Below are 44,571 nucleotides of genomic sequence, written 5' to 3' on the forward strand. Positions count from 1 at the left end.
TGCCGTTGCTGGCAAGTGGCCGGCTGACAGAAATCCCGGCGCCGCAAAGCGGCGCCGGGAGACGATGGCTAGGGACTGCCGACCCGGCGTTATTCGGCCGCTGCCGGGGCCATGAACGCCGTGACTTCAGGCACGGTGCCGGTGAACTTCTCTATCTCGACCATGCAGGTGTGGGCGGAGGTCGCCTGGGCCAGCCTGGACGTGCCGATATCGATGGTGAGAACGTTCGGGTCGCCGTATTTGCACAGCGTGTTCGGATCGGTGATATCCTCCGGATCGTACCAGGCGCCTTCCTGGACCTGAATGACGCTGGCGCGGATGTCGTCGGTCACCTTGGCGCCGGCGAGGATCTGGCCGCGGCCGTTGAAGACGCGAACGATGTCGCCGTCGACGATACCGCGGTCGGCCGCATCCTTGGTGTTGAGCCAGCACGGCTCGCGACCCTTGACCGCATAGAGTTCGCGGGCACTGGAACCGCACAACTGCGAGTGCATCCGGTAGTCCGGGTGACTGGAGTTGAGATGCAGCGGATAGGTCTTGTCCTTCTGGCCGAGCCATTCGACCGGCTCCATCCAGGAGGCATGCGGCGGGCAATCGTCATAGCCGAATTTCTCGATCTCGTTGGAGAAGATCTCGATCTTGCCCGTTGCCGTCGGCATCATGTTCATCAGCGGGTCTTCCCTGAAGTCCGCATATTTCACACGAAGCTGGTTGGCTTCCGGCGTCTCGAATTCGACGATGCCCTGTTCCCAGAATTCCTCGAATTCCGGCATGGCGACGTCCTTCTTGGCGGCCAGGTCCCGGGCCTGGTTGTAGAGGTCGGCGATCATGTCCTCGGGCGTCTTGCCTTCGGTGAACTCCTTTTCCACGCCGAGCCGCTTGGCGAGTTCGACGAAGATCGCCCAGTCGTCGCGGGCCTCGAACACCGGTTCGACGATCTTGGCCATCTTGACGAAGGCCTGGTTGGCGACGACGCCGACGCGTTCGATGTCGTTGCGCTCGCACGATGTCGTGGCCGGCAGGACGATGTCGGCAAAGCGCGCCGATGCGGTCCACTGGATGTCCTGGATGACGACGGTTTCGAACTTCTTCCAGGCCTTGCGCATGCGGTTGCGGTCCTGGTGGTGGTGGAACGGATTGCCGCCGACCCAGTAGGTCATCTTCACATCCGGATAGCGATGCTTGCCGCCATTGTGCTCGAACTCGCCGCCGGGATTTTCCAGCATGTCGACGATCCGGGCGCATGGGATGGTGACGTGGCCCTTGTCTTCAGGCCAGGCCTTGATTTCGTTCCGCTTTCCGGGGCTGATGGCGCTGCCGAGCGCCGGGCCGTTCGATTGTGCGACGCCGGCGTTGTCGAGATGGTAACGCTGGCAGAAGCCGCCGCCCGGCAGGCCGATCTGACCGATCATCGATGCCATGGTGATGAACATCCAGGGCCACTGTTCGCCGTGCTGCTGGCGCTGCGGCGTCCAGCCGGTGACCAGCATGGTGCGGCCGGCAACGAACTGGCGGGCCAGTTCGCGGATCTTTTCAGCCGGGACTTCGCACTGTTCTGCGGCCCATTCCGCGGTCTTTTCGATCTTGTCCCAGCCCGCGCCCTTCAGGTAGTCGGCGAATTTCTCGAAACCGAAGGTGTAGTTCTCGATGAAATCCTTGTCATAGAGGTCTTCGGTCAAAAGCGTGTGGCAGATGCCCAGCGCCAGCGGAATGTCGGCATGCGGCCGGGCCGGCAGCCATTCGCCGTCAACCTGCTTGCACAGGTCGATATTGACGGGGTTGATGAAGATCTTCTTCAGCTCCGTCTTGGCCTTCATGCTGTCGAACCAGTTCTTTTCGCCATGGTCGGGAATGGCGGCGGAAATCCGGTTGTCCTTCAGCGGGTCGGAGGCCCAGAAGACGATCAGGTCGCTGTTTTCCATGATCGAGCGATGGCTGGTCTGCGGGCCTTCGGCGTCGATCTGGCCGAGAATATAGGGCATGATGCCCTCGAGCGCGCCCTTGGAATAGTCACCGGTGCTGAACACGGCGCCGCCGTTCAGGTTCATCAGCTTCTTCAGCATGTTCTGCGGATTCTGGACGCGGCCGGAGCTGCGCCATCCATAGGTGCCGGTGTAGATCGCCCAGGGACCTTCCTCGTCGTGCAGGCGCTTGACTTCATTGGCGACCAGATCGAGGGCCTGCTCCCAGGAGACGCGGACAAAATCACCCGAGCCGCGGCTGTCGCGTTCGGCCTTCGGTCCGTTTTCGAGATAGGCGCGGCGAACCATCGGATATTTGATGCGCGCCGAATTGTAGACGGTGTCCTGGACGCCGATCAGGGCCGGATTGGGATTTGTATCCTTTTCCCACGGGCGCAGGCTGACGAAGCGGCCGTCTTCGACGGCGCCCCAGAAGGCGCCCCAGTGCGAGCCGCTGAAGATTTCCTTCTTGCCGTCCGCGGCGAAGGCACGCGCCACGGCGCCCGGCAGGATCGCGCCGGCAGCGCCGATGACCGCAAGCGAGGATGTCGCCGTCAGGAACCTCCTGCGCGACAGCGAACCGGACATCAGATTTTGGACAGACATAATATTCTCCTTTATCTTTCGAAGCTTAAGCTTGTCTGGCAATTTGGGTTTGCGCGTTCTTGCCAGGGGAACGACGGGCGGCGATGGTTTCGCCTTTGCCCCTTGGTCCTTTCTTCACTGCCCCGCGCTAGCGCGGGCTTGGATCGAGTTCGGCCGGGCGAAAAGCCAGGTCAGGCGGCAACCGGGCGCCGGGGCAAGGCAGCGGCTCGCTGAGCAGCCGGTTGAGCAGGCGGGCCGCGCCGGCATAGAAGCCGGTCTTGTCGAAGTCGCCGCAGGCCTTTGCGAAGGCGGGAACCCAGCTCCTGAGCCGTTCGTGCAGCGACCGGACCGTGGCGATATCGCCCTGGTCCTCCGACACGCCGGCCAGCCGCAATGTTTCCTCCAGCAGCGACAGTTCGATCACCAGGTGATCGGGCGCTTCGGGAAAACCCTCGACCGGCTGCATGCTTTGCTCGCGCAGCAGCCTGGCCATCTGGCCGGCCGGTTCCTGGAACAGGCGGCCGGTGCCGACATAGGCCGATTCATAGGGAGGCGCCGACATCGGGCCGCCGGCCCCGAGGAAAAGCAGGCAGAAAGCCTTGTTGAGCTCGGTGACGCCGGCCTTCGGGGTGCCGAAGGCGCGGGCGATCCCGACGAGTTCGGCCACGTCATCCTGAAGCAACGGGATCCGCGACAGCAGTGCGAGCGGGCCGGTATCAGCGGGAAGCGTCATAGCCTCGAGCTCGGCGAGCTCCAGCGGGGTGCCGAACAGGCCGCTCAAGGTGGCGACGGCATCGGCATAATGCGGTCCGGAAATCCTTAGATGGGCATTCATGGTCTTGAACCTTCGTTTGAGGGGGAACCCGTGCCCGGCCGATGCCGGGCAGAGCCGGTGATCAGGCGTCCGGCGAGTCCTTCGGCATGTCCTTGGCGTGCAGTTGCAGATAGCTCTGCAGGAAGCGGACCTCCTCGACGCTGAGCGACGTGTTGGCCTTCATGTCCTTGAGGATGCCGGCCCACTGGTTGGCGAGGAAATGGTCGGGACCGGGCGCGCTGTGGCAGGTGCCGCAGGCTGCGTTGTACATTTCGTCGCCATAGCCGACGATGCCGTCGCGGTCGGCGGTGAAGGTATCGATCCTGGCCCAGGCGGTGAGCGTCCCTTCCATCCAGTTGAGACCGGTCTCGGCATCGTTCTGGATTTCCTTGACGTCAGCGCCCTTGGCCATGTCGGCGGACAGGGTGGCCAGGAAAAGCCGGCGTCCCATTTCCTTGACGAGGACGCGCTCCATGCCTTCCTGCATCCAGCCCTCGATGCCGATCTTGATCCAGTCGCCATCGCGCTCCAGAACGGTGACCTGTGTCATCGGCAGGATGCTGCCGTCGCCCTTGCCGGCGTCATCGGCGGGTTTTGCCGCGTACAGCTTGGCCGACGTGAGCGCATAGAGGATATCGGCGCTCTGGTTGTCCTTGGCGGCGCCGGAAAGCGTTGCGAAGATCGACTTGTAGCCGCTCGACATGTCCGGCAGCTCGTGGGCGATGCCCTTGTGGCAATCGATGCAGGTGCCGCCGTCAATGGCTGCCTGCTTCATCTTTACGGCCTTCGGCTTCTGGTGCTCGAAGTCCATGGCGTCAAAGGAGTGGCAGGTGCGGCACTGCGCGGAATCGTTGGCCTTCATCGTGTCCCAGACCGTCTGGGCCATGCGCAGGCGCTCATGCGTGAACTTCTCGCGCGTGTCGATCGTGCCGGCGAGCTCGCTCCAGAGATCCTTCGCAGCCATCAGCTTGGCCTCGTAGAGCTCGAGGCCGCTCTTGGGGACGTGGCAATCCGGACAGCCGGCGCGGACGCCGGAGGGGTTCTTGTAATGGACGGTTTTCTTGTATTCTTCAAAATTGTTGTCGGCCATGCTATGGCAACTGACGCAGAATTCGGTCGTCGTCGTCATTTCCAGGGCACTGTGGAAACCGACGAAGCCGACAACGCCGATGATCACGCCGGCGCCGCCGACAATCCCCATCGTCGCGGGACGCGTGAGGAAGCGGAACGCCGCTTTGAAAGGATTGGTCATTCTGTCACCCGGAATATCGTTAGCCCACTGGAATTTGGTAGGTTCAGGATGGCCGGATGGTGTAAAGGAACGCCGCTGCGATGTTTAATGAACGAAACTCAATTGTAAACGAAATGAGACCGAGGGCATGAAGAGCGGGCTTTCCGTCAGTCCACAGGATATCAGGATCGCCGTCGTCGACGACGAACCGGTCATCCAGCAGACCCTGCGCGCCTATTTCGAAGCGGCCGGTTTCAGGGTTTCGAGCGCCGACAGCGCCATCGCCCTCCGGCGCCTGATGGACCGCGAGCAGATCGATCTGCTGCTGCTCGACATCCGCCTGCCCGACTGCGACGGACTGACGCTGATGCGCGAGATCCGTGCGAAGTCGAACGTGCCGGTGATCCTGGTCACCTCGTGCGCGGAAGAGGCCGACCGGGTGGTCGGACTGGAACTCGGCGCCGACGACTATGTGACAAAACCGTTCTCCTCGCGCGAACTGCTGGCAAGGGTCAACACCGTGCTGCGCCGGACGATGAGCTCGCAGAAGGCGGTCAAACAGGGCCAGCGCCGCTTTCACGGCTGGACGCTCGAGCTGGATGCCCACAGGCTGACCTCGCCGCAGGGGGAGACGAGCCGCCTGACCCACGGCGAATTCGACATCTTGACCGCCCTTACCCGCAATCCCGGACGGATCATGAGCCGCGACGACCTGATCGCGGCGGTGACCGACCGGGAATGGAACCCGAACGATCGCACCATCGACGTGCTGATCAGCCGGCTGCGCCGCAAGATCGAACCCGATCCGGCCAAGCCGACGATCATCGTCACCGAATACGGCCTAGGCTACATCTTCACCGAGCGCGTGACCTGAAGCCCTCGCGACCGTGCGGGATATTGCCCCTCAGCCAGGGGCACGGGCCGAAGGCCTTATAAAGCCTCCATCGCCGCTTCACGCTCTTGAACGCCCAGCTCCCTGGCCGCGCGGGCGGCGAGCGCTTTGAGTTCGCCCTCCAGCCCATCCAGCAGCGCGTCCACGGCAGTAGCGGCCGCAGCGTAATCGTCTTCATCGGCGGCGCATTCGGCCTGCCCGGCAAGCCGTGCGATGGTCGCGGCCCCGACATGGCTCGCCCCTCCCCGCATCCGGTGGGCGATGCGCGACACCACCTCGAGCTTGCCGCCCGCCATCGCAACCCTCAGTCCGGCGGCCATGCCGGGCGTTTCCGAGATATAGAGCTCGACGATCTTGCGGGCCCATTCGAGCCCGAGATCGCGCGCATGCTGGGCCAGGATGCTGCTGTCCCCCGGCAGGGTCTGTGCTGCCGGCGGACGCGGCGCCATGCCGATTGCCACGGCCATCGCCGCTTCGAGATCGGCCCAGCGGTAGGGCTTGCCGACGAAACCATCGAACAGGGTCCGCTCCTCGCCCAGACGCTGGTCGGCCGACAGGTCGGCGGTCAGGGCGACGATCGGAACCGTGGCCCGCGTCTCGTGGCCGAGCTCGCGGATCCGCCGCGTCGCCTCGATTCCGTCGAGGTCCGGCATCGACAGATCCATCAGCAGGATATCGAAATCGTTCTCCGCTGCCGCGTCGATCGCCGAGTATCCGTCGCTCACCACCGTCACGTCGTGGCCGGCGCGCACCAGCAGCGCCTTGGCGATCATCGCGTTCACCTGGTTGTCCTCGGCGACCAGCACCTTCAGCTCCGGCAGCGCCACGCCATCGTCCGGGTCCGGCGCCTCGGGCATGGAGTCGTCCGACGGCGCGAACGGCATGCGCACCGTGAAGACGGTGCCGCCGCCGGGCGGGCAAACGAAGTCAATCTCTCCCCCGACCTGCGCTAGAAAGCCCTTGCAGATCGCAAGCCCCAGCCCGGAGCCGCCGAAGCGGCGCGACACGCTGCCATCGGCCTGGATGAAGGGTTCGAAAAGCGTGGCGCGGCTGGCTTCGGGAATGCCCATGCCGGTATCCGCGACGACGAAACGAAGCCAGAGCAGGTCTTGCGTCGTGGCTGCCGGATCGAGGTCGACGCTCAGGCTGACGGACCCGGTTGCCGTGAACTTGACCGCATTGCCGAGAATGTTGAGCAGGACCTGGTCGAGCTTGCCGGGGTCCCCGACCAGGCGGTCGGGGACGTCCTTCGCGATGGTCGAGCGGTAGTCGAGGCCCCTTTGCAGGGCGGTGGAGCGGATTGTCGCCTCGACCACGGCGATCTGCTCGGCCAGCGAAAAGGCGATCTTCTCGATGGTGGAGCGGCCGCTCTCGATGCGGGAATAGTCGAGGATATCGTTGACGATGTCGCGCAGCAGATGGCCCGACTTGGCGAGCCCGTCGATCCAGATCCGCTGCTCGTCCGACAGGGTGCTGCCCTCGAGCAACTGGACCGAGCCTAAAATGCCGTTGAGAGGCGTGCGGATCTCGTGACTCATCATCGCCATGAACTGGGATTTCGCCCGGTTGGCGCGGCTGGCATGGGCGACCAGATCGTCGCGCAGCTTGTCGATCCGTCCTTGCAGGCGCTCGTTGGACACGGCCTTGCGCCGCAGGCCCTCCAGCGTGGCGGCGATGGCGCCGGGCTCGTCGGGCCAGCGCGAGGCCGGGACCGGCACCTGGTAATTTCCGCTTTCCAGTCGCGCCAGCGACACGGCGAGCGAGGCGAGCGGCACCGACAGCCGCGTCCGGATGAAGCGCAGGGTCAGAAAGCTGAAGGCGAGCGCCGCAAGCAGAACGAGCGTCGAAACGGCGAGGCCGGACAGGGCGGCCTGCTGTTCGACTTCGGCGCGCTGAAAGGCGATATCGAGCGCCATATGCCCGGTCGAGAGGATCGGCTCATAGGCGTCGCTGCAGTTTTCGGACCAGGCCTTCGGCGCGTCAACGGGTTCACCGCTGCCTGACAGGCCGTTCAGGATGTCCGACATCACTTGCTGGGTCTCGGCCGTCTTCAGGCGGCCCCGGCGGATGGCGTCGAGCAGGTCAGAGCGGTAGGGCAGATGCGAGGCGGTCCGCTCCATCTGCACCCACAGCTCCCGATAGGCGCCGATATCCTGCTGCCAGCCGTCGCGTTCGTCGCGGGTAAGCGGAATGTCGTGTTGCACCTGGCGGCGGAAGCCGGAGCATTGCAGCGCGTAGCGGTCGCGAATGGAATAGGAGAGCTCGCGGATGGCGACCAGTTCGCCGAGCTCGGGGTTGAGCGCCCTGAGCCGCGTGCCGACGGTGGTGGCCGTTTGTGCGAAGGCGGCGGCAAGGCCGTAGATCGCCTGGCGCCAAGGCTCGATGGCCGCGACATCGCGCTGGTCGCGCGGAAGCTGCGTTTGCGCCAAGACAAGGGAACGCGTCCGGGAGACGCGATCAAAGGCCTGGTCCATTGCAGCAAGCTGGCCGGAATTGCCGTCGGCATCGTGGTCTTCCAACGTCCTGCGGGTGGAATCGAAGATATCGTCGACCCTTGCCATCATCGCCTGGATCGGGGTCGCGGCATCGTCTTCCTGCAGCAGGCTGACGCCCGCGGTGCCGATGCCGCGCCTGACCTCCGTCGCACCAATGAACAGCATCCGGTCCATGGCGACGAGGGCGACGACATTGCGGGCATCGACGAAACCGCGCCAGGAAACCCCGGCGCCGGCCAGGGCCGCCACGATGATGATCGCCACCGTGGTGGCGTAGAGCAGCTTCACTCCCTGGGTGACGGACTTTCTGAACATGACGCTTTCCTCGGCCACGGCAGAACGGCGGCCTGACGGGATTCCGGGCGCCTGGCCCGCTGATCAGGCCAGGGCTATCGCATTTGACAAGGTTTCCTCCCGGCCCGCCCGACCAGCGGGAGGACCCCACCCGGTTTAGCCTCTCGGGGATCGAAAAGAGGCGGGGACGATCGTCATGCTACCCTCCAAGCACCGACATGTGACGGCCGATACCCTGGACATCCTGCGCGCCGATGGTGAACGTATGGCCGCGCGGCTTGCGGGCGATCGCCCCGAAGATCAGCGACGAGACCTGTTCGTCACTGGAATCGCGGCGCAGCGCCTCGCGCAGATCGACGGATCCTTCCTTGCCCATGCAGGTGTATAGCTCGCCTGTGCAGGCGACCCGGATGCGGTTGCAACTGGCGCAGAAATCGCAGGAAAGCGGCGTGATGAAGCCGAGCTTGCCGCCGGTTTCCTCGATCCGGACATAACGCGCCGGCCCGCCGCTCCGATCGGCAAGCGGCGTCAGCGTGTAGCGTTTTTCCAGATCCTGCTTCAGTGTGTCGAGCCGCAGATGGCTTTCCTTGCGGTCGTGGCAGACATTGCCGAGCGGCATCTCCTCGATCAGGGTCAGATCCATGCCGCGCCCGTGGGCGAAGCGGATCAGGCCGTCGAGCTCCTCCTCGAAAGCGCCCTTCATGGCCACGGCGTTGAGCTTGACCTTGAGGCCTGCGGCAAGCGCGCTGTCGATGCCGTCAAGCACCTTGGCCAGATCTCCCCAGCGGGTAATGGCGCGGAAGCGGACGGGATCGAGACTGTCGAGCGAGACGTTGACGCGGCGCACGCCGGCCTCGTAGAGCGGCTTGGCGTGGTGGGAGAGCTGCGAGCCGTTGGTGGTGACCACCACCTCGTCGAGTTCGCCGTTGCGCAAATGGTCCGACAGCATGTCGAACAGGCTCATGATGTTCTTGCGCACCAACGGCTCGCCGCCGGTGATGCGGATCTTGCGCACGCCATGGCGCATGAACACCGCAGACAGCCGGTAGAGTTCCTCGAGCGTCAGCACCTCGCGGCGCGGCAGGAAGGTCATGCGCTCGGACATGCAATAGGTGCAGCGCAGGTCGCAGCGGTCGGTGACGGAGAGCCGGAGATAGGTGATCTGACGGCCAAAGCCGTCGGTCAGGGATGCGCCGGCGGCGGGAAGGAGGGAGTGAATGTCTGCCATGATGATCTCAGTTACTTTGCCGGGCAGGCGCCGCCTGTCCCTTGATGACCGCTTGCACGAGCGGTTGAGCGCCAAAAGGCGCGGCAGGGCGTGCAATCAGGCCCGTTGCGACCGGCTGTGCGCTGCCCTCCGCATCGGCTATGCACCTGGCCTTCGGTTTCTCATGCATTCGACGTCTCCCGGCACTCAAAGGCATTGCCCGAGGATCTCTCTGCGGGAGGAGACGACCGGTGTCCTTGATCTATCGCAAGGTCCGCTGCCGACGCGCCGGCATTCCCCAAACAAACGGCGGTGCTGGAGGACCTGACGGGAGAGGCCGCGGTTTCCGGCGCCCGGAAAGGCAAAGAGCCCCGCGGAGGGGCTCTTTGTTATCGTTTGGATTTTTGGGGCCTGATTGAGCGGAGGCGTGTGATTTCGGTCTGGATCACACCCGCGATTCCGGGCCAGGGGCGCCGGCGTGGGAGCCCGGCGTGCCGGCTTGTCGCCGGTCAGATCGCCCAGTAGAGGCTTTTGGCCTGCTGGTAGGCGCGCATGCCCTGCAACCCTTTTTCGCGACCCAGGCCCGACAGCTTGTAGCCGCCAAACGGCGCTGCGATGGAGAGCTGCTTGTAGGTGTTGATCCAGACAGTGCCTGCTTCGAGCGCCCGCGCCACCCGCCAGGCGCGGCGGTAATCATTGGTCCAGATACCGGCTGCGAGACCAAAGACGCTGTCATTGGCTGCCGCGATGAGATCTTCTTCCTCGTCAAAGAGCATGAAGCACAGGACAGGACCAAAAATTTCCTCCTGCGCAATCGGCGACGAATTCTCAATTCCACCAATGATGGTGGGAAGATAATAGGCGCCTTCGGCGAAAGCATCCCCCTCGGGGCGCTTGCCGCCAAGCAGGATCTCGCCTCCTGCGTCGACGCCCCGTTTGACGAAACCTTCCACGCGGTCACGGTGCGCAAACGACGCCAGCGGACCCAGCACGCTGTCGGGATCGGTGGGCGGGCCGACGCGCATCGCCATGGCTGCGGAGATCAGCAACTCGCGGAACCTGTCCGCCACGGCACGTTGCACAAACAGCCGCGATCCGGCGACACAGGATTGCCCGGTGCCCCCGAAAATGCCCGACGCAACGGATTTCGCCGCGGCCTCCAGATCGGAATCGGCAAAGACGATGTGCGGGGACTTGCCGCCCAGTTCGAGGATCATCGGCACGAGCCGGGCTGACGCCCCGCGTGCAATGCTCTGTCCGGTGGAGGTGCCGCCGGTGAAGGATATGAGACCGATGCCGGGATCCTCGACCAGCGCAACGGCGGTGTCGACCCGGCCCGCTATAACCGAAACAAGGCCTTCCGGCACCCCTGCCGTCACCGCGCATTGCCCCAGGGCAAGCGACACGAAGGAGGTTGTTTCAGCAGCCTTCAGGACCACGGCATTTCCCGCCGCGAGCGCGGGCGCAATCTTCTGCGCCCCCATGGTCAAGGGCGAATTCCACGGCGTCAGCGCCGCCACCACGCCCACAGGTTCGTGAACCGTCATCGTGAAGTAGTCGCCCCGCGCAGGCGGCATGGCGTCTTCGCTGCATTCGCACACCGCGGCGTAGTAGCGGAAGATGCCGGCGGCCATCATCGCCTGCGCCCGGCTTTCCTTGCGCGTCTTGCCGTTTTCCAGCATCTGCAATTCAGCCAGATGATCCGCCTGGCGTTCGATCTCGTCGGCGGTCCGGCTCAGGAACCGCGCCCGTTCGTGCGGCGGCCGATGCCGCCAGGCCGTTTCCCGCAGTGCGCTCTCGGCCTTGGCAATGGTTTCCCTCACCTGCGCCGCGCTCGATGTGGCAACCCGGCCGATAAGGCTTCCATTGGCGGGATTGACCACATCCAGGACAGGCCCGTCTCCTGCGACCGGCCTGCCGCAAATCAGCAAGGGCTGCACCTCATCCTTCACTGGCAGCCGGGCGGGTACGTCTAGCAATGACATCGACTATTCCTTTAAATGCCCAGGTAAGCGGCACGGATCTCGGGGCTGGCAAGCAATTCCCGCCCCGAGCCGCTCATGGTGACGCGCCCCGTTTCCAGGACAATTCCGGTTTCTGCGAGGGAAAGCGCCATGTTGGCGTTCTGTTCGACAAGCAGCACGGTCATCCCCAGATCACGGTTGATTTCGGTGATGATCTTGCCGAGCTCGGCCACGATGATCGGCGCAATTCCCAGCGACGGCTCGTCCAGGAGAAGCAGCTTGGGTTGCGCCATCAGCGCACGGCCGATGGCCGCCATCTGCTGTTCCCCGCCCGAGAGAGACCCCGCCATCTGGCGACGGCGTTCCTTGAGCCTGGGAAAGTAGCCGAAGACACGGCTGAGCATGTCGCGTGACGCGGCCCCGTCGGAGACCGTGTAGGCCCCCATGAGCAGGTTTTCCTCGACGCTGAGCCGCGGGAAAAGGCGACGCCCTTCAGGGGACATGGCCACGCCGAGCTTCAAGGCATCGCCGGGCCGTGGCGTGACGATCTCGCCACCCACCCGGATCTCTCCGCCGGACGGCGCCACAAGGCCGCAGATCGTTTTCAGCACAGTGCTCTTGCCCGCGCCGTTGGAACCGACAAGCGCCGCGATTTGTCCCCTGGGCACGTCGAAGCTCACATCGTACAGCGCCTCCACGGGTCCGTAATTAACGCTCAGCCCGTTGATCGAAAGATCACTCGACATGGTGTTCTGCCCCCAGATACGCCTCGATGACCCGCGGGTCCTTCTGAACCATGCCCGGGCTGCCCTCCGCTATCTTTTCACCGTGGTGGAGAACGACGATATGATCGCAGATCCGCATGATCAGGCGCATGTGATGTTCCACGATCAGAACGGACAGGTGGAAACGCTGCTGGAGAGTGGTCAGCATCGAACCGAAGCGGTCCACCTCCTCCGGATTGAGCCCTGCCGCCGGTTCGTCGAGCAACAGGAGGGCCGGGCGGGTGGCCAATCCGATTGCCACCCCGAGCCGCTTCTGATGGCCATAGGCAAGGGTCCCCGCCTCGCGGTCCGCATAGGCCGTGAGCTCCAGCGCATCCATCACATCGACCACGGTTTCTTCCGCGGCCCTCACCGCATCACGCGCGGAACCACCGCCGATGATGGAGGCAAGCGTTCCGACCTGGTGGCGCAACAACGCGCCGCGGACAATGTTCTCCCGCACGCTTGCGGTGGGAAACGTCGTCGCCGACTGGAATGTTCGCGCAAGGCCCCGCTCCACCACCCTGTGGGGCGGCAGACCGGCGATGTTCTCGCCTCGAAACATGACCCTCCCGGCGCTGGCGGCCAGGGTTCCGGTAATCAGGTTGAAGCAGGTGGTCTTGCCCGCTCCGTTCGGTCCGATCAAGCCGGTGATCTGGCCTTCCTCGGCCTCGAAATGGACGTCGGAGAGCGCTGCGAGACCGCCAAAACGCTTGCCCAGGCCTTCGACTTTCAAGATCGCGCTCATTCGCCTGACCTCCGCCATTGAGAAAGCTTGCCGGGCAGCGCGGTCAGTCCCGCCGGCAGGAACCGCAGGACGATGATCAGCACCACGCCATAGATGATGTGCTGGTATTCCTGGGCGCTTCTGAGAAATTCAGGCAGCGGAACCAGGAATAGGGCGCCGACGAGCGGTCCTGCCAGCGCCAGCCGTCCACCGACCACGAGGATGATGACGTAGGAAACGGACAACTGGAATGCGAAGGTGACCGGTGAAATGAACCCTATGTAGTGGGCCATTATGGCGCCGGTGAACCCGGCGATGCCGCTGCCGATCACAAAGGCCATGTTCTGGGTTCGCGCGGTGGGAATCCCCGAGGATTCCGCAAGCGCCATGTTCTCCTCGACGGCCGAAAACCAGCGCCCCAGCGGGCCGCGCCTGATGGTCCACAACAGCGCCATCACGGCAGCGAGCATCAAGAGGGTGAACACATAGACCTGTGACTGGTCGCGCAACTCCCACCCGAAGAGTGAAATCTTGGGAATTCCCGCAATGCCGCTTGATCCTCCGGAAACGGAGGGAAACTCGAGCATCACGAGCCGGAACAACTCGTTGAGCGCAAAGGTGATGAGAACGAAATAGACGCCCCGCAGCCGCAACAAAGGCGTGCCGATGATGTAGGCGACCGCTCCGGAGAACACTGCGGCGGCCGGAAGGCCAACGAGAAACGGCATGTCCAGTCGCGTCACCAGAAGCACGCAGGTGTAAGCGCCAATTCCGACAAAGGCGCCATGCGCCAAAGAAAGCTGGCCGACCCAGGCAATTGTCGCCAGGCCTGCGGCAGCCATCGCCCCCAGGCAGACCATGATGGCAATGTGGAAATGAAACACGCTGCCGGTGAACCAGGGAACAAGGGCAAGCAGCGCCACGCACAGGGCAAAGCCCAGGCTGCCCAGGCCGGCCCGCTTGGGCGGCGACGTAACGGATGTATCACTCATGCTTCGCCCCGTCCGAGTATGCCCGAGGGGCGAATGAGCAAGACTGCAACCACCAGGGCGAATGTGACGATGTCGGCCGCCGAGGCGCTGACAAAGGAACTGGTGAAGCTCTCGATGAGCCCCAGGAGCAAGGCCGCCAGGGCAGCGCCCGGGATGGATCCGAGCCCGCCGAGAATCACGACGATGAAGGCCTTGAGCAGCGGGGCAGCGCCGATGAAGGGCGAAACGCCGAAGAGCGGCGCCATCAGCGCGCCCGCGACGGCTGCGAGCGCAATCCCCAGGCCCAGACCCAGCGGGTACATGATTTCAAGCCGCACGCCATAAAGCGCAGCCACCTGCTGATCCTGAACCAGCGCGCGCAAACCGCGTCCGAAACGGGTGTGCATCAGCAGAACGTAAAAGCCTATCAGCACGACCACGCCGATCCCGAGCGTGAGGGCACGGGATTTCGGAATGATCAGGTCTCCGAACCGCAACACGCCGGAGACCATTGCCGGAAAGGCCTGCGGGTCAGGACCGAAAAAGATCAGCGCGCCATTCTGCAGGATCATTGCCAGGCCCAACGACGCGATCATTCCGGACAATTCGTCCGATCGGAAAGGCCGGAACACCACCCTTTCCACAAGCGCGCCCAGCAAGACGGCAAAGACCACCGTCAGCGCCAGCGTCGCCGCATAGGGAAGGCCGAGCCAGGTTACACCGATCAGCGCCATGAAGGCCCCGATCATATAGAATTCGCCGTGGGCGAAATTCACGATCCGCATTATCCCGAAGACCAGCGTGAAGCCGATGGCCATCATCAGATAGAGCGTGCCCAGAATGACGCCGTTGATCAGCGATTGCGCGATTAGGAAACTCACGAGGCAAGCCTTTCGTTACAGTAGCCGCGCGATGTTTCCATCGCGCGGCAGTGCTGTGGTTACTTGCATCCAGCGGTGGTGCAGCTTGCAACAATCACTTCATTGCCGTCTTCGACGCGGGCAATGTAGAAGGGGGAGTCGAGCTGGTGCGCGATCCCGTAGGCGTCCTTGCCGGTCCAGTTGAGGGTGCCCAGAACGCCTTCGTAGCCGCTGATGTTCTCGAGCGCCGTCTTGACCGCGGCGGTGTCTTCGACCGTGCCCGCATCCTTCATGGCCTGGAACAGCATCTTAGTGCCATCGTAGAAGAAGGGGGAGAAGCCGTTCATTGCTTCGCCATAGGTGTCGCTGTAGCGCTTCTGGTAGGCAGCGGCCGTTTCGACCGCGGGGTTGAAGGCCGAGTGCACGAACATGCCTTCCGTCGCCTGCTTGCCAGCCACATTGACGATTTCCTGCGTGGCCGGGCCACCGGTGCGGATGATCACGCCTTCGAAGCCGATGTCGCGGGCCTGCTGGACGATCTGGCCGGCGGTGACGGGCGAGTTGCCGTCAAGTTCGATCGCATCCACGCCTTGCGCCACGATCCGGGTCAGCAACGGAATGAAGTCGACGCGATCGCGCTCGAAGAATTCCGTCGCGGTCAATTCCGCACCGGCCTTCTTGTAGGCAGCGCCGATGTCCTTGGCGATCGCTTCGCCGGTTTCATCGTTGGGGAACAGCGCGCCGACCGTCTTGATCTTCTGGCTTGCCACCAGCCAGTCGATCTGCGGCTGCGCAACCTCGGCCGTCGTGGGATTGGGGCGAAAGGTGTAGGGCTTGTCGGCCGACAGCGCCTTCGCGGTAAAGCCCAGCGTCAGGGTGATCACGCCGGCTTCCTCGGTGATCGGCTGGATGGCCAGGATAGGCGCGGAACCGACCGTTCCGATGATGTATTTCACCTTGTCCTCGAAGACGAGGCGATTGGCTGCGGTCACGGCCTCATTGGCCTTGTAGGCGTCATCATAGGCGATGACCTCGACCTTGTACTTGGTGCCGGCGACCTCAAGCCCGCCGTCCTTGTTGGCGTCTTCAGCAGCCAGTTCAGCCGCGCGAAGCATGCCGTTGCCCCAGCTCGCGCCGGCGCCCGACTGTGTCACCAGGGCGCCGATCTTCAGCGTCTGTTCCTGTGCGGCGGCGTTGCCGGCCAGGAGCGCGAGCACCGATGCGGCGGCAAGAATTGTTCTCGATTTCATTACTGAACCTCCCATTCAATCAGATCGTTAAAGTGCCGAAGGATCCGGCGTATTGACCGCTATCTGCTCCAGCACGGGATGCAGATAGGCGGTGAATTGCGCGTAGTTTTCACTCATCGGAAAATGCCCCAGACGCTCCATGACCACGGCCTCGCAGCCGGCGATGGCGCGGGCGGTGGCGAGCGTGTCGGCGGGGCGGCAGGAAAAGTCATATTCGCCGGTGAGCAGCCAGAGCGGGCATCGCGACGTGTCGATCCGGGCGATTGTCTCGCGCAGATCGCCGTCGACGCGGTAGAACCAGAGGTCGCCCTTGAAGATGCCGGGCCCGCCCTGCATGTAGTGCCAGAGCGTCTCGTGCCTGTCGGCTTCCGGCCCGCCCGGGGCAATCAGTCCGGATATCAGCCCGGCGCAGACTTCGCCGCCATGCACATCGGGGCGATGGAGCCAGTCGGTGTGATACCAGGGCGCCTGCCATGCCGCCCCCTGCGCACCGATCAGGGCCGAGAACCGATCCGGATGGTCAGCGGCGAGCTGCAGGACAATGCGTCCGCCGATCGAGCAGCCCTGCACCGCGGGACGCTCCAATTCCAGCCCGTCGCAGACTGCCAGGATCGTGTCGACATAGGCTTGGGTTGAAAGCCTGTATTCCTCGTCCTGATAGCCCTCCGGCGGGCTGGATTTCCCATGCCAAGGCATGTCGAACGCAATGACGCGGAACCTGGAGGTGATCGCCTCGTCCAGCATCAGGCCCCGGTACTGGCGCGCATCCGCGCCCGCCGTGTGCAGGCACAGAAGCGGCAGTCCGCTGCCCGCCTCCTCGACATAGATGCGGTGCGCACGCCCGCCGATGTCGAGACGAAGATAGCGACCCAGGATCGGATCAAATTTCGCACTCATGCCTGGCCCCTTGGCAAGGCGAGAATGTCCTTGATCACCTGCAGATGGCGCATCAGCGGCAGGAAATTGCCCTCGATCACCATGCGGCCATGACGGCTCATTCCGAAAATATCCGCGGCATCAGGCGGCGGCATCCTGCGCCAGTGATCCCCCCAGACGGAAGCGTCGCCACGCAACGCGATGTCCCAGCCGTCCATTGGTCCCTCGGCGTTCCCGACCTTCAACGTCCCGTCATGAAGCATCAGCCGGCACCGCGCGGCGCCCGCGCAGAGCAGCATGGTGATCCGGGCGCGCGCCGCACGGCGCGGCAGCGAAGGATGCGCGTCGAAAAGCACCGGGAGTTGCGAGAAATCTGCAGGCATATCCGTCATTCGCCCCTCCTCCAAGGTCTGCTGTGCGGAACTGTCGTTCTATTTAATAGGCATTTTTGAAACGGCTTGGCAATCGCTTTTTTGTAGAACGGTCCCCGCCGACGCATTTGGCGCGAAACAATCTGTTGCGTCTAGCGGAATTATCGGTCTATTTTAAGCCGCAACGGAGGATGATCATGGCAGACGGAAAATACAGCGCGGACCTGTCGAACGCGGATGTGCGAAGGGTCGGAACCGGTCTCGTGCGCCCCGAATCGGTCCATGTGCTGGGCAACGGAACACTCGCGGTATCTCACCGCGGCAGGGGTGTCAGCTTTATTTCAGCCGATGGCAAGACAACCACGCTTGGCCCGTCTCCGGCACTGGCCGGCGGCGAAGAACTGATTCCCAACGGCATTGCGCCGCAGGCCGACGGAAGTTTCCTGATCGCCAATATCGGTGAAGGCGGCGGCATCTGGCGCTTGTCGCCGCGGGGGGAACTGACGCCCTTCCTCATGGAGGTCGACGGTGTTTTTCTCGCCGCTGCGAATTTCGTCATGACCGATGCGCTTGGCCGGACCTTCGTGACGGTCAGCACGGTCAGTCGCCCGCGCTTTGCCGCCTATTCGGACAAGGTCAGGGACGGCCTCATCGTGATGATCGATGAAAAGGGCCCGCGCCTGCTGGCCGACGACATCTGCTTTTCCAACGAATGCCGCCTGACCCCGGATGGAGCCTCGCTCGTGATCTCGGAAACGTTCTCCCGCAAAGTCACGCAGTTCAGCCTGGGGGCAAACGGGCTGAGCAATCGCCGCACATTCGCACAGTTCGGCCGTGGCGATTTCCCCGACGGCATCCGCTACGATGCGAAGGGCAACCTCTGGGTGACCTGCATCGTCAGCAACCGTCTCTGGAAAGTGGCGCCGGATGGCGCCAAGTCCCTCCATCTTGAAGACTGCGACGACACCTGGGTCGAGACCGTGGAAACCGCTCTGGCCGCAGGGAAAATGGGCCGCGAGCATTTCTACGAAACCGGCGAAAGCCAACTGGGCAACATCGCCAGCATCGATTTTTCCGCCGACGGCGGCACGGCCTATCTCGGCTCCCTGTGCGGCACATCGATCCTTTCCATACCAACATCCAAGGGAGACGCCGCATGACCACATCCGTGATCGGATTTGCCGGCCTCGGCGTGATGGGCGAGCCCATCTGCCAGAACATCCTCACGAAATCAGGCGCCAGGCTCCATGTGTTCGACATCAATCCCGAGCCGGTCGAAAGGCTGAAGGACCTGGGCGCGATCCCGACCGGCAGCATTGCCGAACTGGCGGCGAAAGTGGATGTCCTCTTCCTGTCTCTGCCAGGCGGGCCGCAGGTCGAAGCCGTGATTCGCGGTCCGGGCGGCGTCTTGGAAAATGCCCGCCCCGGTCTTCTGCTCGTCGACACCTCCACGGCTCCCGTCAGCCTGACGCGGGAACTGGCGGGCGAACTTGCCGCCCGTGGCGTCGACTATGCCGATGCGCCAGTTGCCCGGACAAGACAGGCGGCGCAGGACGGCACCCTCTCCATCATGGTGGGCGCCAGCCCCGAAATCTTCGAACGGGTGCGGCCGCTGCTCGCCCATGCAGCCACCGACATCACCCATTGTGGTCCCGTCGGCTGCGGCCAGGTGGTGAAAATACTCAACAATATGGTGCTGTTTGAAACGGTGGTCGCGTTGTCCGAAGCGCTGACACTGGGCAAGGCGGCGGGCGTTGATCCCACCTTGCTGTTTGAAACCCTGTCCAAGGGCTCCGCGGACAGTTTCGCCCTGCGCAATCACGGCATGAAGTCCATGCTGCCGGGCCATTTCCCGACCGGCGCCTTCCCGACGGACTACGCCCTCAAGGATGTGAGCTACGCGATCGACCTCGCCTCGCTGACGGGCTTCAAGGTCCCCGGCGCCGAACTGGCGCAGGCGCGGATGGAGAAGGCGCGGGCTCAAGGCTACCAGAACAATTACTTCCCCGCGCTGGTGCAGGTCACGGACAAGGTCTAGCCCATGGCGGACTGCAGATCGGCGTCCATGCGCCTAGCGCTGCATTCGGGTGCGGTGCCGACATTCTTTCCCGGCATGCCCTATGGTAGATTCGTCCACGGGCTTCATCCGCATCCGGTCCTGGCACGACAGGCGCGACCGCGCGTCATGCATCCTTGAGGATGCGGCCTTCGAAGAGGCTTGGCGCCCGAGGTTAATGGGTGCAGATTTCGCATTGAAGTGGAGACTTCGTTCTGCTTAACAGAACAAGTACGAAGACAACCTAACCCAGGGGCGATTCTTGAGCGTACAGATCGACACCGACACCGAAATCGACAAGGAGCATCGCGGAGTGGCTGCGGTCGATCGTGCCTTTTCGATCATTGCTGCCCTTGAATCGTCGAGCATGCCCCGCAACCTCTCCGAGATCTCCCGGACGACGGGCCTCTACAAGAGCACCATCCTGCGCATCCTTCAGTCGCTCCAGGGCGCAGGCTATGTGGTGCGGGTCGAGGAATCCAAATACGCGCTTGGTCCGACCATCATGCAACTGGGGCTTGCCTATGAGCGCGCCAATCCGCTGCGGCATCTGTTCCTGCCCATCATGCAGCGGCTGGTGGACGCAGGCTCGGAAAGCCCCTCGTTCCATGTCCGCCAGACCAAGGATGAGCGGCTGTGCCTGTTTCGGCTGAACTCGAACCATTCCACGCTCGATCGCGTGCACACGGGTGACCGCTTGCCGATGCATCGCGGCGCTGCCGGCAAGGTTCTGCTGGCCTTCGATGAAGAGCCGGCGGACGGCGCCGACATGGACGAGATCAGACGGACCTTTGTGGCCGTTTCGCTGGGCGAACGCGACAAGTTCTGCGCCGGCGTGGCGGCGCCTGTCTTTTCCCAACGCAACCGGCTGCTGGGCGCGCTGTCCTTTTCCGGCCCGAAGGAGCGCTTCACGCCGCCAGATGTCGAACAGATGAAGGTCACCATCCTGGCTGCCGTTCGGGAGCTGACCAAGGAACTCGGCGGCACCTTCCCGATCTGAACCGGCCCCGGCGGTCCCGCCCGCAGCCGCCATGATTCTCCCAGGATATCCGGCAGGATCAGCGATGATCCCCGAGGAAGGGAGCCGCCTTGTCAGGGCCTGACCTGCGCTTCAATGGCTGTCTTGTCGATGAGCGAGAAGACTTCTGCGATCCTGCCTTCTCTCACCGTGTAGAAAACATGTTCGTGGAAGACGACGCGCCGTCCATTGACCGGAACGCCAAGGAAGTCCTGGACAGGCGTGCAGTCGAACCGAAGCCGTGCGGCGACATGACTTTCATTCGCCACGACGAGATCGGCGTTGAAATGAAGGTCCGGGATGTTCCGGAAATCCTCTTCGAGCATGGCCCGGTAGCCATCCACCCCGAGCAGGCGCCCATTGTGGACCACATCGGCGGCCACGAATTCGCCAAGCTCGTTCCAGGCACGGGCATTCAGGCAGGCGATGTATTTCCTGTACATGCTGGCTGTCGCTGTTTCCTGTGATGACCCAGTCATTGTCAGACCCTCCTAACGTCACTGTTCTGCAAGGATAACGCGCGAGGCGCAGGCCACGGCAGGAAGAAGTCATGACCTGTATGATGCGGTTGAAGGTCGCGCGGGACATGTGGGCGCGTCCGGGTCTCGTACCGAGACGGAAGCACATATCGGGAGTTGCCGGCACAGGTGGACGTTGCGCGGCTTCGCCGTGACGGTACTTTCGATTTTCCGGATGATCAATGGGGGCGAGGCCCGTGAGCGTGTCCGCCAGACGCGTCCCATGGGATAGGCTGTTTTCTCAGTGTGTTGCGTCGTACCGAAGCATACTTCCGTATAGCTTCGGACGGGCAAAAATCATTCCCATTCGATGGTGCCGGGCGGTTTCGAGGTGACGTCGTAGACGACGCGGTTGATGCCCTTGACCTCGTTGATGATCCGCGTGGCGGTGCGCCCGAGGAAATCCATGTCGTAGGGGTAGAAATCGGCTGTCATGCCGTCGACCGAGGTGACGGCGCGCAGCGCGCAGACGAATTCATAGGTGCGGCCGTCTCCCATCACGCCGACGGTCTGCACAGGCAGCAGCACGGCGAAGGCCTGCCAGATCGTGTCGTAGAGGCCGGCCTTGCGGATCTCGTCGAGATAGATGGCGTCGGCCTGGCGCAGGATCTCGAGCTTTTCCCGGGTGATGCCGCCGGGGCAGCGGATGGCGAGGCCCGGTCCGGGGAACGGGTGGCGGCCGATGAAGCTGTCGGGCAGGCCGAGCTCGCGGCCCAGCACCCGGACTTCGTCCTTGAACAGTTCGCGCAAGGGTTCGACAAGCTGCATGTTCATGCGCGCGGGCAGGCCGCCGACATTGTGGTGCGACTTGATGGTGACCGACGGGCCGCCGGAGAAGGAGACGCTTTCGATGACGTCGGGATAGAGCGTGCCCTGGGCGAGGTAATCGGCGCCGCCGATCTTCTTCGCCTCTTCCTCGAACACTTCGATGAACAGCCGGCCGATGGTCTTGCGCTTGGTCTCGGGGTCGGCCTCGCCCTCGAGCGCCGAGATGAAGCGGTCGGACGCATCCACCATTTTCAGGTTGAGATTGTAATGGTCGCGGAACATGGCGACCACGTCGCGCGCCTCGTTCATGCGCATCAAGCCGTGATCGACCAGGATGCAGGAGAGCTGGTCGCCGATCGCCTCGTGGATCAGGAGCGCCGCCACCGAGGAATCCACCCCGCCCGAGAGCGCACAGATGACCTTGCCGTCGCCCACCTGGTCGCGGATCTTCTGCACCATCTCGGCCCGGTAGGCCGCCATCGACCAGTCGGCCTTGAGGCCGACGATCTTGTGGACGAAATTGGACAGGAGCTTCGCGCCGTCGGGCGTGTGCACCACCTCGGGGTGGAACATGGTTGTGTAGTAGCGCTTGTCCTCGTTGACCGAGATGGCGAAGGGGGCGTTGGGCGAGGTGCCGATCACCTCGAAGCCTTCCGGCAGACGCGTGACCCGGTCGCCATGGCTCATCCACACCGGATATTTCTTGCCCACTTCCCAGAAGCCCTCGAACAGCGGCGAGGACTTGAGGATCTCGACATCGGCGCGGCCGAACTCGCGGTGATGGCCGCCCTCGACATGGCCGCCGATCTGTTGGCACAGCGTCTGCTGGCCGTAACAGATGGCGAGGATCGGCACGCCTGAATCGAACACCGCCTGCGGGGCGCGGGGCGAGCCCTCGCGGGTCACCGAATCGGGCCCGCCGGAAAAGATCACGCCCTTGGGCCGCATCCGCTCGAAGCCGTCCTCGGCCAGCTGGAACGGGACGATCTCGCAATAGACGCCGGCCTCGCGCACGCGCCGGGCGATGAGCTGCGTCACCTGACTGCCGAAGTCGATGATCAGGATGGAATCGGGATGGGTGGTGTGGAGGATATCGTTCATGGCGAGCCGTTAAGCCAAAACCGCTCCGGATGCAATCGCCGCCTCGACGCGATCCACCGCATCGGCCAGTTTTTCGTCGATGACGTGGAGATACTCGGTCCAGTCGTCGATGTGGCTGAGCTCGGCCTTGCCGTCGGAAATGCCGCGCAGGCCGATGACCGGAACCGAGAACAGGTGGGCCGCGCGCACCACCGCGAAGGTCTCCATGTCGACCATGTCGGCATCGATCGCATCATAGGCCGCGCCCGAGACGATGTTGGCCCCGGTCGACAGGCTCGCCTGCGGCACGCCCTCGGCGATCACCGGCAGGGGCAGCGTGGCGGGCAGGTCGAGAAACGGGGTGCGGCCCTTCTCGAAGCCGAGCGGGCTTGCATCCATGTCGCGATAACTCACCGAGGAGACCTGGTAGACATGGGTCTGCTCCAGGAGCCGCGAACCGGCGGAGCCGAGGCAGACGAGGCAGTCGGGTCCGCCGGCGGCGAGGCCGGACAGCCGGGCAGCCACCGCGGCGGCGGCCTCGACCGGGCCGACGCCAGTCATCAGCGGCTCAAACCTCGCCTTGAGGTGCGGGCCGTATTCCGGCTCCGCGGCCATGACGTAGAGAATGCGGCGGCGGCCCACGGTCTTGATCTCGCCCCTCATCCGGCAATCCCCTCCCGCCCGCGCACCACCATCATGGTGCCGGTCATCGAGGCGATCAGCTTGGCCGGCCCGTCGGCGATGGCGTAGGCGCGGCCGTCGCTGACGATGATGGTGTTGCCGGGCTTGGTGACCTCGCCGCGAAACAGGAAGCGGTCGCCACGCCCGGGTGACAGCAGGTTGATCTTGAACTCGATGGTCAGCACCGCCGCCTCTTCCGGCATCACCGAAAGCGCCGCGTAGCCGCAGGCCGAATCGAGCGCGGCGGAGAGAATGCCCGCATGCAGGAACCCATGCTGCTGGGTGAGATCCTCGCGGAACGGCATCTCGATCTCGACCACGCCGTACTCGACCTTGGTCAGGTCCGCGCCAATGGTCCGCATGGCCTTCTGGCGCGCGAAGCTCGCGGTCACGCGTTCGCGGAAATTCTGATCGGGTATTTCATCCATGCGGCAATCCGCTCCCTGGCTTTTCGCAGGTGCGAAGGTGCCAAGCGGTCCGGCAAACAGCAAGCGGTTTTTGCGGGATCGGCGGCTCAGACCGGATTGAGCCACCAGATTGTTGCGTTGAGCAGGCCCGCGAAGCTGACCCAGAGCGCATAGGGCAGGAACATCAGCGCCGAGGGACGGTCGCGCCGCCAGGCCAGCGCGATGAAGGCGAGGATCGAAACCAGCATGCCGGCCAGCACGACCAGCGCCAGGTCCGGGCGCCGAGCCGTGAAGAAGACCAGCGGCCAGAGGAAGTTGAGCGCGATCTGTGTGAACCAGAGCCTGGGCAGGGGGCCATGCCGGTCGCGGATCCACACGCGCGCGCCGGAAATGCCGATGAGGATGTAGAGGGCGGTCCAGACCGGCCCGAAGATCCAGTTGGGCGGATTGAACCAGGGCTTTGTGAGCGCCGCGTACCAGGGCCCGGGCATCGAGAAGAAGCCGACCAGGCTGCCGCCGGCCACGGTCAGGACCACGAACAGGATCAGTGTCACGGCGTTCGATTTGCTCATGCCTTCGCCTTTTAAAGATCATCCGCTCGCGGGCCCGGGAGCCGGCTTGCCTCAACCATCAGAGCTTGCGCCGGAACGCCATGAAATAGAACCCGTCGGTTCCGGTGCGCCGCGGCGACAGCACCAGGCCGAGATTGGCGGTCGCATAGGGGACCGGCGCCTCGGCATCCGCCACCGCCGACTTCCAACGCTGCTTGAGGCCGATGGTTTCAAATTCCGGATGCCGCTGCAGGAAGGCCTTGGTGCGGTCGGTGTTTTCCTCGGGCAGCAGCGAGCAGGTGACATAGGCAATCTCGCCGCCGGGGCGGACATAGTTGACCGCCTCGTCAAGCACCTTGTCCTGGTCGGCGATGCGGTCGGCGATGTTCTTTTCCGAGATGCGCCACTTGGCGTCGGGACGGCGCCGCCATGTGCCGGTGCCGGTGCAGGGCGCGTCGATCAGCACCCGGTCCATGCGCGCCTCCAGCCCCGCCAGATTGTGGGCGCGCTCCTTGATGTAGATGTTCTCGGCGCCGGCGCGGCGGATGCGCTCGACCATCGGAGCGAGCCTCCGGCGATCGGAATCATAGGCGTTGATGCTGCCCTCGTTGTTCATCATCGCCGCGAAGGCCAGCGACTTGCCGCCGCCGCCGGCGCAATAGTCGAGCACCATCTCTCCCGCCGCGGCGCCGGCAAGGCCGGCAGCGAGCTGCGAGCCCTCGTCCTGGATCTCGAACCAGCCGCGGGCGAAACTCACTTCGCTGGTGGCGGCGATCTGGCGCTGCGGTCCCTCGCCGGCCTCGATGCGGATGCCGTTGGGCGCGAGCCTTGTGGGCCTGGCGCCCTGGCCGGCAAAGGCCTCCAGCACCTCGTCACGGGTGGTCACGAGCGTGTTGACCCTGAGATCGAGCGGCGGGCGCGCGGTCATGGCCTGGGCCTCGGCTTCCCAGTCCTCGCCGAAGGCGCGTTCGAAGGACGGCGCCAGCCATTCGGGAATGTCGGCGCGGACATGGGCCGGGGCCTTCGACAGGTCGCGGGCCAGGCAGTCCGTGAGCGTTTCGACCGAGGGGATCTCGGGGGCGAACTTGTCGCCGTCGAGGCTGGCCGCCAGTTCTTCTGGGCTCACCTTCCACTGCCGCAACAGCGTCGCCACCGCGAGCGCCTCCGGCTGGTCACTGTCCATGACGAAGCCATGCGACAGTTTCATCCTCAGCGCATCGTGCACAAGGTTGGAAATCGCCGCGCGATCGCCGGATCCGGCGAAGCGGTGCGACAGGCCCCAGTCCTTGAGCGCGTCGGGGACCGGGCGGTGCCTGGTCTCGATATCGGTCAGGACTTCTATGGCTGCTTGCAGGCGTCCGCCGAGGCGCATGGTCTGGTCTCCCGATGCATGTCGCGCTCAGAGGGTCGGGGTCGAACGTCAGCGCATATGCAGGATTGCTAAGGTGCACTGCGCCATGAGCGCGGTCCCATCGGGCGCGCGGGCGCTTGTGCTCGCCCCCTGCTAGCCGGTCACCTCGTCCATAGCAAGCGATTCGGCCCGGTCCCGGCCTAGATGCAGCGGCCGCCGTCGACTTCCATGGCGACGCCGGTGATCATCGAGGCCTCGTCGGAGCAGAGGAAACAGGCGGCGTTGCCCATGTCCTCGGGCGTCGAGAAGCGCCCCAGCGGAATGGTCGAGAGGAACTTCGCCCGGATCTCCGGCGTGTCCTCGCCCATGAAGGATTTGAGCAGCGGCGTTTCGCCGGCTACCGGATTGATGGCGTTGACGCGGATGCCCGAGGGCGCGAGTTCCACCGCCATGGTCCGGGTCGCGGTGATCATCCAGCCCTTGGAGCAATTGTACCAGTTGAGCCGCGGCCGCGGGCTGACGCCCGCCGTCGAGGCGACGTTGAGAATCGCGCCTGCGCCCCTTTGCTTCATGCCCGGCACGAAGTGCCGCGCGGTGAGGAAGACCGACTTGGCGTTGACCGCGAGCACCCGGTCGAAATCCTCTTCGCTCACATCCTCGAGCGGCGTGGGCAGGTGGGTGATGCCGGCATTGTTGACGAGGATATCGAGATGGCCAAAGCGGCCGAGCACGGAAGCGGCCATGGCGCCGACGCTGTCGTTCTTCGAGACATCCACCGTGATGGCGATGGCGCGGTCGCCCAGACCGGAGGCGAATTCGCTGGCGGCCTCGGCATTGATGTCGGCGATGGCGACGCGGGCGCCCTCGTCCAGGAACTTGCGGACGATGCCCGCGCCAAATCCGGATGCGCCGCCGGTCACCAGCGCGGTCTTGCCTTCAAGTCTCATCGGTCTCTCCATGGAAAAATCTACTTGCCGTGCCAGACGGCGACGGTCTTGAGCGCCGAGAAGCCGTAGAGCGCCTCGAAGCCCTTCTCGCGGCCGTGGCCGGACTTGCCGACACCGCCGAATGGCAGCTCGACGCCGCCGCCGGCGCCGTAATTGTTGACGAAGACCTGGCCGGAGCGGATGGCGCGGGCGAGCCGCATCTGCCGGCCGCCGTCGCGGGTCCAGACGCCGGCCACCAGGCCGTAGTCGGTGCCGTTGGCGATCGCCACGGCCTCCTCCTCGTCGCGGAACGGAATGATCACCTGCACCGGGCCGAAGATCTCGTCACGCGCCAGCGCATGGCCGGGATCGACGTCGCCATAGAGCGTCGGGCGGACGTAATGGCCGCCCATCGGCGCGGATTTGGGCATCTGGCCCTCGGCCACCGGGGCCAGGCCATCCTCGTCGGCCTCGGCGAGAAAGCCCTGGACAATGTTCTTCTGCCGCGCCGAGATCAGCGGGCCGACCGACTGGTCCTCCATCGCCGCACCCACGGTCAGCGCCTTGTAGCGCTCGCTCATCAGGCGGACGATGTCCTTGTGCAGCGAGGCTTCCACGAGGATGCGCGAGGACGCCGAGCAGGTCTGGCCGGCGTTCTGGATGCCGGCATTGACGAGGAACGGCAAGGCGCGGTCGAGATCGGCGTCGGCGAAGACGATCTGCGGCGACTTGCCGCCGAGCTCGAGCGTCACCGGAACCACGTTCAGCGCCGCCGCCGTCTGCACCTTGCGGCCGGTCTCGAGCGAGCCGGTGAAAGAAAGATGATTGACGCCGGGATGCGAACAGAGCGCGGCCCCCGCCTCCTCGCCCAGCCCCGGCACCACATTGAGCGCACCGGCGGGCAGGCCGCACTCAACCGCGATGCGGGCGAAGGCCAACGCCGTGAGCGAGGCTTCCTCGGCCGGCTTCAGGACCGCGGCGTTGCCCATCGTCAGTGCCGCGCCCACCGAGCGGCCGAGGATCTGCATCGGGTAGTTCCAGGGAATGATGTGGCCGGTCACGCCATGCGGCTCGCGCAGGGTGAAGACCGTGTAGTCGTTGAGATAGGGAATGGTCTCGCCATGGATCTTGTCGGCCGCGCCGCCATAGAATTCGAGATAGCGCGCCAGCGCGCGGGCATCGGCGCGGGCCTGGCTGAGCGGCTTGCCGACATCATGGGCCTCGAGCTTGGCCAGCCACTCGACATTCTCCTCCACCGCGCGGCCGATTTTGGCGAGCAGCCGGCCCCGTTCGGCGGCGGGCATCGCGCCCCATTCGCCGGCGAGTGCCAATTGCGCCGCATCGACGGCCGCCTCGATCTCGGCCTTGCCGCCGCGGGCGATGCGGCCGATCTCCAGGCCGGTCGAGGGGTCCTCGACCGGCAGGGTGCGGCCGCCGCTGGCGCCGATCCATCGCCCGCCGATCAGGCATTGGCTGGTGTCAAATCCGGCGTCGAGGGTGTCGGTCACGGTCATTCCTTTCGTCCAGTCAGGTCGCGGGCGCGGCAAGCGCCGCTTCGAGCGACGGGGTCGCGGCCACCAGCTCCCTCGTATAGGGATGTTGCGGGTTGCGGAACACGCTTTCGGTCTCGCCCTGCTCGACAATGCGGCCGTCCTTCATCACCAGCACCCGGTCGGTGATGGCGCGGACGACCGACAGGTCATGGGAGATGAACAGATAGGAGAGGTCGAGCCGGTCGGAAAGCTCGGCCAGCAGGTCGAGGATCTGGGCGCGGATCGAGACGTCGAGCGCGGAAACCGCCTCGTCGAGCACGATCAGCGCCGGCTCGATGATCAGCGCCCGGGCGATGGCGATGCGCTGGCGCTGGCCGCCGGAGAATTCATGGATGTATTTGGAGGCGTCGCCCGGCGACAGGCCGACTTCGGTGAGGGCGCGGTCGATGCGGCGGTCGAGCTCGGCGCCGGTGGGCGGCGACTTGATGAGGTGGAACGGCTCGGTCACCAGCCTGCGCACCCGGTGGCGCGGATTGAAGGAGCCGTAGGGATCCTGGAACACCACCTGCATCCTGGCCCTTAGCTCCGGATGCGGACCCTCGCCGGCGCTCGAGACAAGCTGGCCGCCCAGCCGGATCTCGCCGCCCTGCAGCGCGTCGAGCGCCAGGATGGCGCGGGCGAGCGTGGACTTGCCGCAGCCCGATTCGCCCACCAGCCCGACATTCTCGCCGTGGGAAATGGTGAAGCCGACCTTGTCGACGGCGCGGAACGGCGGCCGCCTGACGAAGAGGTTGCGGCGCGGCTGCGGATAGTCGCGCACCACGTCCGAAACCGACAGGACCGGCACGGCCGAGGGCTCGGGCTTGCGGCCGCGGTCGGGCACATGGGCTGAGGCCGAGAACAGGGCGCGTGTATAGGGGTGGCGCATCTCGCGAAAGACCTCGCGCGTCGGCCCGGATTCCACCACTTCGCCTTTCCTGAGGATGGCGATGGTGTCAGCCATGCCGGCGACGACGGCGAGGTCATGGGTGATCAGCATCAGCCCCATGTCCTCCTCGCGCACAAGCTCCCGGAGCAGGTCGAGGATCTGCGCCTGGGTGGTCACGTCCAGCGCCGTGGTCGGCTCGTCGGCGATTAGCACCTTGGGGCGAAGCGCGATCGCCTGGGCGATGACGACGCGTTGGCGCTGGCCGCCCGACAGGTCGTGCGGATAGCGGTCGAGCGGGAAGCGGCTTTCCGGCAGGCCGACGCGGTCGAGCATCTCGCGGGCGACGCCGAGCGCCTCGCGGCGGCTCGCGCCGGTGTGGACGCGAACGGTCTCGGCCACCTGGTCGCCAATGGTGCGCACCGGGTTGAGCGCGGTCATCGGCTCCTGGAAGATCATGCCGACGTCGCGGCCGCGCATCTGGCAGAGCGCCGCCTCGTCCTTGCCGGACAGGCTGACGCCGCCGACAAGAATCTCACCGCTCCAGTTGCTGCCGCGCGGCAGAAGCTGCATCACCGACAGCGCGGTCATGGACTTGCCCGATCCCGATTCGCCGACGACGCCCAGCACCTTGCCGGGCTCGAGCGTGAGATCGATGTCGTGCAGCACGGGGTGGCCGTGGATGTCGAGCCTCAGATTGGAGATGGACAGCGCGCTCATCACCGCTCCCGTCTCAGCTTCGGGTCGAACAGGTCGCGCAGGCCGTCGCCCATCAGGTTCAGGCCGAGCACGGTGATGATGATGGCGAAGCCCGGGAACAGCGCCATGTGCGGGGCCAGCGAAATCAGCGTCTGGGCGTCGGCCAGCATCCGCCCCCAGCTCGGCAGCGGCGGCTGAGCGCCCAGGCCCACATAGGCGAGCGCCGCTTCGGCGAGGATGGCGAGCGAGAACTGGATGGTGCCCTGCACGATCAGCAGATTGGCGATGTTGGGCAGGATGTGCTCGGCCGAGATGCGGGCCGCTCCCTTGCCCGCGACCCGGGCGGCGAGGATGAAGTCCCGGGTCCACAGGGACAGGGCAGCCCCGCGCGACAGCCGCGCGAACACAGGCACGTTGAAGATGCCGATGGCGATGATGGCGTTGACCGCGCCGGGGCCGAAGACGGCGGTGATCATGATGGCGAGCAGCAGCGACGGGAAGGCGAAGACCAGATCGTTGCCGCGCATGATGATCTCGTCGATGAAGCTGCCGCGGCGGGCGGCGGCATAGAGGCCGAGCGGAACGCCGACGATCATGCCGATGCCGACAGCTATGAAGGCGACCGCGATCGATACCCGCGCGCCGACCATGATCATGGAAAACATGTCGCGGCCGAAATGATCCGTGCCGAACCAATGGTGGAGCGACGGGGTCTGGAGTTTGGTGGCGATCGAGAGCCTGGTCGGGTCGAACGGCGTCCAGACGAAGGAGATCAGCGCGAGCGCCACGAAGACGGCGGACAGAACGAAGCCGATGACGAAGGCCGGATGGCCCAGCGCCATGCGCAGGAAGGTTCTTTCGGTGGACCCGGCCCCGCTCATCGGCGGTGCCTTCTGAGCCGCGGATCGGCCGCGGCATAGGCGAGATCGACCAGGAAGGTCACCACGATGACGGCGAAGACCAGCAGGATCACCACCGAGCGGACGACGATCAGATCGCGCTGGGTGATGGCCTGGAACACCAGCCGGCCGAGGCCCGGCAGGTAGAAGACGTTCTCGATGATGATGCCGCCGGCAAGCAGGAAGGAGAATTGCAGGCCGATGATGGTCAGCACCGGGATCAGCGCGTTGCGCAGCGCGTGCCGCCACAGGGCCTGGCCCCGGCTCAGGCCCTTGGCGCGGGCCGTGCGCATGAAATCCTCGTCGAGCGTGTCGATCAGCGACGAGCGCATGACGCGGGCGAGAATCGAGGCCTGCGGCAGGGCGAGCGCGATGGCCGGAAGCGTCAGCGCCTTCAGCGCCGGTACGAAGCCGGCGTCCCATCCGGGAAAGCCGCCGGCCGAGACCCAGCGCAAATTGACCGCGAAGATCAGCACCAGGATCATCGCGAACCAGAAATTGGGGATCGCCACGCCCAGCTGGGTGGCGCCCATCACCGACAGGTCGGCGGCCGAATTGCGCCTTGCGGCAGCGATGATGCCGGCCGGGAAGGCGATCAGGGTCGACAGCGCCAGGGCATAGAGCGTCAGCGGCAGGGAGATCATCACCCGCTCGGAGATGAGCTCGGACACCGGCACCCGGTAGGTGTAGGAGACGCCGAAATCGCCCTGCAGCAGGCCCGCGACCCAGCCGAGATATCGGAGCGGCAGCGGCTCATCGAGACCCATCTGCAATCTCAGCGCCGCCACGGCCTCAGGGTCGGCGTTGATGCCCATCATGAAGGAGGCGGGATCGCCCGGCACCACTTCCATGACCAGGAAGATCACGAGGCTCGCCGCCACCAGGCTGAGCGACAGCGACACGAAGCGCCGGAGCAGATAGGCGGTCATCTTGCATGGTCCAGGAGCATGGGTGAACCGGGGCCGGACGTCGCGCCGGCCCCGGCGCTTGCATCAGGTATCACTCTTCCCAGTAGACGCCGGTCATGTCGTTGGCCTGGGTGGGCGAGTTGGGCCACAGGCCCTTGAGCTTGACATTGGTCACGCCGGTGCGGGGAAGCTGGAACAGGTAGGCGTTGACATAGTCGTCAGCGATCTTCTTCTGCGCCGCCTGCATCAGTTCGGTGCGCTTTGCCGGATCGGTGGCGTTGGCGAGATCGTCCATGATTTTCTTGAAGTCCGGATCGGCGTACTGGAAGTAATAGTCGTCGCGGGCATAGATGCCGATGTCCATTGGCTCGGTGTGCGAGATCACGGTGAGATCGAAGTTCTTGCCCTTGAACACGTCCTCGAGCCACTGCGCCCATTCGACATTGGTGATCTCGGTGTTGATGCCGACCTCGCGCAGCTGCGCCGCGATGATCTCGCCGCCACGGCGGGCATAGCTCGGCGGCGGCAGCTTGAGGCTCAGCGTCAGGTCGCTGACGCCGGCCTCGGCCAGGAGCGCCTTGGACTTTTCCGGATCATAGGCCGACTGGGCGGTCAGATCGACATAGGCCGGGTTGTGCGGGGCGAAATGCGTGCCGATCGGCGTGCCGTAGCCGAACAGCGCGCCGTCGATGATCGCCTGGCGGTCGATCGCGTGCGTGATCGCCTGGCGCACCCTGATGTCGTCGAGCGGCGGCTTCTTGTTGTTCATGGCGAGAATGGTCTCGCCTTCCGACGAGCCGATGATCACCGCAAAGCGCGGATCGGCCTCGAACTGGGTGAGGTTCTCGGGCGCCGGGAAGGCCGGATAGGCGTCGAGGTCGCCGGCCATCATGGCGGCGAAGGCCGCGGTCGGATCGGAAATGAACTTGAAGGTCACTTTCTCGAGCTTGACCGGTTCGCCCCAGTAGTCGGGGTTGCGGACGAGGTCGACGCGGTCGCCCTTGACCCATTCACCGAAGGCGAAGGGACCGGTGCCGACCGGCTTGGCGGCGTTGTCGGCCGCCGTTTCCGGCGCGACGATCACCGCATCGCCCCAGGCCATGTTGAACAGGAACGATCCGTTCGGCTTGGACAGCGTCACCTTGACGGTCGCCGGATCGACCACCTCGACCGAGGCGATGTCGGCGAACAGCGCCTTCTGGGCATTGGTCGAATCGTCCGCGCGGGCGCGGTTGAGCGAGAACTTCACGTCCTCGGCGTCGAAGGCCGAGCCGTCGTGGAACTTGGCGCCGGAGCGGAGCTTGAACGTGTAGGTGAGGCCATCCTCGGAGATCTCCCAGCTTTCGGCCAGCGCCGGAAGAATCGAGCCGTCGGCGCCGAAGCGGGTGAGGCCCTCGAAGACATTGGCGTAGACCACCTCGTCGATCGCCGCGGCCGCGCCGCCGGTCGGATCGAGATTTGGCGGCTCCAGCTGCATGCCGATGGAGGCGTCCGTCCTGGCGGCCAGCGCCGGCGCCGGCCCGAATGCCAGACCCAGCGCCAGTATCGAAACGGCCGCGGCCGCGATCGAAGTCCTTGTCATGTGTTCTCCCCTTGCTCCCGTTGGACGGCCCGCGGTCAACCGCGTCCGTGCAGAAGATCGTCCAGGGCGAAGGCCATCACCTTCGCCGAATCGACCATGTCGTCAATGCCCACATATTCATCCGGCTGGTGCGCCAGATCGAGGATGCCGGGGCCATAGGCGATACAGTCTTTCAAGCGGCCAATCCGGTCAATATGTTTCTGGTCGTAGGTGCCCGGCGAGACGACATGCACCGGCTCGCAGGAAAGTGCTGCGCGGATGGCGCGCTCCACCGCCTTGACCACGGGGGCATCCACGGAAGTCATGGTCGGGCTCACCTGCCAGAGTTCCTCGAAATCATAGCGGAAGCCGGGCCGCTCCGCCTTCACCCGCTCGAGCAGGGCGACGATTTCCTCGCGCACCTCGGAGCCCTGCTCCTCAATCAGGTAGCGCCGGTCGATCACCATGCTGGCCTGGTCGGGCACGCAGGCCGAGGGGAAGCCGGTGTAGCCGGCTTCGGGCTCGGCCTGGCCGCCATGCAGCGAATTGATGTTCATGGTCGACTGGCGCGCGCCGTCGGGCACGACCGGCATGGCGGTGCGCCGCGCCGCCAGCGCCGGAAACAGCGAAGTCTCCATTTCCGACAGGACTGCGCCCATGTGTCGCACCGCGCAATCGCCCAGGAACGGCATCGAGCCGTGGGCGATGCGGCCGTGGGTGCGGATCTGCGCCCACATGACACCGCGGTGACCGAGACAGATGCGGTCCTTGTTGAGCGGCTCGGGGATGATGACGTGCTGCACGCGCTCGGGCGAGAAATAGCCCTGCTCGGCAAGCCAGGCCACGCCGCCATAGCCGCCGGTCTCCTCGTCGGCCGTGCCGGAGATTTCGACGGCGCCCGGATGATCGGGCCAGAGCGTCACATAGGCCTCGGCTGCGACGATGGAGGCAGCGAGCCCGCCCTTCATGTCGCAGGCGCCGCGGCCATACACCTTGCCGTCGGACACGGTTCCGCCAAAGGGATCGAAGGTCCAGCCCAAGCCGGTCTCGACGACGTCGATGTGGGAGTTGAAATGCACGCAGGGGCCCGGCCGGCCGCCTTCGCGGCGGGCGATGACGTTCCAGCGCGGATGCCGCTCGCTGTCGCCCGGGGTTCCCTCGGCGCGCAGCAGCTTGACGTCAAAGCCGGATTTTTCCATGCGCCGGGCGAGATAGTCGCAGATGTCGCGGTAGAACTCGCCGGGCGGGTTGATCGTCGGAATCCGGATCAGGTCCTGGGTCAGGGCGACGAGGTCGTCGCGCCGGGCGGCGATTTCCCGCGCAAGGGCCTGGTGTCTGTCCGGCGAATGGTCGGCCTGCGCCATGTGATGTCTCCATGCTGTCGCGCCACAATAGCGCGGCAGCCGGATCTGGCAAGCCGGCCGGGTTCAGGAAACCACGTGAAAACAAACCTTTGCGACGCCGGAATTGATCATGCCCAATTGACCGGCGGCGGCCTTGGAGACATCGATGATGCGACCCTTGACGAAGGGCCCGCGGTCGTTGATGCGCACGACGACGGTCTTGCCGTTGCGGGGGTTGGTCACCTTGACGCGGGTGCCGAAGCTCAGGCGCGGATGCGCGGCGGTGAGCTTGGCCGGGTCCATGCGTTCGCCCGAGGCGGTTTTCGACGTCAGCGCATACCAGGAGGCGCGGCCGCAGGAGGGATTGGCGGCAAAGGCCGGGCTGGCGACGCTCGCGGCCAGAATCGAAGACAGGATCAGGGCTCCGGCGCGGGCGCGGGCTCGGGTGGATGTCATGAGGCGGTTCCTTGAATCGGTTGAACCGGCGTGGTGCGGGGAGAACCGGGCAGGAAAGAGACCGCTCAAATCACTTGTTGTTGCCGAATGTTGCGACGCGGCAGGAGTCCGCCGGTCAGGCCCCGTCGCGGAGCAGGCCCTCGAGGCCCGACACATAGTCGGGAAAACGGAATTCGTACCCCGCCGCCTTGATCTTCGCGTTGGCGACCCGCTTGTTCTCGCCGTAGAAGGAGCGCGCCATCGGCGACAGGTCGGCGGTTTCGAAATCGCTCTCCGGCGGCGGCTCGACGCCCATCAGCCGGGCGGCGAATTCGACGACGTCCTGCGGCGGCGCGGGCCTGTCGTCGGTGACGTTGAAGATCCCGCCCAGACGCTCGCGGGCTAGCAGCGCCGTCGCCCCGCCGATGTCGGCGACATGGATGCGGTTGAACACCTGGCCGGGCTTAACCAGCCGCCGCGCCTTGCCCTCCTGCACCGTTCTCAGCGCATTGCGCCCGGGGCCGTAGATGCCCGACAGGCGGATGACGGCCAGCGGCACGCCGGCCCGGTCCGCCAGCCCGGCCCAGCCCTCTTCGGCCGCCAGCCGCGCCACTGAGCGTTTCGACACCGGGCGGCAGGGCGTCTCCTCGTCGACCCAGTCGCCGCCATGGTCGCCATAGACGCCGACGGTGGAGAGGTAGCCGATCCATTCGAGCGCAGGCAGGGCTTCGCCAAACCCGGCAGGGAAGGCGTCGAGCAGCGGATCGCCGCCCGAATCCGGTGCGATCGACATCACCAGATGGGTGGTTCGGGAGAGCTCTGCGGCGAGATCCGGCGAGGGGCGTCCGCCGTCATAGACGAAGGGGCTGAGGCCGGCGGCCCGGAGATCGCCGAACCGGGCGGGTCCGCGGGTCGTGCCGGCCAGGCGGTCGGCCTCCGCCGCCAGGGCCCGGGCAATCGCGAGGCCGGAAAACCCGGCCCCGAAGATCGTCACATTCATCGACATGTTTATCCCCCATTCGAAGTGTTCGCCGCTGCAGCGGCGGTCAGCCGGCTTCGGCCAGGGCCAGCCGCCATTCCTCGCGGACCTGGCCGTCGGCGTCGCCGCCCTGGCCTTGCGCCAGACCCTGCATATAGGCCGGTCCGGTCAAGACCGACAGGGCCCAGACCGCGGCGCCGCGCACCAGAGGCGACGCATCCGGCAGCAGCGCCCGGCAGGCCGGGACCAGAGCGGGATCGCCGCTGTTGCCGGCGGCGATCAGCACATTGCGCAGGAACCGGTCGCGGCCGATGCGCTTGACCGGCGAGCCCGAGAAGAACGCCCGGAACGCCTGATCATCCATCGAAAGGAACTGGGCCAGCGGCGGCGAGCGCAGATCGTCGCGCGCCACGAGCTTGGCTTCGCTGGCCGCCGCGGCGTATTTGTTCCAGGGGCAGGCCGCCAGGCAGTCGTCGCAGCCATAGATGCGGTTGCCCATGGCGCGACGGAACTCACGCGGCACCGGGCCCTTGTTCTCGATGGTGAGATAGGAGATGCAGCGCCGCGCGTCGATCTGGTAGGGCGCGGGAAAGGCATCGGTCGGGCAGATGTCGAGGCAGGCCCGGCAGGAGCCGCAATGATCGGTTTCGGCCGCGTCCGGCGCAAGCTCGATCGTCGTGAAGATCGAGCCCAGGAACAGCCAGGAGCCGCGGCTGCGGCTGACAAGATTGGTGTGCTTGCCGATCCAGCCCAGCCCCGCCGCCTGGGCCAGCGGCTTTTCCATCACCGGCGCCGTGTCGACGAAGACCTTGACGTCGCCGCCGGCGCGCGCGGCGAACTGGCCGGCGAGCTGCTTGAGCCGGCCCTTGATGATGTCGTGGTAATCGCGGTTCCTGGCGTAGACCGAGATGCTGGCGTTGGACCTGTGCTCGAGGTTCTCCAGCGGATCGACGTCGGGGCCGTAATTCATCGCCAGCATGATCACCGAGCGGACCTCGGGCCAGAGGACGAGCGGATTGCTGCGCCGGTCCAGGGTCTCGGCCAGCCATTGCATCGAGCCGTGCCGCTTGAGGGCGACGAACTGTTCAAGCCGCCGGTGCAGGTCGGAGCCGGGATCTGGCCTTGTCACGGCGAGATCGCAGAAGCCGAGCGCCCGGGCTTCGACCTTGAGAAACTTCTTGAGACGGTCGGCTCCGGCGTCGGTCATGGCCGCCGTCGGATCTGGGCCGGACCGGCTCATGGCCTAGAAATCGAGATCGGCGTAATGGGCAACCGGCGGCATGTTGCGGATCCGGTCGGCCAGAAGCGGCCTGAAGGAGGGGCGGGACTTGACGCGCTGGTACCAGTCCTTCGCCTGCGGATACTCGCTCCAGTCGATCTCGCCCAGATAGTCCATCACCGACAGCGCGCTGGCCGCGGCAAGATCGGCATAGCTCAGCCGGTCGCCGGCGAGCCAGGTGCGGGATCCGGCGAGCCAGGAGAGATATTTCATGTGCTGGCGGATATTGGCCCGGCCGGTGCGCAGCATCTTCGGGTCCGGCGCGCCCGCGCCGTTGCTCGCAGGCATCAGCAATTTGACGATGCGCTCGCGCACCAGCGGCCGCGCCACATCCTGCTCGAACTTGATCAGGAACCATTCCACCAGCCGCCGGATCTCGGCGCGCTTGAACGGGTCCTCGGCCAGCAGGCGGCGGTCGCGCTTGAAGACGCCGAAGGATTCGTCGAGCCATTCGGCGATGACATGCGGGCCGCACAGGGCATGCCCGTTGTCGGTCACCAGCACCGGCAGGGTTCCCGCCGGATTGATCTTCAGGAAGGCCGGCCGCTTTTCCCAGGGCAGTTCCTCCGTGAGATCCGTCACGAAATCGACCTCGCTGAAACAGACCCGAACAAAGCGGGACGCGGCCGAGATTGTGTGATGATAGAGATCTGGCATGGTTATGCTGAACGTGTTTGCGTTGGCGCCGGCGCGCGGGACTGGTCAGTTTCCGGAAAATAGAGCTATAGGGATTGGCCAACCGCAAGACAAGCGAATCACTCCACCGATCTTGGCGAACCCTTGTGGCGAAAATGAGCGATGCAACCGCGGGTCGCGGATATCAGTCGAGACAGGGATAAGTCCGGGATGAATGACACAACGCTTGTGGGGGCCCTTCTCGGCCTCATCGAAGGCCTCACCGAATTCGTGCCGGTCTCCTCGACCGCCCATCTTCTGCTGGCGGGCCATTTCCTGGGGTTCAAGTCTCCCGGCAACAGCTTCGAGGTGCTGGTCCAGTTGGGCGCGATCCTGGCGATCCTGTCGGTCTATTTCGCCCGGCTCTGGAAGCTCGCCATGGATCTTCCCTCGAGCGCCAAGGCGCGGCGGTTCGTCGGCGCCGTGGTGCTGGCCTTCCTGCCGGCAGCGGTGATCGGGGCGCTGGCGCACGGCTTCATCAAGTCGGTGCTGTTCGAATCCCCCGCGCTGATCTGCTGGGTGCTGATCGGCGGCGGCATCATTCTGCTCCTGATCGACAGGATGAAGCTGACGCCCAAATACACCAATGTCATGGATTACCCGCTGTCGCTGGCGTTCAAGATCGGGCTCTGCCAGTGCCTGGCGATGATCCCCGGCACCTCGCGCTCGGGCGCGACCATCGCCGGCGCGCTGCTGATGGGAGCCGACAAGCGCTCGGCGGCGGAATTCTCGTTCTTTCTCGCCATGCCGACCATGGTCGGCGCCTTCACCCTCGATCTGTACAAGAACCACGACAAGCTGGCCTATGACGACGTCGTCACCATCGTGGTGGGCTTCATCATGGCGTTCATCGCCGGCGTGATCGTGGTGCGCAGCCTGCTGGATTTCGTCTCGCGGCACGGATTTGCGCTGTTTGCCTGGTGGCGCATCCTGGTCGGCGGGCTCGGGCTTGTCGGCCTGTGGCTGATGAGCTAGGGCGCCGCGCGTTCAGGCGAGCCGCCTGGTGTATGCAGGGTGCTCGGGTATCTTAGAGGAAGTGGGCGTCCCGGTTGGTCGCGGGGCGCGCTCAGGGGGCCGAACGCTATTCGGTGATCGCCTGCATGGCGCAGGGATCGACGCCATAGGCGGGCGTGCAGCCCTTGGACGAATGGGCAACGCTGCGTGGCGCGAAGGCGGACGCGGACAGAATCACCACAATTGCAAATGCGAATGCGGATACGACTGTTTTACCCATAACTGATCTTCATCCCGACTTGTTCGCCGCCGAGCCCTGGTGACCGAGGCGCGCGGCAGTGTGTTGTGTTGAAGGCATGCGTTTCGATGCTGCGCATCGAGACCTGTGTGGTGAGGCATGCCGCCGCGAAGATCCGTCTCCGCGCGAAGCAGGGGGCGATCTACGCGGCCCTGCCGGTTCGTTCAAGTCCGATTGGCCCGCGGTCTCCAATAAACCCCAAGAAACTTAAATCATTGCTAAGCATGCGCCATTCCTGCAACACCGCGGCGGACCAGATCCAGCGCCAGAACGGTGAGGCAGATCCTGAAGATCATCTGAAAGTGGCTCTCGGGCATTCGCCGCAGGATGTTGGCGCCGACCCAGGTCCCGGCCAGCCCGGTGAGGATCATCGCCGCCATCAGCGGCAGCCAGGGCGCGAAGGCGAAACCGGCGAGCGCGAAGGCCAGCGTCTTGACGACATGCTGCAGGCTCATCACCGCGGCCGTGGTGGCCTGGAACCGCAACCGGTCGGGAAAGGTCTTGGACAGCACCACCGCATTGAACGGGCCGGTGGCGCCGAAGATCATGGTCAGAAAGGTGGTGACCGCGCCGGTGAGCACGAAGCCCGGCAGCTTAATCGCGGCGAGCCGCGGCAGCCGCATCCAGGTGATGATCAGGATGAATCCGCCCAGCGCCGCCTTGAGCGCGGGTTCGGGCAAGGCCCCGACGGCGATGCCGCCGGTCCAGGCTCCGGGAATGGCGCCGGCCAGGAAGGCCGCCAGGCAGGCCCAGGCGACATGACTGCGGAGGACCGCCGCCCGGCCGACATTGGAGCCGAGCTGCACCACCCCGTGAACCGGAATGATGGCCGCGACCGGTACCAGATAGCCCATCAGCGCCAGCATGGCGACACCGCCGCCGATGCCGACCGAGACGGTCAGCGCCGAGGTGAAGAAACTCATGATGATCAAGATCAGCGCCGCCCAGGATTCAACCCCGGGGGGCGCGAGCAGCGAGAGCAGCGAAGCCGGGTCGGCGCTCAGGCTTCCCGCCCCGTGCCGCTGTACTGGCCATGGACGCGGTAGCGGGTGAGATAGGAGGGCAGGATCGCCTCGACCGTGGTCTGCGGAATCCCGATTCCGGCGAGCGTCCGGCCCTCGCCTTCCGCCTTGTCCGAAACGACGTTGTCGGTTTTCAGAAGCACCACCTGATCGGCCGTGAGCGGCGGCTCGACGAAGGGAATCAGGCCGCCGATCGTGCCGATGAGGGAGGCCAGGCTCCAGGGCAACGGGACCAGGCTGCGCTTGCGCTGGGTGATCTCCAGGATCTCCTCGAGGCACTCCCTGAAACTCATCACCCGGGGTCCGCCCAGTTCGTAGATCACGCCGCCCTTGAGCCTGCCGTCGACGCTGCGGGCGACGGCCTCGGCCACATCGCCAACATAGACCGGCTGGAACCTCGTCCTGCCGCCGCCAACCAGCGGCAGCGCCGGGAAGAACCGCGCCATCTCGGCGAATTTGTTGAAGAAGCCGTCCTCCGGCCCGAAGATGATCGAAGGCCGCAGGATCACCGCGTCGGGCAGGATCTTGAAGACCGCGGCTTCGGCGCGGCCCTTGGAGCTGGCATAGACCGATGCGGAGTCCGGATCGGCGCCGATGGCGGAAATGTGGGTCAGGCCGGCGCCGGAGGCGCGGGCTGCCTCGGCCACGGCGCGCGCGCCGAATTCCTGCACCGATTCGAAGGTGTTGCGGCCGGATTCGAACAGGATGCCGACGCAGTTGACGACGTGATCGGCGCCCATGACCGCCCGGTCGACCGAGGCGCGGTTCCTCAGATTGGCCTGGACGGCCACGATCTGGCCGACGCCGCCCAGCGGCTGAAGATGGACGGCGAGGTCGGGACGGCGAACGGCCACCCGGACGCGGTAGCCGCGGCGGGCGAGCGCGCGGACGATATAGCGGCCGACGAAGCCGGACCCGCCGAATACCGTCACGAGCTTGGGTTGGGTCAGCGATGTCATCTAGGCACTCCCTCGCAGGGTGAATATCAGTGTTGATCCCGCAGGAGCAACCGGATCGGGTCAATGTCCACCCAAGCTCTTAGTCAAAAACGGCGGCGAGGTGAAGAGCCAGACTGTGCGCCAAATGGACCATCGGCGGGTTCAGGCCTCATGGCCTTTGACAATCAGCAATTCGCCCTCGGAAAACTGCTGGCGGATCGCCCGGGCCTTCTGGTAGGTCGCGGAGTTGTAGCAGGCGAGCGCCGCTTCGTAGCTCGGGAACTCGATGACGACGTTGCGCGACCTGGAATGGCCTTCGACCGGATCGAACTCCCCGCCGCGCACCAGGAAGGTCCCGCCAAACTCCCTGTAGGCCGGGGTCGCGGTCTCGACATAGGCCTTGTAGGCCTCCGGGTCCCGCACGTCGACGCGTCCGATCCAGTATCCCTTCGCCATGATCTGCTCCTTCAGGGCTGTGATGAGCTTTGCGCCATTTCCAGACGGATGGCGCGGGCCGCGGCGGCCGGATCGGCGGCGGCGGCGATCGGCCGGCCGACCACCAGGTGCGACGCGCCGGCGGCGAGCGCCTCGGCCGGCGTCATCACCCGCTTCTGGTCGCCGTGATCGGCGCCCGCCGGCCGGATGCCGGGCGTAACGATCGCCATGCCGGGGCCGACGATGGCGCGTACCTCCGCAGCCTCATTGGCGGCGCAGACGATGCCGCCCATTCCGGCGTCGCGGGCTTGGGCGGCGCGGCGCCTGACCAGGTCCTCGGGCGACATGGCGTAGCCGGCTTCAGCGAGGTCGCCGCCGTCCATCGAGGTCAGCACGGTGACGCCCAGCAGGCAGAGGTCGCTGCCGCGCGCGGCTTCGACCGCGGCGCGCATGGCCTTGGGATAGGCATGCAGGGTGAGCATGTCGACGCCCATGCGCAGCACATTCTCCACGCCCTTGGCGATGGTGTTGTCGATGTCGAGAAGCTTCATGTCGAGGAACACCTTGCGCCCCGAGGCCTTGAGGTCGCGGGCAAGAGGCAGGCCGCCGGCGAAGGCGAGCTGGTAGCCGATCTTGAAGAACACCGCCTCGTCGCCGATCCGCGCCACCAGCGCCTCGGCTTCAGCCACCGTCGGCACATCAAGCGCCACGATCAGACGCGGGTCGGCGGCCTCCGGGGCCGGCATGGACACATCAAGCGCAGCATTGGGCATCATGCATTCCCTTCGTGTTTGTCCGCTCCTCGCATGAAGCCGCGGCGATCGCAAGAGGGCTCAGGCGCGCGTCACCGGCCGTTCATCAGCACGCAATGGGTGAGCAGCGACTTGCAGGCATTGACCAGCATAGTCTGGGCCCGCTCTTCCTTGAGCCGTCCGTCCTCGTCGAAGGCGCTCGCCGCAAAGCCGACCGAACATTGCTCGCTGATGACCTGGGTCCCGACATTCATCAGCACGGAGCGGACATGGTAGAGCCCGCGAATGCCCGCGAACCTGCCGTCGGAGGCCGAGCCCAGGGCCACGAAGCGGCCGGCCCAGGGCTTGAACGGCCGGTCGCCGTCCCTGGAAATCAGGCTGACCCAGTCGATCATGTTCTTGAGCAGCGGCGGGATGGAGGAATTGTATTCCGGGCAGCACAGGAACACGCCGTCCTGCGCGGCGATCAGCCGGCCGAGCTTCATGGCGTTGTCGGGAATGCCGGAGCGGCTCTTCAGATCCTCGTCGACAATCGGCAGCGGGTAATCGATGAGCGAGATGCGGGTGACGTCGGCGCCCTGCCGGGCCAGTTCGACCGAGGCGGCGGCCGCCAGCGCGGCGTTGAACGAACCGCTCCGGTTCGAGCCGGGGAAAACGAGGATCTTGGGATTCATGGGCTGCTCCGCTCGGTGTCGGCCGGGTCTGCTAACCCGACGGTTGGCCGATCCATATAGGCTCGCGCGGGCCGGAGCAAATGGCACGGGGGACGGGAAGGCGCAGGAAATCCGCCACGCGGGGCGAAGCACCGGGCGCGGATCGGGTCGAGACGCCGGGCCTTTCGGGACGCGGGGCCCGCCTCAGACCGGGCGGCGGTAGATCCACAACCGCGCCGGCGGCACGTTGCGCATGACGAAATCATGGTGAACCACGGCGAAGCTTGTTCCGCGCGCGGCCACCGGCGAGATCGGACCATAGGAGAACTGCACCACCGGGCGGCCCGGCGGCAGGTGGTCGAGAAGCGTCTCGACCAGGCCGACACGCTGCGCCATGGGGAAGTTGAGCAGGGGAATGCCGGAGATGACGCTGTCGAACAGGCTGGTGCTGAGCTCGCCCAGCGTCGCATCGAGATCGAAGGCGTCGCCGCGAATGAAGCGGACCTCGGGGAAATCCAGTTTGAGGCGGGTGTGGAAATCCTCGGAATACTCGATGGACACGAGATTGGAGGGCGCGACGCCGCGCGCCAGGATCGCCCGCGTGATCACGCCGGTGCCGGGGCCGAGTTCCAGCACCGGAAGCCCGGAGGCCGGATCGATCACCGAGGCCATCGACCGGGCGGTGACGCTCGAGGTCGGCATGATCGCGCCCACGGCCTTCGGCCCGTCTATCCAGCCCTTGAAGAAGCGGATCTCGTCATCGAAACGCCTGACGATCCGCGCTGAAAAATTCATGCCCATATCCTGCACCTTTCGAAGGCCACGCCCGATCCAGAACGCAACCCGCCGATACGATCTGGACAAAGAACATGGTTTCTCTTGGGCGACGCCAGTCCGGGCCGCAAGATCAGTCCGTCAATGTATCAAAAAAGCCCTTCATCCGCGAGAAGAAACCGGTCGATTCGGGGCTGGTCTCCTTGGAGGACAGTTCCTGGAATTCGGTGAGCAGTTCGCGCTGCCGCTTGGACAGCTTCTGCGGCGTTTCGATCGAGATGCGGATATAAAGGTCGCCGAACTGCGCCGAGCGCAGAACCGGCATGCCCTTGCCGCGCAACCGCAGCTCCTTGCCGGGCTGGGTGCCTTCGGGCACCGAGACGCGCGAGCGGGCGCCATCCATGGTGGTGATGTCGAACTTGCCGCCGAGCGCGGCGGTGGTCATCGAGATCGGCACGGTGCAATAGAGATCGGCGCCCTCGCGCTGGAACACCGCATGCGGACGCACCGACAGGAAGATGTAGAGGTCGCCCGCCGGACCGCCGCGCATGCCGGCCTCGCCCTCGCCGGCAAGGCGGATCCGGGTGCCGTCCTCGATGCCGGCCGGGATGTTGACCGACAGCGAGCGTTCCTCGGTGACGCGGCCCTGGCCGCCGCATTTGCCGCAGGGATCGGTGATGGTCTGGCCGCGGCCATGGCAGGTCGGGCAGGTGCGTTCGACCGAGAAGAAGCCTTGCGAGGCGCGCACGCGGCCGGCGCCGCCGCAGGTGGAGCAGGTGGTGGGCTGCGTGCCGGGCTTGGCGCCGGAGCCCGAGCAGACATCGCAGGTGATGGAGGTGGGAACCCTGATCTGCGCGGTCTTGCCGGAATAGGCCTCCTCGAGCGAGATTTCCATGTTGTAGCGCAGATCGGCGCCGCGTTCGCGGCCGCC

Annotated in this window: 42 protein-coding genes; 5 read left to right on the forward strand and 37 right to left on the reverse strand. The window is 65.3% G+C overall.

The features are described 5' to 3' along the window. Positions 1-89: 89 nt before the first annotated feature. The 3 genes from torA to LL06_RS16175 all read right to left on the reverse strand — a co-directional run bounded on the left by torA (position 90) and on the right by LL06_RS16175 (position 4,612). Positions 90-2,567 (reverse strand): trimethylamine-N-oxide reductase TorA, encoded by a 2,478-nt coding sequence (torA, locus tag LL06_RS16165; RefSeq protein ID WP_035529133.1) that lies wholly within the window; start codon positions 2,565-2,567, stop codon positions 90-92. 127 nt (positions 2,568-2,694) lie between these two features. Further along, positions 2,695-3,381 carry a molecular chaperone TorD family protein gene (locus tag LL06_RS26450; protein ID WP_052161644.1) on the reverse strand — a complete coding sequence of 229 codons (687 nt, stop codon included), beginning with the start codon at positions 3,379-3,381 and terminating at the stop codon, positions 2,695-2,697. 61 nt (positions 3,382-3,442) lie between these two features. Next, complete coding sequence (locus LL06_RS16175) at positions 3,443-4,612, reverse strand: NapC/NirT family cytochrome c (protein WP_035529136.1); 1,170 nt, start codon at positions 4,610-4,612, stop codon at positions 3,443-3,445. Between the two features lie 127 nt (positions 4,613-4,739). Here LL06_RS16175 and LL06_RS16180 point away from each other — a divergent pair, with 127 nt between their 5' ends. Beyond that, positions 4,740-5,465, forward strand: coding sequence for a response regulator transcription factor (locus LL06_RS16180; RefSeq protein ID WP_052161645.1), 726 nt, complete (start codon positions 4,740-4,742; stop codon positions 5,463-5,465). Between the two features lie 56 nt (positions 5,466-5,521). Here LL06_RS16180 and LL06_RS26455 read toward each other — a convergent pair whose 3' ends face one another. The 10 genes from LL06_RS26455 to LL06_RS16230 form a co-directional block, all read right to left on the reverse strand. Beyond that, a complete protein-coding gene (locus LL06_RS26455; RefSeq protein ID WP_052161646.1) occupies positions 5,522-8,293 on the reverse strand; it encodes an ATP-binding protein in 2,772 nt (923 codons plus the stop codon). Between the two features lie 178 nt (positions 8,294-8,471). Then, positions 8,472-9,500, reverse strand: coding sequence for a GTP 3',8-cyclase MoaA (gene moaA / locus LL06_RS16190; protein WP_035529137.1), 1,029 nt, complete (start codon positions 9,498-9,500; stop codon positions 8,472-8,474). A gap of 488 nt (positions 9,501-9,988) precedes the next feature. Then, complete coding sequence (locus LL06_RS16195; protein ID WP_052161647.1) at positions 9,989-11,464, reverse strand: aldehyde dehydrogenase; 1,476 nt, start codon at positions 11,462-11,464, stop codon at positions 9,989-9,991. An 11-nt stretch (positions 11,465-11,475) separates the two neighbouring features. Beyond that, complete coding sequence (locus LL06_RS16200) at positions 11,476-12,189, reverse strand: ABC transporter ATP-binding protein (protein ID WP_035529143.1); 714 nt, start codon at positions 12,187-12,189, stop codon at positions 11,476-11,478. Beyond that, a complete protein-coding gene (locus LL06_RS16205; RefSeq protein ID WP_035529146.1) occupies positions 12,179-12,955 on the reverse strand; it encodes an ABC transporter ATP-binding protein in 777 nt (258 codons plus the stop codon). The genes LL06_RS16200 and LL06_RS16205 overlap by 11 nt, the downstream gene beginning before the upstream one ends. Continuing rightward, positions 12,952-13,857, reverse strand: coding sequence for a branched-chain amino acid ABC transporter permease (locus LL06_RS16210; RefSeq protein ID WP_244447158.1), 906 nt, complete (start codon positions 13,855-13,857; stop codon positions 12,952-12,954). Before LL06_RS16210 ends, LL06_RS16205 begins: the two co-directional genes overlap by 4 nt. A 65-nt stretch (positions 13,858-13,922) precedes the next feature. Then, positions 13,923-14,786, reverse strand: coding sequence for a branched-chain amino acid ABC transporter permease (locus LL06_RS16215; RefSeq protein ID WP_035529148.1), 864 nt, complete (start codon positions 14,784-14,786; stop codon positions 13,923-13,925). Between the two features lie 59 nt (positions 14,787-14,845). Beyond that, positions 14,846-16,015 (reverse strand): ABC transporter substrate-binding protein, encoded by a 1,170-nt coding sequence (locus tag LL06_RS16220; RefSeq protein ID WP_035529149.1) that lies wholly within the window; start codon positions 16,013-16,015, stop codon positions 14,846-14,848. Between the two features lie 27 nt (positions 16,016-16,042). Next, complete coding sequence (locus LL06_RS16225; protein ID WP_035529151.1) at positions 16,043-16,912, reverse strand: alpha/beta hydrolase; 870 nt, start codon at positions 16,910-16,912, stop codon at positions 16,043-16,045. Further along, positions 16,909-17,298 carry a hypothetical protein gene (locus LL06_RS16230; RefSeq protein ID WP_244447159.1) on the reverse strand — a complete coding sequence of 130 codons (390 nt, stop codon included), beginning with the start codon at positions 17,296-17,298 and terminating at the stop codon, positions 16,909-16,911. The genes LL06_RS16225 and LL06_RS16230 overlap by 4 nt, the downstream gene beginning before the upstream one ends. Positions 17,299-17,459: 161 nt before the next feature. Here LL06_RS16230 and LL06_RS16235 point away from each other — a divergent pair, with 161 nt between their 5' ends. The 3 genes from LL06_RS16235 to LL06_RS16245 all read left to right on the forward strand — a co-directional run bounded on the left by LL06_RS16235 (position 17,460) and on the right by LL06_RS16245 (position 20,318). Beyond that, positions 17,460-18,422, forward strand: a complete 963-nt coding sequence (locus LL06_RS16235; protein ID WP_035529224.1) for an SMP-30/gluconolactonase/LRE family protein — start codon at positions 17,460-17,462, stop codon at positions 18,420-18,422. Next, positions 18,419-19,300 (forward strand): NAD(P)-dependent oxidoreductase, encoded by an 882-nt coding sequence (locus LL06_RS16240; protein WP_035529156.1) that lies wholly within the window; start codon positions 18,419-18,421, stop codon positions 19,298-19,300. The genes LL06_RS16235 and LL06_RS16240 overlap by 4 nt, the downstream gene beginning before the upstream one ends. A gap of 280 nt (positions 19,301-19,580) precedes the next feature. Then, positions 19,581-20,318 carry an IclR family transcriptional regulator gene (locus tag LL06_RS16245; RefSeq protein WP_052161649.1) on the forward strand — a complete coding sequence of 246 codons (738 nt, stop codon included), beginning with the start codon at positions 19,581-19,583 and terminating at the stop codon, positions 20,316-20,318. A 92-nt stretch (positions 20,319-20,410) separates the two neighbouring features. Here LL06_RS16245 and LL06_RS16250 read toward each other — a convergent pair whose 3' ends face one another. The 17 genes from LL06_RS16250 to LL06_RS16330 all read right to left on the reverse strand — a co-directional run bounded on the left by LL06_RS16250 (position 20,411) and on the right by LL06_RS16330 (position 37,796). Further along, positions 20,411-20,779: an ester cyclase gene (locus LL06_RS16250; RefSeq protein WP_345775685.1), complete on the reverse strand. Its 369-nt coding sequence runs from the start codon at positions 20,777-20,779 to the stop codon at positions 20,411-20,413. Positions 20,780-21,151: 372 nt separating this feature from the next. Beyond that, positions 21,152-22,723: a glutamine-hydrolyzing GMP synthase gene (gene guaA, locus LL06_RS16255; RefSeq protein WP_035529161.1), complete on the reverse strand. Its 1,572-nt coding sequence runs from the start codon at positions 22,721-22,723 to the stop codon at positions 21,152-21,154. A 9-nt stretch (positions 22,724-22,732) separates the two neighbouring features. Beyond that, positions 22,733-23,365 (reverse strand): 5'-methylthioadenosine/S-adenosylhomocysteine nucleosidase, encoded by a 633-nt coding sequence (locus LL06_RS16260; protein WP_035529165.1) that lies wholly within the window; start codon positions 23,363-23,365, stop codon positions 22,733-22,735. Next, complete coding sequence (locus tag LL06_RS16265) at positions 23,362-23,811, reverse strand: PaaI family thioesterase (protein WP_035529167.1); 450 nt, start codon at positions 23,809-23,811, stop codon at positions 23,362-23,364. Before LL06_RS16265 ends, LL06_RS16260 begins: the two co-directional genes overlap by 4 nt. An 86-nt stretch (positions 23,812-23,897) precedes the next feature. Beyond that, on the reverse strand, positions 23,898-24,362 hold the full coding sequence (locus LL06_RS16270; RefSeq protein WP_035529169.1) for a TspO/MBR family protein: 465 nt from the start codon (positions 24,360-24,362) through the stop codon (positions 23,898-23,900). A 58-nt stretch (positions 24,363-24,420) separates the two neighbouring features. After that, positions 24,421-25,713 carry an RsmB/NOP family class I SAM-dependent RNA methyltransferase gene (locus LL06_RS16275; RefSeq protein WP_035529171.1) on the reverse strand — a complete coding sequence of 431 codons (1,293 nt, stop codon included), beginning with the start codon at positions 25,711-25,713 and terminating at the stop codon, positions 24,421-24,423. Positions 25,714-25,892: 179 nt separating this feature from the next. Then, positions 25,893-26,639, reverse strand: coding sequence for an SDR family oxidoreductase (locus LL06_RS16280; protein WP_035529173.1), 747 nt, complete (start codon positions 26,637-26,639; stop codon positions 25,893-25,895). A gap of 20 nt (positions 26,640-26,659) precedes the next feature. Continuing rightward, positions 26,660-28,132, reverse strand: a complete 1,473-nt coding sequence (locus tag LL06_RS16285; protein WP_035529176.1) for an aldehyde dehydrogenase family protein — start codon at positions 28,130-28,132, stop codon at positions 26,660-26,662. Positions 28,133-28,145: 13 nt separating this feature from the next. Then, a complete protein-coding gene (locus LL06_RS16290; RefSeq protein WP_035529178.1) occupies positions 28,146-29,756 on the reverse strand; it encodes a dipeptide ABC transporter ATP-binding protein in 1,611 nt (536 codons plus the stop codon). Beyond that, positions 29,756-30,616 carry an ABC transporter permease gene (locus tag LL06_RS16295; RefSeq protein WP_201772345.1) on the reverse strand — a complete coding sequence of 287 codons (861 nt, stop codon included), beginning with the start codon at positions 30,614-30,616 and terminating at the stop codon, positions 29,756-29,758. The genes LL06_RS16290 and LL06_RS16295 overlap by 1 nt, the downstream gene beginning before the upstream one ends. Next, positions 30,613-31,563 (reverse strand): ABC transporter permease, encoded by a 951-nt coding sequence (locus LL06_RS16300; protein ID WP_035529180.1) that lies wholly within the window; start codon positions 31,561-31,563, stop codon positions 30,613-30,615. Before LL06_RS16300 ends, LL06_RS16295 begins: the two co-directional genes overlap by 4 nt. 70 nt (positions 31,564-31,633) lie before the next feature. Continuing rightward, a complete protein-coding gene (locus LL06_RS16305; protein ID WP_035529184.1) occupies positions 31,634-33,124 on the reverse strand; it encodes an ABC transporter substrate-binding protein in 1,491 nt (496 codons plus the stop codon). A gap of 35 nt (positions 33,125-33,159) precedes the next feature. After that, positions 33,160-34,467 (reverse strand): acetylornithine deacetylase/succinyl-diaminopimelate desuccinylase family protein, encoded by a 1,308-nt coding sequence (locus LL06_RS16310; RefSeq protein WP_035529187.1) that lies wholly within the window; start codon positions 34,465-34,467, stop codon positions 33,160-33,162. A gap of 63 nt (positions 34,468-34,530) precedes the next feature. After that, positions 34,531-34,902, reverse strand: a complete 372-nt coding sequence (locus LL06_RS16315) for a septal ring lytic transglycosylase RlpA family protein (RefSeq protein ID WP_052161650.1) — start codon at positions 34,900-34,902, stop codon at positions 34,531-34,533. Between the two features lie 115 nt (positions 34,903-35,017). Further along, entirely contained in the window at positions 35,018-35,881 is an 864-nt protein-coding gene (locus LL06_RS16320) for an SDR family oxidoreductase (RefSeq protein ID WP_035529234.1), read from the reverse strand. Positions 35,882-35,927: 46 nt separating this feature from the next. Further along, entirely contained in the window at positions 35,928-37,067 is a 1,140-nt protein-coding gene (gene queG / locus LL06_RS16325) for a tRNA epoxyqueuosine(34) reductase QueG (protein WP_035529190.1), read from the reverse strand. A gap of 36 nt (positions 37,068-37,103) precedes the next feature. Next, entirely contained in the window at positions 37,104-37,796 is a 693-nt protein-coding gene (locus LL06_RS16330; protein WP_035529193.1) for a glutathione S-transferase family protein, read from the reverse strand. A 189-nt stretch (positions 37,797-37,985) separates the two neighbouring features. Between LL06_RS16330 and LL06_RS16335 the strand changes: the two genes are divergently transcribed. After that, on the forward strand, positions 37,986-38,789 hold the full coding sequence (locus tag LL06_RS16335) for an undecaprenyl-diphosphate phosphatase (protein ID WP_035529195.1): 804 nt from the start codon (positions 37,986-37,988) through the stop codon (positions 38,787-38,789). A gap of 495 nt (positions 38,790-39,284) precedes the next feature. Here the strand turns inward: LL06_RS16335 and LL06_RS16345 are convergent, their stop codons facing one another. The 7 genes from LL06_RS16345 to LL06_RS16375 all read right to left on the reverse strand — a co-directional run. Beyond that, on the reverse strand, positions 39,285-39,989 hold the full coding sequence (locus LL06_RS16345) for a sulfite exporter TauE/SafE family protein (protein WP_081964023.1): 705 nt from the start codon (positions 39,987-39,989) through the stop codon (positions 39,285-39,287). Between the two features lie 77 nt (positions 39,990-40,066). Beyond that, entirely contained in the window at positions 40,067-41,047 is a 981-nt protein-coding gene (locus LL06_RS16350) for a complex I NDUFA9 subunit family protein (RefSeq protein ID WP_035529200.1), read from the reverse strand. Positions 41,048-41,188: 141 nt separating this feature from the next. Further along, positions 41,189-41,482 carry a DUF1330 domain-containing protein gene (locus LL06_RS16355; RefSeq protein WP_035529203.1) on the reverse strand — a complete coding sequence of 98 codons (294 nt, stop codon included), beginning with the start codon at positions 41,480-41,482 and terminating at the stop codon, positions 41,189-41,191. An 11-nt stretch (positions 41,483-41,493) separates the two neighbouring features. Next, positions 41,494-42,207, reverse strand: a complete 714-nt coding sequence (pyrF, locus tag LL06_RS16360) for an orotidine-5'-phosphate decarboxylase (RefSeq protein WP_035529239.1) — start codon at positions 42,205-42,207, stop codon at positions 41,494-41,496. 98 nt (positions 42,208-42,305) lie between these two features. Next, the gene (locus tag LL06_RS16365; RefSeq protein ID WP_035529206.1) at positions 42,306-42,887 is read right to left on the reverse strand and encodes an NAD(P)H-dependent oxidoreductase; all 582 of its coding nucleotides are present in this window, start codon (positions 42,885-42,887) and stop codon (positions 42,306-42,308) included. Positions 42,888-43,070: 183 nt separating this feature from the next. Further along, the gene (pmtA, locus tag LL06_RS16370; protein WP_244447160.1) at positions 43,071-43,661 is read right to left on the reverse strand and encodes a phospholipid N-methyltransferase PmtA; all 591 of its coding nucleotides are present in this window, start codon (positions 43,659-43,661) and stop codon (positions 43,071-43,073) included. Positions 43,662-43,773: 112 nt separating this feature from the next. Further along, positions 43,774-44,571: molecular chaperone DnaJ (locus tag LL06_RS16375; RefSeq protein ID WP_035529211.1), on the reverse strand; the 798-nt coding region annotated here is incomplete at its 5' end.

It is taken from the genome of Hoeflea sp. BAL378 (assembly GCF_000759435.1).
GTDB lineage: Bacteria > Pseudomonadota > Alphaproteobacteria > Rhizobiales > Rhizobiaceae > Hoeflea.

Excerpts from the sequence above, each read along its gene's own strand:
- LL06_RS16315 (WP_052161650.1), bottom strand. The coding sequence starts at position 34,902 with ATGACATCCACCCGAGCCCGCGCCCGCGCCGGAGCCCTGATCCTGTCT.
- LL06_RS16275 (WP_035529171.1), bottom strand. The coding sequence starts at position 25,713 with ATGCGCCTCGGCGGACGCCTGCAAGCAGCCATAGAAGTCCTGACCGAT.
- LL06_RS26455 (WP_052161646.1), bottom strand. The coding sequence starts at position 8,293 with ATGTTCAGAAAGTCCGTCACCCAGGGAGTGAAGCTGCTCTACGCCACC.
- LL06_RS16205 (WP_035529146.1), bottom strand. The coding sequence starts at position 12,955 with ATGAGCGCGATCTTGAAAGTCGAAGGCCTGGGCAAGCGTTTTGGCGGT.
- LL06_RS16320 (WP_035529234.1), bottom strand. The coding sequence starts at position 35,881 with ATGAATGTGACGATCTTCGGGGCCGGGTTTTCCGGCCTCGCGATTGCC.
- LL06_RS16200 (WP_035529143.1), bottom strand. The coding sequence starts at position 12,189 with ATGTCGAGTGATCTTTCGATCAACGGGCTGAGCGTTAATTACGGACCC.
- pmtA (WP_244447160.1), bottom strand. The coding sequence starts at position 43,661 with ATGAATTTTTCAGCGCGGATCGTCAGGCGTTTCGATGACGAGATCCGC.
- LL06_RS16180 (WP_052161645.1), top strand. The coding sequence starts at position 4,740 with ATGAAGAGCGGGCTTTCCGTCAGTCCACAGGATATCAGGATCGCCGTC.
- LL06_RS16330 (WP_035529193.1), bottom strand. The coding sequence starts at position 37,796 with ATGCCAGATCTCTATCATCACACAATCTCGGCCGCGTCCCGCTTTGTT.
- LL06_RS16295 (WP_201772345.1), bottom strand. The coding sequence starts at position 30,616 with ATGAGCGGGGCCGGGTCCACCGAAAGAACCTTCCTGCGCATGGCGCTG.
- LL06_RS16310 (WP_035529187.1), bottom strand. The coding sequence starts at position 34,467 with ATGGCGCAGGCCGACCATTCGCCGGACAGACACCAGGCCCTTGCGCGG.
- torA (WP_035529133.1), bottom strand. The coding sequence starts at position 2,567 with ATGTCTGTCCAAAATCTGATGTCCGGTTCGCTGTCGCGCAGGAGGTTC.
- LL06_RS16345 (WP_081964023.1), bottom strand. The coding sequence starts at position 39,989 with ATGAGTTTCTTCACCTCGGCGCTGACCGTCTCGGTCGGCATCGGCGGC.
- moaA (WP_035529137.1), bottom strand. The coding sequence starts at position 9,500 with ATGGCAGACATTCACTCCCTCCTTCCCGCCGCCGGCGCATCCCTGACC.
- LL06_RS16240 (WP_035529156.1), top strand. The coding sequence starts at position 18,419 with ATGACCACATCCGTGATCGGATTTGCCGGCCTCGGCGTGATGGGCGAG.
- LL06_RS16220 (WP_035529149.1), bottom strand. The coding sequence starts at position 16,015 with ATGAAATCGAGAACAATTCTTGCCGCCGCATCGGTGCTCGCGCTCCTG.
- guaA (WP_035529161.1), bottom strand. The coding sequence starts at position 22,723 with ATGAACGATATCCTCCACACCACCCATCCCGATTCCATCCTGATCATC.
- pyrF (WP_035529239.1), bottom strand. The coding sequence starts at position 42,207 with ATGCCGGCCCCGGAGGCCGCCGACCCGCGTCTGATCGTGGCGCTTGAT.
- LL06_RS16265 (WP_035529167.1), bottom strand. The coding sequence starts at position 23,811 with ATGGATGAAATACCCGATCAGAATTTCCGCGAACGCGTGACCGCGAGC.
- LL06_RS26450 (WP_052161644.1), bottom strand. The coding sequence starts at position 3,381 with ATGAATGCCCATCTAAGGATTTCCGGACCGCATTATGCCGATGCCGTC.
- LL06_RS16300 (WP_035529180.1), bottom strand. The coding sequence starts at position 31,563 with ATGACCGCCTATCTGCTCCGGCGCTTCGTGTCGCTGTCGCTCAGCCTG.
- LL06_RS16280 (WP_035529173.1), bottom strand. The coding sequence starts at position 26,639 with ATGAGACTTGAAGGCAAGACCGCGCTGGTGACCGGCGGCGCATCCGGA.
- LL06_RS16305 (WP_035529184.1), bottom strand. The coding sequence starts at position 33,124 with ATGACAAGGACTTCGATCGCGGCCGCGGCCGTTTCGATACTGGCGCTG.
- queG (WP_035529190.1), bottom strand. The coding sequence starts at position 37,067 with ATGACCGACGCCGGAGCCGACCGTCTCAAGAAGTTTCTCAAGGTCGAA.
- LL06_RS16355 (WP_035529203.1), bottom strand. The coding sequence starts at position 41,482 with ATGGCGAAGGGATACTGGATCGGACGCGTCGACGTGCGGGACCCGGAG.
- LL06_RS16290 (WP_035529178.1), bottom strand. The coding sequence starts at position 29,756 with ATGAGCGCGCTGTCCATCTCCAATCTGAGGCTCGACATCCACGGCCAC.
- LL06_RS16225 (WP_035529151.1), bottom strand. The coding sequence starts at position 16,912 with ATGAGTGCGAAATTTGATCCGATCCTGGGTCGCTATCTTCGTCTCGAC.
- LL06_RS16250 (WP_345775685.1), bottom strand. The coding sequence starts at position 20,779 with ATGTACAGGAAATACATCGCCTGCCTGAATGCCCGTGCCTGGAACGAG.
- LL06_RS16175 (WP_035529136.1), bottom strand. The coding sequence starts at position 4,612 with ATGACCAATCCTTTCAAAGCGGCGTTCCGCTTCCTCACGCGTCCCGCG.
- LL06_RS16195 (WP_052161647.1), bottom strand. The coding sequence starts at position 11,464 with ATGTCATTGCTAGACGTACCCGCCCGGCTGCCAGTGAAGGATGAGGTG.
- LL06_RS16260 (WP_035529165.1), bottom strand. The coding sequence starts at position 23,365 with ATGAGGGGCGAGATCAAGACCGTGGGCCGCCGCCGCATTCTCTACGTC.
- LL06_RS16235 (WP_035529224.1), top strand. The coding sequence starts at position 17,460 with ATGGCAGACGGAAAATACAGCGCGGACCTGTCGAACGCGGATGTGCGA.
- LL06_RS16365 (WP_035529206.1), bottom strand. The coding sequence starts at position 42,887 with ATGAATCCCAAGATCCTCGTTTTCCCCGGCTCGAACCGGAGCGGTTCG.
- LL06_RS16270 (WP_035529169.1), bottom strand. The coding sequence starts at position 24,362 with ATGAGCAAATCGAACGCCGTGACACTGATCCTGTTCGTGGTCCTGACC.
- LL06_RS16335 (WP_035529195.1), top strand. The coding sequence starts at position 37,986 with ATGAATGACACAACGCTTGTGGGGGCCCTTCTCGGCCTCATCGAAGGC.
- LL06_RS16350 (WP_035529200.1), bottom strand. The coding sequence starts at position 41,047 with ATGACATCGCTGACCCAACCCAAGCTCGTGACGGTATTCGGCGGGTCC.
- LL06_RS16285 (WP_035529176.1), bottom strand. The coding sequence starts at position 28,132 with ATGACCGTGACCGACACCCTCGACGCCGGATTTGACACCAGCCAATGC.